The sequence below is a fragment of the Agrobacterium sp. 22-209-1 genome (genome assembly GCF_053522485.1).
Map to the genome: position 1 here is coordinate 561,903 of NZ_JBNWCH010000003.1, position 56,920 is coordinate 618,822.

53 protein-coding genes and 1 tRNA gene are annotated in these 56,920 nt (G+C 61.0%); 30 read left to right on the forward strand and 24 right to left on the reverse strand.

Annotated features, from left to right (window positions below; all coding sequences use genetic code 11):
• The first annotated feature begins 164 nt into the window (after positions 1-164).
• Both ACQZ48_RS10605 and ACQZ48_RS10610 read left to right on the forward strand, forming a co-directional pair.
• On the forward strand, positions 165-761 hold the full coding sequence (locus ACQZ48_RS10605; RefSeq protein ID WP_170985549.1) for a DUF1134 domain-containing protein: 597 nt from the start codon (positions 165-167) through the stop codon (positions 759-761).
• 309 nt (positions 762-1,070) lie between these two features.
• A complete protein-coding gene (locus tag ACQZ48_RS10610; RefSeq protein ID WP_191217828.1) occupies positions 1,071-2,297 on the forward strand; it encodes a hypothetical protein in 1,227 nt (408 codons plus the stop codon).
• Between the two features lie 236 nt (positions 2,298-2,533).
• On the opposite strand, the gene ACQZ48_RS10615 is transcribed toward ACQZ48_RS10610, so the two are convergent.
• Positions 2,534-3,388 (reverse strand): TrmH family RNA methyltransferase, encoded by an 855-nt coding sequence (locus tag ACQZ48_RS10615; RefSeq protein WP_173990068.1) that lies wholly within the window; start codon positions 3,386-3,388, stop codon positions 2,534-2,536.
• Entirely contained in the window at positions 3,378-3,770 is a 393-nt protein-coding gene (locus ACQZ48_RS10620; protein ID WP_137410868.1) for a hypothetical protein, read from the reverse strand. The genes ACQZ48_RS10615 and ACQZ48_RS10620 overlap by 11 nt, the downstream gene beginning before the upstream one ends.
• A 38-nt stretch (positions 3,771-3,808) precedes the next feature.
• Between ACQZ48_RS10620 and ACQZ48_RS10625 the strand changes: the two genes are divergently transcribed.
• From ACQZ48_RS10625 to rpoH, 3 genes are all read left to right on the forward strand, one after another.
• Positions 3,809-4,831 (forward strand): RluA family pseudouridine synthase, encoded by a 1,023-nt coding sequence (locus tag ACQZ48_RS10625; RefSeq protein WP_137410869.1) that lies wholly within the window; start codon positions 3,809-3,811, stop codon positions 4,829-4,831.
• A 271-nt stretch (positions 4,832-5,102) separates the two neighbouring features.
• Positions 5,103-5,927: a class I SAM-dependent methyltransferase gene (locus ACQZ48_RS10630; protein ID WP_077981407.1), complete on the forward strand. Its 825-nt coding sequence runs from the start codon at positions 5,103-5,105 to the stop codon at positions 5,925-5,927.
• Positions 5,928-6,094: 167 nt separating this feature from the next.
• Positions 6,095-6,997, forward strand: a complete 903-nt coding sequence (rpoH, locus tag ACQZ48_RS10635; RefSeq protein ID WP_080789876.1) for an RNA polymerase sigma factor RpoH — start codon at positions 6,095-6,097, stop codon at positions 6,995-6,997.
• 297 nt (positions 6,998-7,294) lie between these two features.
• Here rpoH and ACQZ48_RS10640 read toward each other — a convergent pair whose 3' ends face one another.
• Both ACQZ48_RS10640 and ACQZ48_RS10645 read right to left on the reverse strand, forming a co-directional pair.
• Positions 7,295-9,601, reverse strand: coding sequence for a hypothetical protein (locus ACQZ48_RS10640; RefSeq protein ID WP_448728803.1), 2,307 nt, complete (start codon positions 9,599-9,601; stop codon positions 7,295-7,297).
• A 70-nt stretch (positions 9,602-9,671) separates the two neighbouring features.
• A complete protein-coding gene (locus ACQZ48_RS10645) occupies positions 9,672-10,970 on the reverse strand; it encodes an adenylosuccinate synthase (RefSeq protein WP_077981405.1) in 1,299 nt (432 codons plus the stop codon).
• 240 nt (positions 10,971-11,210) lie between these two features.
• Here ACQZ48_RS10645 and ACQZ48_RS10650 point away from each other — a divergent pair, with 240 nt between their 5' ends.
• Entirely contained in the window at positions 11,211-12,098 is an 888-nt protein-coding gene (locus tag ACQZ48_RS10650) for a DMT family transporter (RefSeq protein ID WP_162520557.1), read from the forward strand.
• 91 nt (positions 12,099-12,189) lie between these two features.
• Here the strand turns inward: ACQZ48_RS10650 and ACQZ48_RS10655 are convergent, their stop codons facing one another.
• Positions 12,190-12,723: a transglutaminase-like cysteine peptidase gene (locus tag ACQZ48_RS10655; protein WP_448728804.1), complete on the reverse strand. Its 534-nt coding sequence runs from the start codon at positions 12,721-12,723 to the stop codon at positions 12,190-12,192.
• Between the two features lie 675 nt (positions 12,724-13,398).
• Between ACQZ48_RS10655 and ACQZ48_RS10660 the strand changes: the two genes are divergently transcribed.
• On the forward strand, positions 13,399-13,983 hold the full coding sequence (locus tag ACQZ48_RS10660) for a transglycosylase SLT domain-containing protein (RefSeq protein ID WP_077981401.1): 585 nt from the start codon (positions 13,399-13,401) through the stop codon (positions 13,981-13,983).
• Positions 13,984-14,180: 197 nt separating this feature from the next.
• Here the strand turns inward: ACQZ48_RS10660 and ACQZ48_RS10665 are convergent, their stop codons facing one another.
• The 5 genes from ACQZ48_RS10665 to ACQZ48_RS10685 all read right to left on the reverse strand — a co-directional run bounded on the left by ACQZ48_RS10665 (position 14,181) and on the right by ACQZ48_RS10685 (position 18,421).
• Entirely contained in the window at positions 14,181-14,795 is a 615-nt protein-coding gene (locus ACQZ48_RS10665; RefSeq protein WP_137410873.1) for an alpha/beta hydrolase, read from the reverse strand.
• Between the two features lie 241 nt (positions 14,796-15,036).
• A complete protein-coding gene (locus ACQZ48_RS10670; RefSeq protein WP_137410874.1) occupies positions 15,037-15,981 on the reverse strand; it encodes a VOC family protein in 945 nt (314 codons plus the stop codon).
• A 164-nt stretch (positions 15,982-16,145) separates the two neighbouring features.
• Entirely contained in the window at positions 16,146-17,222 is a 1,077-nt protein-coding gene (locus ACQZ48_RS10675) for a siderophore-interacting protein (RefSeq protein WP_137410875.1), read from the reverse strand.
• 71 nt (positions 17,223-17,293) lie between these two features.
• Positions 17,294-18,007, reverse strand: coding sequence for a uracil-DNA glycosylase (ung, locus tag ACQZ48_RS10680; RefSeq protein WP_191217825.1), 714 nt, complete (start codon positions 18,005-18,007; stop codon positions 17,294-17,296).
• Positions 18,008-18,025: 18 nt separating this feature from the next.
• Positions 18,026-18,421, reverse strand: a complete 396-nt coding sequence (locus ACQZ48_RS10685; protein ID WP_077981600.1) for a VOC family protein — start codon at positions 18,419-18,421, stop codon at positions 18,026-18,028.
• Positions 18,422-18,674: 253 nt separating this feature from the next.
• On the opposite strand from ACQZ48_RS10685, the gene ACQZ48_RS10690 reads away from it, so the two are divergent.
• A complete protein-coding gene (locus tag ACQZ48_RS10690; RefSeq protein ID WP_077981397.1) occupies positions 18,675-19,031 on the forward strand; it encodes a YbaN family protein in 357 nt (118 codons plus the stop codon).
• Positions 19,032-19,047: 16 nt separating this feature from the next.
• On the opposite strand, the gene ACQZ48_RS10695 is transcribed toward ACQZ48_RS10690, so the two are convergent.
• From ACQZ48_RS10695 to ACQZ48_RS10705, 3 genes are read right to left on the reverse strand one after another with little or no spacing between them, the layout of a single operon-like run.
• Positions 19,048-19,830, reverse strand: a complete 783-nt coding sequence (locus ACQZ48_RS10695) for a heme ABC transporter ATP-binding protein (protein WP_137410876.1) — start codon at positions 19,828-19,830, stop codon at positions 19,048-19,050.
• Positions 19,827-20,915 carry a FecCD family ABC transporter permease gene (locus ACQZ48_RS10700; protein WP_443388242.1) on the reverse strand — a complete coding sequence of 363 codons (1,089 nt, stop codon included), beginning with the start codon at positions 20,913-20,915 and terminating at the stop codon, positions 19,827-19,829. Before ACQZ48_RS10700 ends, ACQZ48_RS10695 begins: the two co-directional genes overlap by 4 nt.
• The gene (locus tag ACQZ48_RS10705; protein ID WP_173990083.1) at positions 20,912-21,805 is read right to left on the reverse strand and encodes a heme/hemin ABC transporter substrate-binding protein; all 894 of its coding nucleotides are present in this window, start codon (positions 21,803-21,805) and stop codon (positions 20,912-20,914) included. The genes ACQZ48_RS10700 and ACQZ48_RS10705 overlap by 4 nt, the downstream gene beginning before the upstream one ends.
• 187 nt (positions 21,806-21,992) lie before the next feature.
• On the opposite strand from ACQZ48_RS10705, the gene ACQZ48_RS10710 reads away from it, so the two are divergent.
• Positions 21,993-22,340 carry an antibiotic biosynthesis monooxygenase family protein gene (locus ACQZ48_RS10710; RefSeq protein WP_003522597.1) on the forward strand — a complete coding sequence of 116 codons (348 nt, stop codon included), beginning with the start codon at positions 21,993-21,995 and terminating at the stop codon, positions 22,338-22,340.
• 9 nt (positions 22,341-22,349) lie between these two features.
• A complete protein-coding gene (gene hutX / locus ACQZ48_RS10715; protein WP_142913610.1) occupies positions 22,350-22,874 on the forward strand; it encodes a heme utilization cystosolic carrier protein HutX in 525 nt (174 codons plus the stop codon).
• A gap of 90 nt (positions 22,875-22,964) precedes the next feature.
• On the opposite strand, the gene ACQZ48_RS10720 is transcribed toward hutX, so the two are convergent.
• Positions 22,965-24,032, reverse strand: a complete 1,068-nt coding sequence (locus ACQZ48_RS10720) for an ABC transporter substrate-binding protein (protein WP_077981599.1) — start codon at positions 24,030-24,032, stop codon at positions 22,965-22,967.
• Positions 24,033-24,112: 80 nt separating this feature from the next.
• Between ACQZ48_RS10720 and ACQZ48_RS10725 the strand changes: the two genes are divergently transcribed.
• Both ACQZ48_RS10725 and ACQZ48_RS10730 read left to right on the forward strand, forming a co-directional pair.
• A complete protein-coding gene (locus ACQZ48_RS10725; protein WP_003491888.1) occupies positions 24,113-24,793 on the forward strand; it encodes a response regulator in 681 nt (226 codons plus the stop codon).
• The gene (locus ACQZ48_RS10730) at positions 24,790-26,184 is read left to right on the forward strand and encodes a sensor histidine kinase (protein WP_173990085.1); all 1,395 of its coding nucleotides are present in this window, start codon (positions 24,790-24,792) and stop codon (positions 26,182-26,184) included. Before ACQZ48_RS10725 ends, ACQZ48_RS10730 begins: the two co-directional genes overlap by 4 nt.
• Before the next feature lie 26 nt (positions 26,185-26,210).
• Here the strand turns inward: ACQZ48_RS10730 and purU are convergent, their stop codons facing one another.
• Positions 26,211-27,095 (reverse strand): formyltetrahydrofolate deformylase, encoded by an 885-nt coding sequence (gene purU, locus ACQZ48_RS10735; RefSeq protein ID WP_137410880.1) that lies wholly within the window; start codon positions 27,093-27,095, stop codon positions 26,211-26,213.
• 232 nt (positions 27,096-27,327) lie between these two features.
• Positions 27,328-28,104: a YbaY family lipoprotein gene (locus ACQZ48_RS10740; protein WP_448728805.1), complete on the reverse strand. Its 777-nt coding sequence runs from the start codon at positions 28,102-28,104 to the stop codon at positions 27,328-27,330.
• Between the two features lie 492 nt (positions 28,105-28,596).
• Between ACQZ48_RS10740 and ACQZ48_RS10745 the strand changes: the two genes are divergently transcribed.
• The 9 genes from ACQZ48_RS10745 (at position 28,597) to dps (ending at position 36,838) form a co-directional block, all read left to right on the forward strand.
• Positions 28,597-29,541, forward strand: coding sequence for a Bug family tripartite tricarboxylate transporter substrate binding protein (locus tag ACQZ48_RS10745; protein WP_142913607.1), 945 nt, complete (start codon positions 28,597-28,599; stop codon positions 29,539-29,541).
• Positions 29,538-30,032 carry a tripartite tricarboxylate transporter TctB family protein gene (locus ACQZ48_RS10750; RefSeq protein ID WP_077981388.1) on the forward strand — a complete coding sequence of 165 codons (495 nt, stop codon included), beginning with the start codon at positions 29,538-29,540 and terminating at the stop codon, positions 30,030-30,032. The genes ACQZ48_RS10745 and ACQZ48_RS10750 overlap by 4 nt, the downstream gene beginning before the upstream one ends.
• 106 nt (positions 30,033-30,138) lie before the next feature.
• Positions 30,139-31,656 carry a tripartite tricarboxylate transporter permease gene (locus ACQZ48_RS10755; RefSeq protein WP_077981387.1) on the forward strand — a complete coding sequence of 506 codons (1,518 nt, stop codon included), beginning with the start codon at positions 30,139-30,141 and terminating at the stop codon, positions 31,654-31,656.
• A 127-nt stretch (positions 31,657-31,783) separates the two neighbouring features.
• Positions 31,784-32,041 carry a hypothetical protein gene (locus ACQZ48_RS10760; protein WP_077981386.1) on the forward strand — a complete coding sequence of 86 codons (258 nt, stop codon included), beginning with the start codon at positions 31,784-31,786 and terminating at the stop codon, positions 32,039-32,041.
• A gap of 280 nt (positions 32,042-32,321) precedes the next feature.
• A complete protein-coding gene (locus ACQZ48_RS10765) occupies positions 32,322-33,260 on the forward strand; it encodes a siderophore ABC transporter substrate-binding protein (protein WP_137410883.1) in 939 nt (312 codons plus the stop codon).
• A gap of 285 nt (positions 33,261-33,545) precedes the next feature.
• Positions 33,546-34,511, forward strand: coding sequence for an iron chelate uptake ABC transporter family permease subunit (locus tag ACQZ48_RS10770; protein ID WP_173990089.1), 966 nt, complete (start codon positions 33,546-33,548; stop codon positions 34,509-34,511).
• Positions 34,504-35,472, forward strand: coding sequence for an iron chelate uptake ABC transporter family permease subunit (locus tag ACQZ48_RS10775; RefSeq protein WP_191217819.1), 969 nt, complete (start codon positions 34,504-34,506; stop codon positions 35,470-35,472). Before ACQZ48_RS10770 ends, ACQZ48_RS10775 begins: the two co-directional genes overlap by 8 nt.
• A complete protein-coding gene (locus tag ACQZ48_RS10780) occupies positions 35,469-36,227 on the forward strand; it encodes an iron ABC transporter ATP-binding protein (RefSeq protein ID WP_191217818.1) in 759 nt (252 codons plus the stop codon). The genes ACQZ48_RS10775 and ACQZ48_RS10780 overlap by 4 nt, the downstream gene beginning before the upstream one ends.
• Positions 36,228-36,349: 122 nt before the next feature.
• Entirely contained in the window at positions 36,350-36,838 is a 489-nt protein-coding gene (dps, locus tag ACQZ48_RS10785) for a DNA starvation/stationary phase protection protein Dps (protein WP_137410887.1), read from the forward strand.
• A gap of 76 nt (positions 36,839-36,914) precedes the next feature.
• Here the strand turns inward: dps and ACQZ48_RS10790 are convergent, their stop codons facing one another.
• Positions 36,915-37,136 carry a hypothetical protein gene (locus ACQZ48_RS10790; RefSeq protein WP_004443464.1) on the reverse strand — a complete coding sequence of 74 codons (222 nt, stop codon included), beginning with the start codon at positions 37,134-37,136 and terminating at the stop codon, positions 36,915-36,917.
• A gap of 384 nt (positions 37,137-37,520) precedes the next feature.
• Here ACQZ48_RS10790 and ACQZ48_RS10795 point away from each other — a divergent pair.
• Positions 37,521-37,595 (forward strand) — tRNA-Gly (locus ACQZ48_RS10795).
• Positions 37,596-37,746: 151 nt separating this feature from the next.
• Here ACQZ48_RS10795 and ACQZ48_RS10800 read toward each other — a convergent pair.
• Both ACQZ48_RS10800 and ACQZ48_RS10805 read right to left on the reverse strand, forming a co-directional pair.
• The gene (locus ACQZ48_RS10800; protein WP_077981380.1) at positions 37,747-38,580 is read right to left on the reverse strand and encodes an aldo/keto reductase; all 834 of its coding nucleotides are present in this window, start codon (positions 38,578-38,580) and stop codon (positions 37,747-37,749) included.
• 61 nt (positions 38,581-38,641) lie between these two features.
• Positions 38,642-39,823, reverse strand: a complete 1,182-nt coding sequence (locus ACQZ48_RS10805) for an MFS transporter (RefSeq protein WP_142913673.1) — start codon at positions 39,821-39,823, stop codon at positions 38,642-38,644.
• A gap of 220 nt (positions 39,824-40,043) precedes the next feature.
• Here ACQZ48_RS10805 and ACQZ48_RS10810 point away from each other — a divergent pair, with 220 nt between their 5' ends.
• Positions 40,044-40,943, forward strand: coding sequence for a LysR family transcriptional regulator (locus tag ACQZ48_RS10810; RefSeq protein WP_077981378.1), 900 nt, complete (start codon positions 40,044-40,046; stop codon positions 40,941-40,943).
• A gap of 9 nt (positions 40,944-40,952) precedes the next feature.
• Here ACQZ48_RS10810 and ACQZ48_RS10815 read toward each other — a convergent pair whose 3' ends face one another.
• Complete coding sequence (locus ACQZ48_RS10815; RefSeq protein ID WP_003522616.1) at positions 40,953-41,852, reverse strand: LysR family transcriptional regulator; 900 nt, start codon at positions 41,850-41,852, stop codon at positions 40,953-40,955.
• A gap of 134 nt (positions 41,853-41,986) precedes the next feature.
• On the opposite strand from ACQZ48_RS10815, the gene ACQZ48_RS10820 reads away from it, so the two are divergent.
• The 4 genes from ACQZ48_RS10820 (at position 41,987) to ACQZ48_RS10835 (ending at position 47,857) form a co-directional block, all read left to right on the forward strand.
• The gene (locus ACQZ48_RS10820; RefSeq protein WP_077981598.1) at positions 41,987-42,796 is read left to right on the forward strand and encodes an alpha/beta hydrolase fold domain-containing protein; all 810 of its coding nucleotides are present in this window, start codon (positions 41,987-41,989) and stop codon (positions 42,794-42,796) included.
• 56 nt (positions 42,797-42,852) lie between these two features.
• A complete protein-coding gene (locus ACQZ48_RS10825) occupies positions 42,853-44,043 on the forward strand; it encodes an efflux RND transporter periplasmic adaptor subunit (RefSeq protein ID WP_077981377.1) in 1,191 nt (396 codons plus the stop codon).
• A 132-nt stretch (positions 44,044-44,175) separates the two neighbouring features.
• Positions 44,176-47,370 carry an efflux RND transporter permease subunit gene (locus ACQZ48_RS10830; protein WP_077981376.1) on the forward strand — a complete coding sequence of 1,065 codons (3,195 nt, stop codon included), beginning with the start codon at positions 44,176-44,178 and terminating at the stop codon, positions 47,368-47,370.
• Positions 47,371-47,659: 289 nt separating this feature from the next.
• A complete protein-coding gene (locus ACQZ48_RS10835) occupies positions 47,660-47,857 on the forward strand; it encodes a hypothetical protein (protein WP_191217816.1) in 198 nt (65 codons plus the stop codon).
• 33 nt (positions 47,858-47,890) lie between these two features.
• On the opposite strand, the gene ACQZ48_RS10840 is transcribed toward ACQZ48_RS10835, so the two are convergent.
• Together ACQZ48_RS10840 and ACQZ48_RS10845 are read right to left on the reverse strand one after the other, a co-directional pair.
• Positions 47,891-48,736 carry an endonuclease/exonuclease/phosphatase family protein gene (locus tag ACQZ48_RS10840; RefSeq protein WP_077981596.1) on the reverse strand — a complete coding sequence of 282 codons (846 nt, stop codon included), beginning with the start codon at positions 48,734-48,736 and terminating at the stop codon, positions 47,891-47,893.
• A 49-nt stretch (positions 48,737-48,785) separates the two neighbouring features.
• Entirely contained in the window at positions 48,786-50,246 is a 1,461-nt protein-coding gene (locus ACQZ48_RS10845; protein ID WP_142913672.1) for a phospholipase D-like domain-containing protein, read from the reverse strand.
• 224 nt (positions 50,247-50,470) lie between these two features.
• Between ACQZ48_RS10845 and pdxY the strand changes: the two genes are divergently transcribed.
• Positions 50,471-51,346: a pyridoxal kinase PdxY gene (gene pdxY / locus ACQZ48_RS10850; protein ID WP_077981374.1), complete on the forward strand. Its 876-nt coding sequence runs from the start codon at positions 50,471-50,473 to the stop codon at positions 51,344-51,346.
• A gap of 170 nt (positions 51,347-51,516) precedes the next feature.
• Positions 51,517-52,158: a carbonic anhydrase gene (locus tag ACQZ48_RS10855; RefSeq protein ID WP_077981373.1), complete on the forward strand. Its 642-nt coding sequence runs from the start codon at positions 51,517-51,519 to the stop codon at positions 52,156-52,158.
• A 264-nt stretch (positions 52,159-52,422) separates the two neighbouring features.
• Here ACQZ48_RS10855 and ACQZ48_RS10860 read toward each other — a convergent pair whose 3' ends face one another.
• Positions 52,423-53,238, reverse strand: coding sequence for a lytic murein transglycosylase (locus ACQZ48_RS10860; protein ID WP_077981372.1), 816 nt, complete (start codon positions 53,236-53,238; stop codon positions 52,423-52,425).
• Between the two features lie 215 nt (positions 53,239-53,453).
• Entirely contained in the window at positions 53,454-54,488 is a 1,035-nt protein-coding gene (locus tag ACQZ48_RS10865; protein ID WP_142913601.1) for an aspartate-semialdehyde dehydrogenase, read from the reverse strand.
• A gap of 498 nt (positions 54,489-54,986) precedes the next feature.
• On the opposite strand from ACQZ48_RS10865, the gene ACQZ48_RS10870 reads away from it, so the two are divergent.
• Positions 54,987-56,870 carry an MFS transporter gene (locus ACQZ48_RS10870; RefSeq protein WP_191217815.1) on the forward strand — a complete coding sequence of 628 codons (1,884 nt, stop codon included), beginning with the start codon at positions 54,987-54,989 and terminating at the stop codon, positions 56,868-56,870.
• Positions 56,871-56,920: the final 50 nt, after the last annotated feature.

The window sequence follows — 56,920 nt, forward strand, 5'->3', positions numbered from 1 at the left end:
AATAGGATGGTTTCAAAATGCCAAATGGCTTAACTGGCCACACTGGAGCCATGTGTATCCGCAAGGATGCGCGAAATATGCTGTAGAATTTTTTCTGCACGCCAGTCCTCAAGAAAACCGATTCGGATTTCGGGCTGGTGCGCTAACGAAACAGACGGACGGACATGACGATGCGCCTTACGAAAACCCGCACCATTGCACGCCTGGGACTGGGAAAGATTGTCGCGCTCCTTGCGAGCCTCCTGTTATGGGCCGCACCGGCCGCAGCCCAGAACAGCGATCAATATTCTTTCCAGGAAGTCATTGATGCGGGCCACGGATTCTTCGGTGAAACCACCGGCGGCCTTGCCAAGGTGGTGGAGCGCGCCTTCCAGCAATACGGTCTTCCGAACGGTTACATTCTCGGCCAGGAAGGCTCCGGCGCTTTCGTCGCGGGCCTCACCTATGGCGAAGGTACGCTTTACACCAAGAACGCCGGCCAGCACCCCGTCTTCTGGCAGGGCCCCTCCCTCGGCCTCGATTACGGCGGCCAGGGAACCCGCGCCATGATGCTGGTCTACAACCTGCCTTCGGTCGATGCGCTTTACCGCCGTTACGGTGGTGTGAGCGGCTCCGCTTTCATCGTCGCCGGCGTCGGCATGACGTATCTGAAGAGCAGCGACGTCACGCTTGCCCCCATCCGCACCGGCATCGGCGCGCGTCTCGGCATCAACGTCGGTTATCTGAAGCTCACCCAGCAGCCGACCTGGAACCCCTTCTGATTCGCCGAGGTCTGAGTGGAGCTAACGGTGGTCTACAGGATGAGGCATTGCGGCAGGTTTCTTCTCCCCGCCGGGGAGAAGGTGGCCCGAAGGGTCGGATGAGGGGGCAACGTTGCCGTATCTCATAACCCTTGCCCCCTCATCCCGCTGCCGCGGACTTCTCCCCCTCGGGGAGAAGAAGCAAGTGGCAACGTCTCGCCCGCTAACTGCCTAGGGGAAACCCCTCCCCACGGTTGCAATAATAGCGTAACGTGCTTTCGCGCCCTCTTTCCGAATGCGCGCGTATCTGAGTTTCGGAGACTGTCCCGCGTGATCGAATATGCCATTCTTTTCGGATTGGGTTTTCTCACCGCAACCCTGCTGGCCCTGTTGATCGCACCCGCGATCAACCGCCGCATCGTCGCCTATACGGAAAATCGCATACGCGCGACGATGCCCATCAGCCCGCAGGAAGTTCGCGCCCAGAAGGACATGGCGCGTGCGCTTTACGCCGCAGAAAACGCCAAGATCCGCCAGGAGCTGGATACGGAACGGGAAAAAAACACCTCCCTGCGCCTCGCCAACGAGGCCGCCTCCAGCGATGCCTACCGCCTTGGCGAGCAGAACCGCGGTTTCTCCCTGAAAATCGAGGAGCTGACGCTGGAAATCGGCGAATTGCGCGCGGCCCTCGATGCCGCCGAAGAACACGCCGGCGCCCTACAGGCGAACCTCGCGCAACAGGAGCAGGCCGCCAACGAGCGCGCCGGCCAGATGTCCGATCTCACCGCCCGCCTCACCCATCTGACGCGCGAGCTGGATGATTCGAAAATCCTCGCCGCCACCCGCGATCTGGAAGCCGAACAGGCCAAGCAGAGCGCCACGCGTTTCCGCAAGGAGGGCGAGACCGCCACCCGCGAATTGCAGGATGTGGCGGCCCGCAACAAGGAGGCGATGACGGCGGTTGCGCGCGAAAGCCGCAAGGTCACACGGCTCGAGGAGCAGGTCGCGACCGTCATGGCGAAAAACGCCGATCTCGACACGATGCTGACACTGCGCAACCAGGAAGTCGCCCGGCTTAAGGAACAGCTTGCGGCAACCGGCGGCCGCAGCAACGACATGATCATCCGTCTGCCGAACCCCGCCGTCTCGGACGACAAAACGGTCAACCCATCGCAACCGACGGCCCCTGCCCCAGCCGCCGCGCTTGAACCCGCACCCGCCGCCGAAGAGGCGATACCGGCTGCCGCCGCAGAGGAACCAGCCCCCCCGGTATCGACCGAGCCAGCGGCGTCGCAAGGCCTGGAACAGGAAATCGAGGATATCCGTAATCAGGGCGCCGCGCTCACCGAACGCCTGCTGAATGTGCGCGGCGCCGGCAATGACGAACCCATCCGCCGCGAAATCGCAAGGATCGCCGCCGAGATGATCGCGCTCACCGCCGCGCAGGAGGGTGAGGCGTCGCCTATTCCGGGGTTGCTGGCCAAGGCCTCCGGTTCGTCAGGGCGGGAGAGCCTTGCGACGCGGGCGAAAGTGGTGATGGAGAAGCGGGAACGCTAGGTTCGCCGAGGGTCTGGTTTACCTCAACGTTGAGTGTGCGGCTCACCCCCCTCTGCCCTGCCGGACATCTCCCCCTCAAGGGGGGAGATCGGCACGAGGCGCGACCACCGCTTCATTCGCAAACGTTGAGAGGGGCGAGGCCTCACCACGAGTCGATCTCCCCCCTTGAGGGGGAGATGTCCGGCAGGACAGAGGGGGGTGAGCCGCATACGCCGAAGTGCTAAAGCGGCTCTGATCTACACCCGCCCCATCACCCCCGCCATCTGATAAAGCGCCAGCCCCGAAGCCGTCCCCGCGTTCAGGCTATCCAGCTGCGGCGACTGCGCAATCCGTGCGGTATGAAACCGCGAGAGCACCGATTGCGGCAACCCCTCGCCTTCTGTGCCGATCACCAGCGCCATGCGCTGTGATCGGGGAATATCGCGTATCTCCGTCTCGCCATTCGGAGACAGGCTCCAGATAGCAAACCCCGCCTCGGAAAGCCGCTCCAGCATGTCCACCGCCCCGCCACCGCGATGATAGGGAACCGACAGCACCGAGCCCACGGAAACCCTGAGCGCCTTGCGATAAAGCGGGTCGCAACACGTCTCGTCCAGCAGCACCGCATCGGCGTAAAAGGCCGCCGCATTGCGGAACATCGCGCCGAGATTATCGTGGTTGGAAATGCCGCAGCCGACAAGCACCAGGGAAGATGCGGGAAGTGCCGCCGTCATTTCTTCCAGTCCGCGATCCTGAACCCGCCGCCCGAGCGCCAGAATGCCGCGATGCAGGTGAAAACCGACGATGCCGTCCAGCACCGGCGCTTCCGCCACATAGACCGGCACATCCGGCGGGAAATCCGCAAGGATATCCGCAACGCCGGAAAGGCGGTTGCGCAGGATCAGGATGCTCTCCGCCGCAAAGGCACCGCCCGCTTTATGGGCGGCGGCCAGCATGCGCAGCACCACCGTGCCTTCCGCAATGAACCGACCTTGCCGGCCGGTGAGATCACGCTCGCGAATATCGCGAAACGCGGCGATGCGCGGATCGGCGGGATCCTCGACCGGGATCAGCGGTCGCCCCTCCAGCAGGTTATTGGCCTCACTGGCCATCGACCGTCACATCGGCGAGGAACCGGCCGGTCGCAACATTGAAGACCAGCGCCTTGCGGGTGCCATTGGAAAGCCGGCCATAAAACAGCATGTCGCCGCCGGAATAGCTGACGTTGTCGATCGTGAAGCCCTGCGGCAGGCTGGCGGTGACCGCCATCGGGCCATTGCCGGTGGGAACGGCAAGGTTCGGCGCTTCCGCCTGTGTCTGAACCGCCTTCGACGGCCCCATCGCCTTGTAGACAACCGCACCGAAGACAGCCATAAGGCTGATAAACATCACGGAGCCCGACACGATCTGCAAACGGATCATCTTGCGGCGAACTTTTTCCATGGCCGGATCAAGCGGCTTGTCTTCCTGTTCGTCTTGCTCGATCTGCGTCATCGGGTTCCCTGAAATGCTGATGGATCGGAAAAATAAGAATGAACGACCCCTTTAAACAAGGCGGAGACGCAAGGAAAGTCCTGATTGCCGGGGAAGATGCCGAAGGCCGCCTCGATTCATGGCTGGCAGGCGAGGTGGGCGGCGACTTCTCCCGCAGCCGCCTGAAGGCGCTGATCGAACAGGGCGCGGTTTCCCTCAACGGCAATCCGGTGACGGAGCCGAAGAAGAAGGTGCATCCCGGCGACCGTATCGAAATCGTCATGCCCGAGCCGGAAGACCCGGAACCCAAGGGCGAGGACATTCCGCTCGACGTGGAATATGAGGATGAAGACCTGATCGTGCTGGTCAAACCGGCCGGTCTCGTTGTGCATCCGGGCGCAGGCAACTGGACCGGCACGCTGGTGAACGCCCTTATCCACCATTGCGGCGACAGCCTGTCCGGCATTGGCGGCGTCAAGCGCCCGGGCATCGTGCACCGGCTGGACAAGGAAACCTCCGGTGTCATGGTCGTGGCGAAGAACGACAATGCCCACCGTCACCTCGCCGCACAATTTGCCGATCATGGCCGCACCGGGCCGCTGGAGCGCGCCTACAAGGCCGTCGTCTGGGGCCGCCCGCGAACCCTGCGCGGCACCATCGACGCAGCACTCGGCCGCAGCGCCGACCGCACCAAACGCGCCGTCAAACACGAGGATGCCGACGATGCCCGCGAGGCGATCACCCATTACGAGGTGATGGAACGCTACCATGAGCGGCCGGACGCCACCTGCCTCGCCTCGATGGTGGAATGCCGTCTGGAAACCGGCCGCACCCACCAGATCCGCGTGCACATGGCCCATATCGGCCATCCGCTGATCGGCGATCCCGAATATGGCGCGGCCTTCCGCACCAAGGCGAACCTTCTCGAAGAACCGGCCAAAAGCACCGTCCGCGGCTTTCCGCGCCAGGCTCTGCATGCCTATCTGCTCGCTTTCGAACATCCGCGCACCGGCGAGGTGATGGAATTCGAAACCGACCTGCCCGACGACATGGAAGCGCTGACCGCCGCATTGCGTGGCTGAAAACCTGCATGGCACGGTCAAAAAACCGCGCCATGCATTTCGCCGGAAGCCCCGGATAATAAAAAAAGATTAGCGGATAGCGATATTCCGCAGTCGGTCCTTTTTATAGACCGCCCCAATTTCGCTTCAATCGTCACACCTCCTCGGCCCCGCAACGCCTGAAATCGCGGCCACTAAACCGTGACGATTTCAAGCCTGCCAAATAAAGCGCAGAGACGCCATTCGTTCGATCCGCCCCGAACGGAACCGGCATGATGACGGGATCTATCGCATGAATATCGAAGACCGCCGGTTTATATTTCAGGAGTTGCGCAGCGTCGAAGGTTATATCGACCCGCCCGATGCGCTCGTCTTCAAAGCGCTGTTGCAGGCCCAGACGAAAAGCGGCCTCCATGGCGGCCTGGCGGAAATCGGCGTTTATTACGGCCGATCCTATTTTCTGCTGCGCAAATTCGCGCAGCCGCAGGAAAAGGTTCTGGGCGTCGACTTGTTCGATCTCGACCCGCCGGAAGACGGCAGCCTCGACCAATATGAGCGCCTTATGGAAAACGGTCGCCGGCTGGACTTTCCAATGGACGAGAACCTCATCATCAAGGGCGACAGCACCCGGCTGGCGCCCGCCGATATCACCTCCCGCATCGGCCCCGCCCGCTTCTTCAGCATTGATGGCGGCCACACCCTGCACCATGTGCTGGCCGATGCGAAACTGGCCATGGAGGTGATCGCACCGCATGGCGTCATCGTCTTCGACGACACTTTCAACCCCGCCTGGCCGGAAGTGACGGTGGGCGTCGCCGATTTTCTGCGCACCCATGGCCATAGCCTCGTCTGCTTCGGCATGACGAAATACAAGACCTATGTCTGTCACCGGGAATTTCACGCCACCTATGCTGCTGCCATCGCCGCCGATCACGATCTGCAGGCGCTTTCCCATGTCGAAACGCAGTTCCTCGGCTCGAAGGTGGTGCGCCTGCACAATCCCATGCGCAGACGGGTGATGTATGAACTGATGGTGCGCTCCGGCCTTGGTGGCTTCTCGGAACGAATCTACCGTTCGAAAGTTAAACAGATCAAGGAAGGTGTGACTGGAATATAACGTATGTGTGAACGCAGCGTTCGCTTGAAACGCGGCGGGCGCGTACATATTTGTCACATGGGTTCGTGCGGGGTCGGTAACGACCCGCAGCTTACGGTGTGCCTCGGGCGGGTGATTTGCCATGCCAAAGAGGGTGCCGTTCCAGACCATAGATAAGGGGGTGCTTTATGGCCCGCAATAGTTTGCCTACGATTACAGCCGGCGAAGCCGGTCTCAATAGATATCTCGACGAAATCCGTAAATTTCCGATGCTGGAGCCGCAGGAAGAGTACATGCTTGGCAAGCGTTATGCCGAGCATGGCGACCGCGACGCCGCGCATAAACTCGTCACCAGCCATCTGCGTCTCGTCGCCAAGATCGCCATGGGTTACCGCGGTTACGGCCTGCCAATCGGCGAAGTCGTCTCCGAAGGCAATGTCGGCCTGATGCAGGCGGTGAAGAAGTTCGATCCGGAGCGCGGTTTCCGTCTGGCCACCTACGCCATGTGGTGGATCAAGGCCTCGATCCAGGAATATATCCTGCGCTCCTGGTCGCTGGTGAAGATGGGCACGACCGCCAACCAGAAGCGTCTGTTCTTCAACCTGCGCCGGCTGAAAGGCCGCATCCAGGCAATCGACGATGGCGATCTGAAGCCGGAGCACGTCAAGGAAATCGCGACGAAGCTTCAGGTGTCGGAAGAAGAAGTCATCTCGATGAACCGCCGCCTGCATGGCGACGCCTCGCTGAATGCGCCGATCAAGGCCTCCGAAGGCGAGTCCGGCCAATGGCAGGACTGGCTGGTGGACGACCATGACAGCCAGGAAGACGTGCTGATCGAGCAGGACGAGCTGGAAACTCGCCGCCGTATGCTGGCGAAAGCCATGGGCGTGCTGAACGAGCGCGAACGCCGCATCTTCGAAGCCCGCCGCCTTGCCGAAGACCCGGTGACGCTGGAAGAACTCTCATCCGAGTTCGACATCAGCCGCGAACGCGTCCGCCAGATCGAGGTTCGCGCCTTCGAGAAGGTGCAGGAAGCGGTGCAGAAGGAAGCGCTGGAAGCCGCGCGTGCATTGCGCGTGGTGGATGCGTAAGCGCTCCTTAAAACGCTAGTCGACATAAAGCCCGCAGATCGCAAGACCTGCGGGCTTTTTGTTTGAAACCGGCATTATTCAGGACGGTAGGTGCAGCCCCCTCATCGCCTCGCTGCGCTCCGGCACTTCTCCCCGGCGGGAAGAAGAAGCTGGGGCACCGTCTCATTCCACAGGGGATTTCAGACTGATGCTTTGAGAGGTCGAAAGGTTGCCGCAAATTCTTCTCCCCGCCGGGGAGAAGTGCCGGAGCGTAAGCGAGGCGATGAGGGGGCCAGCTCTCGGCAAGCCCCCGGATCATCACTGCCCGGTCGTCGGCGTTGCCGCCGCCCATTCGCTGAGCGCCTTGTCGAAGGCGGCGATGCCGTCATTGCCCTTTTGCAGGGTCAGCAGCGCACGCCGGCCATTGCGATAGGAAACCGGAATGTCGATCCAGTTGCGACTCTTCAGAAGCTCCAGATTGGTCTTCATCGCATCCGGGAAATCGTTGAGCGCAATCATGTGGAAATCGTCGGTGATCTTGGCCGGAACCGCAATCAGGGCGTTGCCGCGATCCTGCTCGGTACTCTTCATCGCGATGCGCTGGACGCTGTCGATAGCGCCGCCTTCGAAGCCGGGCGATACCGAGAAGACGATCTCGATCAGATGGCTGGCCGGCAGCGACGGGTCGGTATTGCGCTTGAAGGTGATCAGCGCGCTGAGGCCACGGCCGGGAACGTTGATCTGACCCTGCACGGTGGGCGAAGGTTTGCCATCGCCGTCATTTTCCTGCTGCAGCGACCAGGAAACGCTGCCCTGAATGGCGGTCGGCACCGTCTGACCCAGCACTTCCTCATAAAGGAACATGCGGTCGCCGGCGGCGGCGGCGGGCTGCTGCGCCGGCGTGCCGGCTGGCGTTCCGGCTGGCGCACCGGCATTATTGGCCGGAGCCTCGCCCGCAGCCGGCGGCGCGACATTCTGCTCATAGACCGACTGGCCTTCGGCGGTAACGGGCTGGCCGTTCGCGCCCGGCGCAGGTCCCTCGTCCCGCTCTGTGCCGTCGGCCAGAAGCCGCTGGGTGAACTTGGTGCCGGTGACGGAGCCGTCATCGCCATGGGCCGGCGTCTGTTGGTTGGTCGGGGACGTCGACTGCTGCCCCGTGGCGGGCGGCTGCTGGGTCGCCGGCGGTGTCGAGGTCTGCGCCTCACCCGTCCCGTTCGAAGCCGTCTCGCTTGAGCCGCCGTTCTGTGCGGAGCTGACCAGCCCGCCGACCATATCGTTCAGCGCATCGCGGTTCATCCACACGGCATAACCGCCGCCGGCTAGCAGCGCCACGCCGGCAAGGGCAAGCACCACCGACGCATAATTGCGACGCGGCTTCTTCTTGACCATATAGGCGGGCGTCGCGACGGCAGCGCCCACACCATTCGGTTCGCCCGGAGCCTGACTGGTGGAGGACGACGCGCCGTCATAACCGATCAACTCGTCCAGATCGTCCCAGGGCGTGCGTTCCTTATTGTCCTTTGCCGCTGCCTGATCGCCGAAGAGATCGTTATCGGCGCGCGGCAGCGCTGGCGCGTCCTTCGGCGGAATGGCGATATCCGCATCCTGGAAATAGGACGAAAAATCCTCGACCACGGCTGCCTTTTTCGGGGCCTGCTCTTCCGTCTGGCGATGATCGTCGAAATCGTGCCGGCCACCAAAGGCGGGCGCGTGCTCCACGGCGGCGGGGCCGAAATGGTCGTCCGCCTCGCGACGCTCATGCTCGTCGTAAGGGGCCGGCTCGAAGCTTACCTCCGGTTCCTGGTAATGCTGAGCGGCATAACCGGCAACGAGCGGACCTTCGTCGGTCTCGTTACGAACCTCTTCATATTCCTCTCCGGCCGGACGCACATCGTCGTCCTGCGCGTCCTCGAGCTTGCGCCAGTCGTCCTCATCCACCGGCTGCGCCCAATGGGACGGAACGGAATCATCAGCAGGGGCGGACGCCGTTTCAGGCTCCACATAGTCATCCTGCGGCTGGTGAGCCGGCTCTTCTTCCGTACGGACGAAATAGGTGCCGACGGCTTCGTCGGAGCCGTGTGCCGGAGCGTGAGCGGCATGAACCGTTTCCGGCGCATCATAAAGCTCTTCCGGCTCGCGGCCGCCGTGATGCGGCTCCTCATCGGCAGCGGTGTCAGCGTGCCGGGGCTCTTCCTCTTCGACCGCTTCTTCGTAAACCGGCTCGGATTGCGCGGGTTCAGCGGCTGCCGGTTCTTCGTAGACCGGCTCGTGCCGCGCCTCTTCCCGGTCTGCATCCTCCGCCGGCTCGGCGGCGCGGGCGTCGTCTTCGTCGGCGGAATCCTGCTGGTAATAGGACGCCGCTGTCTCTTCCGCAGCGGGAGAGACAGCGTCATCTTCCTCCAGCGCCGGAAGCGCCTCTGCATATTCGCTGTCCACCTCGGCGATTGCGGCGTCCAGCTTGGCGATCTGCCGGCGCAACAATTCTTCCGGCGGACGTGGCTTCATATTCTCGAGCTGGCGCACAACAGCACTGCGCGCCTTGTCGTAAACCTTCGCCCGGTTTTCGGGAGTATTGTTCGCCAAGCCATCCACGGCCTTGCGAATGACTGCTACAAAATCCGCCATAAGCACTTTCTCGTCGTGACCGGCGACGTACCGGCCCGATATGGTTTATGAATCTAGATCGCCGAGGACATTAATCCTCAAACGGATCAGTCACAAGTATGGTGTCGTCACGCTCCGGACTTGTCGACAGAAGCGCGACAGGCGCCCCGATCAATTCCTCGACCTGACGGACATATTTGATTGCCTGAGCAGGCAAATCCGCCCATTTTCGGGCACCGACGGTAGATTCCTTCCAGCCTTCCAGTGTGACGTAGATCGGCTCGACCCGCGCCTGCGCGCCCTGGCTTGCCGGAAGATGATCGATTTCCTGCCCGTCCAGCTTGTAACCGACGCAGATTTTCAGCTCGTCGAGACCGTCGAGAACATCGAGCTTGGTGAGCGCGATGCCGGTAATACCGTTGGTGGCGACCGACTGGCGCACCAGTGCGGCATCGAACCAGCCGCAGCGGCGCTTGCGGCCGGTGACGGTGCCGAATTCATGACCCTTTTCGCCCAGGAACTGGCCGATCTCGTCGTTCAGCTCGGTCGGGAACGGACCTTCGCCAACACGGGTGGTGTAGGCCTTGGTGATGCCGAGAATGTAACCCAGGGAACCCGGACCCATGCCGGAACCGGCAGCGGCCTGGCCGGCAACCGTGTTGGAAGAGGTCACGTAAGGATAGGTGCCATGGTCGATATCGAGCAGCGAGCCTTGGGCGCCTTCGAACAGGATGCGCGCACCGGCGCGGCGCTTCTTGTCGAGCAGCAGCCAGACGGTTTCGCTGAACGGCAGGATGCGTTCGGCAATCGAGCCCAGTTCTTCCATGATCGTCTCATGCGCCACTTCAGCCGCGCCGAAACCGCGACGAAGCGCATTGTGATGCGTCAGGATGCGGTCGACCTTGGCGGAAAGCGCCTCCATGTCGGCGAGATCCATGACGCGGATGGCGCGGCGGCCGACCTTGTCTTCATAGGCCGGGCCGATGCCGCGGCGGGTGGTGCCGATCTTGGTGCCGCTGTTGGAGGCCGCGTCTTCGCGCATGCCGTCCAGTTCGCGATGCAGAGAAAGAATAAGGGTGGCGTTGTCGGCGATGCGCAGGTTTTCCGGCGTGACCTTGACGCCCTGCGCTTCCAGACGGCCGATTTCGGCAATCAGGGCATGCGGATCGACCACGACGCCATTGCCAATGACGGCAAGCTTGCCGGGACGCACGACGCCGGACGGCAGGAGCGAAAGCTTGTAGCTGATGCCATCGATGACAAGCGTATGGCCGGCATTATGGCCGCCCTGATACCGCACGACGACATCTGCCCGCTCGGACAGCCAGTCGACAATCTTGCCTTTGCCTTCGTCGCCCCATTGCGAGCCGACCACCACAACATTCGTCATTTCTTGCTTTCCTGCTCATGGCGCTTGTACGCCCGATAACCCGATGGGAAACCCAAACCCGCGAATGTATACTGCGTTGTTTTACGGAAAGCGACCCTGTTTCTTATGGAGAATTTTGCTTTTTCCGTGACAAGACGCGGATTTCCCGCATTATCTCGCCCCGTGGGGGCCAAGCGCGGGCGCAAGGCCGCCATCCACCCCTCTCCGTTTTCCCACCCATTGAAGAAGCGAAACATCAGCGTGCCTTCGAAAGCCTATATCGCCCTCATCATCGCCACGCTCTGCTGGGGCGGCAACACCGTTGCCGGAAAGCTGGCCGTCGGCCACATCAGCCCCATGGCCTTCACCTTCCTGCGCTGGGTCTTCGCCGTCGCCATCATCTTCGCCATTTCCGTGCCGCAACTCATCAAGGACTGGCCGGTGGTGAAACAGCGCCTGCCCTATTTCTTCGTGCTCGGCAGTGTCGGTTATACCGCCTTTAACGTGTTTCTCTACACGGCCCTGCAACACACCTCGGCCATCAATGCCGCCGTCATCCAGGCCGGCATTCCCATGGTCATCTTCGTCCTGAACTTCATACTGTTCCGCACCCGCGTGCTGTTCGGCCAGATCGCCGGCTTCTGCCTCACCATCGCCGGTGTGGCGCTGCTCGCCTCGCATGGCGATCCGGTTTCGCTGCTGCAACTGGAAATGAATGTCGGCGACGCCGTCATGCTGCTCGCCGTGCTTGTTTATGCGATCTACACCGTCATTCTGCGCTGGAAACCGGCCGTCGACTGGCGCACGCTGATGGCCATCCCCGCCTTCTTCGCGCTCCTCACCTCGGTGCCGCTGGTCTTCTGGGAAATCTCCCGCAACAGCGTCGTCTGGCCGGATCAGAAGGGTTGGGTGCTGGTGGTCTATGCCGGCATTTTTGCCTCACTCGTCGCGCAGATCCTGTACATCAAGGGCGTGGAACAGATCGGCGCCAACCGCGCCGGCCTCTTCATCAACCTTGTGCCTGTCTTCGGCACGCTGCTGTCCGTCTTCGTGCTCAGCGAAACGCTGCACACCTATCAGATAGCCGCACTCATCATGGCGCTGGCGGGCATTGCCGTCGCGGAACGAAAAAAATCGCCGGCTTCCTGAACCAACAGGGTCAGGAAAACCGGCGCAGTCTGGCAGGCATGAAAGAATGGAGCATCGGATCGCAAACTGTTTCCGATGCTCGAACCAAAGGTCAAAGCGCGGTTTCGCGCTCTACCGGAGAAAAGACGGCGTTGCCAAGGACGATATCGCCCTTGTCGGTGGTAACGATCAGCACTTTTTCGAGCGATCCGTCATTGTTCAGCGAAAAGGCGAGGCGCAGCGCGCTGGAGGACCAGCCGGCGCCGGCAAGGGCCGTGCGCTTGATGGCGGCGCAATCACCGCAATCGCCAAGGCTCAAAGACGGCGTTGCCGGAACATCGGTTGCAAAACCGGAGACATAATCGTCGAGCGCGCCCATTGTGGCGTTCACGTCGCGGTTGACGCGCAGCAGTTCCTCGCGGCGCTCGACCGTCAGCGGCGCAGCGATGGCAGAGACGCACTGGCCGGCGGCAAGAACGCAACCATCGAAACCATCAGGCGCGGAAATGCCGACCGCAGTCACAGCGGACTTCTCGACGGCGGCGAAACCGCGGGCAAAACCGGCAGCGCCAGCAGCGTCGGCATGGTTGGACATGGAAGCAACGGCAATCCCGCAGATGGCGGCAGCAATAATCTTCTTCAGCATTTCATACCCCGTTTGCGATCCGCCGGCTTGTGCCGGTCTCGATTTCTGTTTTGTGGAGCGCCTCTTGCAAGGGCCGCTCTCCGTCTGTGATCCCACAATGGCACAGCACTGTTTTCAGGCGCTTTAAGCCGATTGCTACAATTTTATCGGTTTTGATTTTTGGGACACCGAGCACATTTTCAGACATGCGCCGATGCCGTCGCCGCGACAGTCGCGGCAACGTGGCGGGAGAGAAAGAGCCGCATCGCTGCGGGGCATGGATTGGTATTGGAGGGTTTGCAGACGATGCGGCCCGGCTCCGATATTTTAACCTGTAACGCACCCGCCAAACCGGTTCCTGTTTGGAAGGAGGTCACATGCCGGCCGCCTCAACCGTGACATTGGGAAACTCCCCAGTCTCGGCCGCCTGCCCCGCCCATCTCGCGCCGCGCGCACGTTTGATGACCGGTATGGAGACAAGCCTACCGCGCAGATAGACACCGGGGATGCACGGGGAAGAAAAAAGTCGAAAGATGACAGGAAGCGACGATGCGCGGCTGGTTTTGCCCCATCCCCGCCACAGGAATTTTCAGCGGGTTAACGGCCGCGCGATGTCAGGCATTTGAATTAACCTTGTCTTAAAACCCGACGTTAATGGTTAGCAATTTAAGAATAACGGAACGAAAGGGTTCCGTTATGCGTGGCGTATCTGCCGTTGTTTTTCTGATGCTCGTCCTGGCCGGCTGCGCCACCGCACCGTCGCAGGTCACCAATGCCTGTGCGATTTTCGAGCAGCGGAACGGCATCTTCAACAACTGGCGGCGTGATGCCAAGGCGGCCGAGCGCGAATTCGGCGTGCCCGTGCCGGTCATGATGGCGACGATCTACACCGAATCCGCCTTCCGCCCCTATGCACGGCCGCCGCGCACCAAACTCTTGGGTTTCATTCCCTGGAAACGCCAGTCGAGCGCCTATGGTTATGCACAGGCGCTGGACGGCACATGGAGCGTTTACCAGCGCGAAACCGGCCGCTGGTCGGCAAGCCGCACCGATTTCACCGATGCGATCCATTTCGTCGGCTGGTATCACGCCAAGAGCCGGCGCGAAAACGGCATTGCGCTGAACGACCCCTATAATCTCTACCTCGCTTATTATTCCGGCCATGCCGGTTATGCGAAGGGCAGCTGGCGCAACAATTCCGCGGTCCAAAAGGCCGCCCGCCGCTCCGCCAACATGGCGATGCGTTACGAGGCGCAGTTGCAACAATGCGGATATCGCTGAGGCGAGACTGGACAAGTTCACTTGAGAACAAGGGACGGAGTAGCAACCACCTCCGTCATCCTCGGGCTTGACCCGAGGATCCATGGTCACGCCGGGCGGTGGATCCTCGGGTCAAGCCCGAGGATGACGTTTTGTCGGGAGCGGCATGGTGCCGGAATGGTCGCGCCAGACGGAGAACGCCTGTGCAAGCCACACGCCTATTCCCCATAAGCCGCCAGAAAACCCCTGACCGCATCGATCTCGCCGGCGCGGATTTCATGCCCGCCCGGATGCCATACGGTTTCCACCGTGCCGCCCTGTGCCTTGAGGCTCTGTTCCAGCGCCTTCGTCAGCGGCACCGGGCAGATTGGATCGCGCTCGCCGGCCGTAATCAGCACCCGGCGCGAGGCCTTGGCGGGAGAAATCTTCGGCTCGAACGGGATGAGCGGATGCATCAGCACCGCCGCATCGAAAAGTCCGGGTTCTTCGATCAGCACATTGGCGAGAATATTCGCACCATTGGAAAAACCGAGGCCGATGACCGGACCCGCCTGGTAATGCTCCCGGTTCGCCTTGATGAAATCCGCCATCTTGACGGTCGCCCGTTGGAGGTCGGCCATGTCGTAGACGCCCTCTCCCGTGCGCCGGAAAAACCGCGCCGCACCGTGTTCGGAGACATCGCCGACGGGTGAGAGAATGGTCGCCTCAGGCAGCAGGCGCGAGCCGAAATCGAAGAACTGGTTTTCATCGCCGCCGGTGCCGTGCAGCAAAACGAAAAGTGGAGCATCCGCAGTGCCGGCGCGGGATTTGTGGAAATAACTATCCTTGGTCATGGGAGTATCCTTTCTGGAAGGAAGAAGGTTCAACGATACACGCGGCTTCTTCAGCCAAGCGGAGCAATCATGGGGAGCGAGCAGCTGCCGCCTGTTTCTTCTCCCGGCCGGGGAGAAGTCCGCGGCAGCGGGATGAGGGGGCAAGGGCGGTGAGATACGGCAACGGCGCCCCCTCATCCGACCCTTCGGGCCACCTCCTCCCCGGCGGGGGAGAAGAAACGGGCGGCCAAGTCCCTGACAATTAAACCGTCTTTTCATCCCCAAGCGGTTCCAGCTGCTCTTCCAGCACGGAGCGCAGATGCGCGTGCTGGGTCGGCAGTTTCAGCGCCTCGCCGAGATGGGCGGTATCCTCGTCGCGGTCGAAACCAGGTTCGTTGGTGGCCACTTCGAACAGCACACCGCCTGGCGTGCGGAAATAGATCGCCCAGAAATAATCGCGGTCGATCACCGGCGTCACCTGATAACCGGTATCCATCAGCGCCTTGCGCACCTCCAGCTGCTTTTCACGGTTTTCGACCGCAAAGGCGATGTGGTGCACAGACCCCGCACCCAGCCGCGCGCCAGAAATATTCGGCATGGTCTCGATGTCGATGAAGTCGGCGCCGTTGCCGCCGGGAATGCCGAGGCGCAGTACGCCATCCTGACGATCCACTTCCTGATAGCCCATGAATTTCAAAAGCTCGGCCGTCGCACCTTCATCGCGAAGGCGCAGCGACGCACCCTGAAAACCATGGATCGCCTGATCCGCGCCGACACCGTTGCCGATCCATTGCGCACGGTTGTCGTCCCTGACCTCGACCAGCGCGAAACCGTCTCCATCGGGACCTGCGAAATGCAGGCGCTTGTTGCCGAAGGCTTCATCACCCTTCAGGCCGTCCACGCCGGCCTTGGAAAGACGATCCTGCCAGTAGCCGAGCGATCCTTCCGGGACGGAAAACAGCGTCGTGCCCACCTCACCGGTGCCGGGACGGCCGCGGGCGATATGCGGGAACGGAAAGTAGGTCATGACCGAGCCGGGCGTGCCGACCTCATCGCCATAATAGAGATGATAGACGTCAGGCGCGTCGAAATTGACCGTCTTCTTCACCCGGCGCAGGCCGAGCGTATCGGTGAAAAAATTGTTGTTCTGGCGCGCGCTCGCCGCCATGGACGTGACGTGGTGCAGGCCCTTGATCTGGTTGAGCATGATAAACCCCTTTTGCCTGGCGGGCCTCACGGTTGGGGCCTGCCCTGTTCATGGGGTAAAGATGGGGTAAGAGCGCTCTTGCGCATAGAGTGGGCAACGGGAACGGATTGTTCCCGAATGATGAACGATAAATTCGACTGTTCAACGAGCCCGATAAGGCAGCCTCAATGATCGTCGGCAGCGCCCAAAGTCCAGTAACCGACGGCGCGCAGCGATGCTTTCGGGAAAGCTATCTCGTCGGTGAGGAAGGATTTTGCCGCCCTCGCCTCGGATTTTTCGCAGGCGACAAAGACATGCAGACCGTCATGATCCGCGCTCCAGCCATGGTCGCGCAGCGCCTTTTCGATGAGGCCGGCGGTGCCGGCGGGCTTGCCGCGGCGATAAAGCCATGTCCACTCGACATTTGCCGCGCAGACGATCTCCTGCCGCTCGGCTTCGTCATCGATTTCGGCGTAGACGCTGAGCTTTTTCCCGGCCGGCATTTCGGCCGCCATGCGCAGCATCACCGGCAACGCCGTCTCGTCACCGGCAAAGACATAACGCTCGGCTTCCGGGCAAACACCGCTCGGGCCGATGATGCCGAGAACATCGCCGGGCTTCGCCGTCGCGCCGAAGGTCGCGCCCGGCATGTTCTCACCCTCATGCATGACGAAGTCGATATCGACTTCACCGCGCGCGATATCCCCGGAACGAATGGTGTAAACACGCCGTGTGAGAAGATCGTCGCCCGCCGGCCAGACGATCGCCCCGGTGGGCGCAAGATAAGGCCAGACCGGCGCACGGGCCTGATCCGGCACCAGAAGCAGGCGCACATGCATGCCGCCGGTCAGCAGCCTTTCGATGCCGCTTTCGACGGAAACCACCAGCCGGCGCATATGCGGCGTCAGATTATAGGCGCGGGCAACCTTGCCGACGAAAAGATTGGGCAGTTCACGCTGCTCGGCGCCATGGCCGCTCCAGCGGAAATCCAGCCCCGTCTCGCCGGAGAATTCGACGATATGCTCGGCCACCATCGCCTTTACCGACATCAATATATGTTCGGAAATGCAGCTGACCCTTGCGGCGAAACGGCCGCTCTCGGCGCTGAAGCTGCCATGGCCATATTCGGTCTTGAACCGCACCGTCGCACCTTCGCGTTCCATCTCCATATGCTCGGAAAAATGATCCTCGAAAGCATCGACGATCGACAGCGGATCGGACAGCGAGACGGAGGTTTCGGCAGACAGGAGAGACACGGGCATAATCCTTCACTTCATAGTCCGGTTATCTTTAATCCCGACAACCGCGAAGCGTAAAGGTATTTTATGAGTGTCTAGAGAAGGTTTTTGTCGCTTCCCACCGTTTCCGGCAATTGCCAGTCGATCGGCTGGCGGCCATGGGACACGAGAAAGGCGTTTGCCTTGGAAAAATGGCCATTGCCGAAAAAGCCATTATGGGCCGAAAGCGGAGACGGATGCGGCGAGCGCAGCACGAGGTGCTTGCGCTGGTCCACGAAGGCCGCCTTCTTCTGGGCATAGGAGCCCCAGAGCAGAAAGACGACAGGGTCGCATTCATCGTTGACGGCGCGGATGACGGCGTCGGTGAATTTTTCCCAGCCCTGCCCCTGATGCGAGGCGGCGCGGGCCTCTTCCACCGTCAGCACACTGTTGAGCAAAAGCACACCCTGTTTCGCCCAGCTTTCCAGAAAGCCGTGACCGACCGGGCGAATGCCGAGATCGTTCTGCAATTCCTTGTAGATATTGACGAGCGAGGGCGGAATGCGCACGCCGGGCTGGACGGAAAAGCACAGCCCATGCGCTTGGCCGAACCCGTGATAGGGGTCCTGGCCTAAAATGACGACCTTGACCTCATCGAGAGGCGTGAGATCCAGCGCCCGGAAATAGTCCGCCCCCTTCGGGAAGATGCGCTTGCCGGCGGTCTTTTCGGCAAGCAGGAACTCCTTCAGCTTGAGCATATAGGGGCTGGCGAATTCACCGGAAAGAACGCGCTTCCAGCTATCCTCGAGTTTCACGCCTGCCTCCGCCATGCCTGTCTCCATTCGAGCTTATTTGAACCGGTTGCCGCGCTGCAGCACTTCGATCTTGTAACCGTCCGGATCGCAGATGAAAAAGTATTTCGCGAAGGGCTGGCCCTTATAATCGGCTTCGATGATCTTGCCCGGAGAAAGCCCCATGTCGATGAAACGTTGGTGTTCGGCGTCCACATCGGCAACGCTGACGGCAAGGTGGCCGTAACCGTCGCCCAGCGCATAGGGCACTTCGCGGCCGCGATTGACGGTCAGTTCCAGCTCGAAATCGCCCTCGGCATTGCTGAGATAGATCAGCGTGAAATTCTCGAACTCGGCGCGTTCCGCGATCTCAAGGTCGAAAGCCTGCCTGTAAAATTCCACCGAACGCTTTTCGTCCAGCACCCGGACCATCGAGTGGATCAGCTTGGCCATGGTGTTTTCCTTCTTCTTCCTGTTGACGGCCCGGTTATGCTCCGTGCATCGCGGCCCAAGGGAATAAGGATTGAGCGTCACGCTTTCAACCCTAAAGGCAGTCTGCGACAGGACCTAGCGGCCAGATCACGGCAAATGTGATAGCGGAAACCCCTGATTTTTTGTGGTGTGGCCGGGGCATGCGGCAACGGGACCGCATGGTTTTGAGCCCGCCGCTCTATCCTGAGTAACGAACTCATGATACCGGCTAGGCATGCGCCTTTTATACCTCTGTCTTGGCTGGGTGATGGTCGCGACCGGCATTGTCGGCGCGTTTCTTCCCGTTTTGCCCACCACGCCGTTCCTGCTTCTGGCGCTCTGGTGTTTTTCCCGCTCCTCGCCAAAACTCGAGGCATGGCTTCTGGCCCACCCCCGATTCGGCCCTTCGCTGCGGCGCTGGCGTGAACGCGGCGCAATTGCCCGCAATGCCAAGGTCGCAGCACTTTCTGCCATGTCCGTCAGTTACGCCGCCTTCTGGTTTCTAAGCGAGCCGCCGCCGCTGCGGGCGACAATCGTCGCCGTCGTCATGCTGGGTTCCGCGCTCTTCATCGCCACCCGTCCGGAAAGCTGAAGCGAAGGACAGGCCCTTAACGGTGGCGCGACTGCGGCAGCACGTAAGGAATATGCCGCGCCGGCAACCGGCCGACGACACCGCCGATGCCATAGACACGCGCAATCGTCTCGTCGCTGATCGTTTCCAGCGAGGGGCCGCTCGCCGTCACGCGGCCGCCATGCATGACGATGAGTTGATCGGCAAATTCCGCCGCAAGATTGAGGTCGTGCAGAATGGCGAGCACCAGCCCGCCGCCGCTTGCAAAGTCACGCGCCGTTTCCAGCACGGCGATCTGGTGGCCGATATCGAGACTTGCGGTGGGCTCATCGAGAAAGAGCGCCCGCGCCTCGCCGTTTTCCATCGGGTTTGGCACCTGTGCCAGCGCCCGGGCAAACTGCACCCGCTGCTGCTCGCCGCCGGAGAGCAGGTTGTAGGACCGCTGCTCAAAACCGCGCAGCCCGGCCTTGGCGAGCGCCCGGCGGGCCTGTTCCTCCGGCGTACGAGCCCCCTGTGCAACCGCTCCCATGCGCACGATTTCGAGCGCCGTGAAAGGAAACGCCAGCTGGGTGCTCTGCGGCAGTACGGCCCTGAGACGGGCAAGCTGGAGCGGCGTGAAGGCCGGCAGATCGACATCGTTATAGGTCACCGACCCGGCCTCAGGGCGCATCTCGCCCGAGAGAACCTTCATCAGCGTGGATTTGCCAGCACCGTTGGGGCCGATGATGACATTGACCTTGCCGGGCTTCAGATCGACGCTGACCGCATCGAGAAGCCTGCGGCCGGAGCGGATGAGGGTGATGTTTTCAGCCCGGATCATGACATGTTCCGCATGGAAAACCCGCCGCGTCCCAAGAGCAGGAACAGGAAGACCGGCGCGCCGATGAGCGCCGTGACGACGCCGATGGGCAGTTCCGCCGGTGACGCAACGGTGCGGGCGAAACTATCGGCCAGAAGCAGAAGTGCCGCCCCGCCAAGTGCGGAGGCCGGCAGCAGGAAGCGGTGCGACGGACCGATGGCGAGGCGAAGCAGATGCGGCACGACGATACCGACAAAACCGATGGAACCGGCCGCCGCCACGCTTGCGCCGCAGGCGGCGGCAACGGCGAGAATGACGATCCGTTTCAGCCGCTGCACCGGAATGCCCATGTGGAAGGCGGCGGCATCGCCGAGAATGAGCGCATCGAGCCCGCGGGCAACGAAGGGAATGATGGCGAGAACGACAATGATGAATGGCAGGGTGGCGAGCACCTTGGCGGGCGTGGCCCCGCCGAGCGACCCGAGCGACCAGAAGGTGATGTCGCGCAGCGCCCGGTCATCCGCCACGAAGATCATCAGCCCGGTCAGCGCGCCGCTGATCGCCGCAACCGCAATGCCGGCGAGAATGAGCGTGGTGGTGGAGGTCGCGCCGTCCTTGGTGGCGATCAGGTAAAGCACCCAAGTATTCAACAGCCCGCCGAAAAACGCCATGAGCGGCAGGAAATGCGGGCCGAAAAACACGGCAACCGTGGCGAGCGCGCCTTCCCCCAGCGAAATCGCCGCAACCGCAAACAGCGCCGCACCCGAGGTGACGCCGACAATGCCGGGATCGGCCAGCGGATTGCGGAACAGGCCCTGCATCATCGCCCCCGAAACGGCAAGTCCCGCACCGATCAACATGCCGAGCGCCGTACGCGGCAGGCGCACCGCCTCGAGAATGACCCTGTCGCGCGCATCGAGTTGATCCGCGCCGCCCGTGAAATAAGCCCAGAGTTCGGACATGCCGACACCCGTGGGTCCGCTGACCAGCGACACGCCACAGGCAAACAGCAGGATGCCGACGAGCACGGCAAGGGTGACGACCCCCTGGCGGGATCTGTCGCCCGCAACCCTGCCTTCAGCGGAAATCAAGGCGGCAAGGCTCACGGCTTCACCACGTCGGGATAGAGCTTAGCTGCCAGCTCGCGGCCCGCAGCGGGCGTGCGCGGGCCAAAACCGATGAGATAAAGCCCATCCATGCTGATGAGCGCCTTGCTTGCGGCGGCAGGCGTGGACTGGAAGGCCGGCAACGCGAAAATCTCTTCTGCCTTGGCGGCATGGTCGCCGCGCGCCATGGTCAGCACCACATCGGGTGCTGCGGCAATGACCGCCTCGTCCGTCAGTGGTTTATAACCCGTGATCTCCTGCGCCGCATTGATGCCGCCTGCCATTTCGATGATCGCCGCCGCTTCAGTATCCTTGCCCGCCGCCATGATGCGGCCGCCAGCCGTGGAAAGCACGAAGAGAACGCGCTTTTTGCCCTTTTCCGGCACAGCCGAAACATCTTTGGCGAGCGTATCGAGCCCGGCTTTGGTCTCGGCTGCCAGTGCCTTCGCCCTGTCCGACAGCCCCACGGCCGCGCCGACATCCTCGATCTTTTTGGGGATGGCATTACCGCTCGGCGGCGTATCGACGGTGACGAAAGGCACGGCGCTTGCCTTCAGGATGGCGATGACATCGGCCGGGCCGGAACCGTCTTCGGAGAGGATGAGATCGGGCTTCTGCGACAGGATGCCCTCCGAAGAAAGCGCCCGCATGTAACCGATGTCAGGCTTGGTCAAGGCGTCAGCCGGGTAGCTGCTGGTGCTGTCACGCGCCACGATACGGTCCTGCGCACCCAGCGCATAAAGGATTTCCGTCACCGTGCCGCCCACCGCAACGATGCGCTTCGCCTCCGGATTACCTTTGTCCGAAGCCATGGCAGCCGGCGCGGCAAGGGCGATTGCGGCGGGCACGAGGGCGGCGAAAACGAAGGAACGAAGGCGGGAATTCAACATGGCGCTATCCTGAAATACGACCCGGCACGGCTTTGCCCGCGTCACTTAATCTTGAGTTCTTTGCACATGTTTATGGACGGCGCAATCGATAAGTGGAGTATTTTTGTTTGCTTTGTCGTGCCCCCCTTCCCAACCTCCCCTCGGCTGGATATCCTGACTCAAACTGGAAACTTAAAGGGAGACTTTCATGTTTATCGCAATGAACCGCTTTCGCGTGGTGCCGGGTTATGAAGAAACCTTCGAATCCATCTGGCGCGAGCGCAAATCGCACCTCAGCGAATTGCCGGGCTATATCGAATTTCACATGCTGAAAGGCCCGAAGGCGGACGACCACACGCTTTATGCCTCGCACACCGTCTGGGCCACCAAGGACGATTTCCTTGCCTGGACGAAATCCGAACAGTTCCGCGCCGCCCATGCCAAGGCCGGCGAAAACCGCGGCAAGGTTGAATATCTTTCCGGCCCGCATTTCGAAGGTTTCGACGTCATCATCCATGAAGACAAGAATGGCGAACGCCGTTCGATTGCGGCCTGAGGCCGCCCGATGAGCATTGCAGCCCAAAAGACCGACGACGAGAGGCGGGCCCGCGCCGCCGCTGCACTCGCCGAAAAGCCTGACGGCGTCGTGGAGGCCATCGCCGCCAAGGCCGAGGTGACGCCAGCCGAAATTCTGGCGATCCTGCCGCAAGGCGCCGCCGTTTCCGCTGCCGCCGACCGGTTCGACACGATCTGGAACGAGATGCGCGGCTGGGGTGAGGTCCTGATGATCGTGCAAACCGGCGACATCGTGTTCGAAGTGCCGGGCCACCTGCCGGAAGGCAACGAAAGCCACGGCTGGTTCAACATCCATGGGGACAGCCCCATCGGCGGTCACATCAAGAAGGACAATTGTGCCGGCATCACCTTCGTCGATCGCGGCTTCCATGGCCGCCGCTCCTGTTCCGTCTGGTTCATGAACGCCGCCGGCAGCGCCATGTTCAAGATTTTTGTCCGCCGTGACGAGAACAAGGAGTTGCGCCCGGAGCAGCTGGCGAGGTTCGAAGCGCTGCGGGACGGTTTCCGCGGCTGAGACCCTGGGAGGAGAGGCTGCCCCGCCTCTCCCAGCCTCCTGTGACAAGCACAGGATGAGGGGAATTCCAGCATTCGCCATTCTCCACGCTTACTGCGACCGCAAGGCCTCGTTCCAACGCTCGATCAGGCGGCTGCGCTTGACCTGATCCAGATAGACCATCAGGCCGGGGCTGACCGGGACCGGGCGCAGTTGCGCGCCGTGGATGGCCTGCATGGTGTTGGCGGTGTTTTCGCCCGCCACTTCCGGACTGACGGCGGGGATCTGCAACTGCCGGGCCATGATCGTCTGACCTTCCTTCGACATGAAGAATTCCAGATAACGGCGGCCGAGCGCCGGGTTGGCGGCGGCTTCCGGCACGAGCCCGATGCGTGACATGACTACGGTATAGTCTTTCGGCAGCACGATGCCGACATCCGGGTGGCGCGAGGCCCAGTCCGCCGCATAGGAGCCGAGAATGTTGTAACCCATCACGAAGCGACCGTCCGAGACACGCTCCAGAATGGCGGACGAGGTGGAGTAGACCTTCACGCCCGCCGCACCCATGGCCTTGATGACGCTCCATATATCGCCGAACTGCTCCTGGTCGCGCGACATGAAGAGGAAGCCGACGCCGGAGCGCTCGATGTCGTAAGTCGCGATACGGCCATGCACTTCTTTCGCATGGCGTTCGAGATAATCGACGAATTCGGCGCGGGTTGCAGGCGGTTTTTCGGTGGTGAAGCTCGGCTTGTGATAAACGAAAACCGCCGGCTCGAAAGTTAGCGCGTAAGCGGTGTTGCGCCAGTTCGCCCAGGCGGGCCAGCGGGCGCTCATGGCCAGATCCGAGCGCTGGGCGTAACCGTCATTGCTCAGCTTCACCTGCAAATCCATGGCGGAGGAGAAGGCGAAATCGGCGGTCTTTTTCCCCGCATCGGTTTCTTTCACGATGCGGTCGTAAATCTCGCCGGTCAGCATATCCTCGTAATGGACGGCGATATCGGGATTGGCCTTCTGGAAACCCTCGATCATCGGCGTCGCCAACGGCTCGTCCAGCGAGGAATAGACGACCAGCGTTTCGGCATCCGCCTTGCCTGACGGCGCCGGAAAGATGGCGACCTGGGCAAGCGCCGGCGAGGCCATGCAAAGACAGAGGCAGAGAAGAAGGCGGATACGCATGAAAAGATCATGCCGCAGGCGGCGGCCATTCACAAGCGCTGAGGGTCTGGTTAAACTCGGCGATGCTGTGGGAGGACGATTTGCGCATTTTGCTGGTCGAGGACAATCAGGTGCTGTCGGAGGGGTTGTCGGCGCTTCTGCGCGGCAGCGGTTATGCCGTGGATGTGGTATCCGACGGCGCTTCCGCCGATGCGGCGATTGCGGCGGAAAGTTTCGATCTCGTCATTCTCGATCTCAACCTGCCGGAAATGGACGGCATTGAGGTGCTGCGCTCCATGCGTTCACGTCAGGACAAGGCGGCGGTGCTGATTCTGACGGCGCGCGGCACGCCGGAGGAAAAGGTCAAGGGGCTCGATCTCGGCGCCGACGACTACATGATCAAGCCTTTCGACATCACCGAATTCGAGGCGCGGGTGCGGGTGCTCCTGCGCCGCAACGCCGGGCTGCGCTCCTCGGCGCTGAGTTTCGGCAAGGTGCTGTTCGATCTCAATTCCCGCACCTTTTCGGCCGATGGGCGCCCGCTCGATATTCCGGCGCGCGAGGTGGCGCTGCTTGAAGTGCTGTTCATGCGGGCCGGCAAGGTCGTCGCCAAGGAGGCCATCGTGCAGTCGCTGACCGGCTTCGACGACGATATTTCCGCCAATGCCATCGAACAATATGTCAGTCGCCTGCGCAAGCGGCTCGCCCCCCACGGGCTGACGGTGAAGACGGCGCGCGGCATCGGCTATTATCTGGAAAAGCTGCCGGAGATGGCTGAATGAGACAGGCCGGCTATTCGCTCAGGCGGCGACTTTTAGGCTGGCTTCTTATTTCCACCGCCATCATCGGTTGCGTGGCACTCACCGATACCTGGCGCGAGGCGGTCAATACCGCCAATGTCGTTTCCGACCGCGTGCTTTCCGGTTCCGCACTTGCCATCGCCGAGCGGGTGGTTGTGGCCGAGGACGGCTCGCTGGAAGTGGACATTCCCTATGTCGCGCTGGAAATGCTGACATCGGCCGCGCAGGACCGGGTATTTTACCGTGTCGACGGGCCGAACGGGCAATTCCTCACCGGTTACCAGAACCTGCCGACGGTGGAGAACAAAAATGGCGATACGCCCGCCTATCGCGATGCGGTGTTCCGCGATGAGCCGATCCGCGTCGCCGCCATCAGACGGTTTGCGTCCACCGGCATCAATTCCGTGCCCTTTTCCGTCACGGTTGCCGAAACCACCATTGCCCGCAGCCAGCTTGCGCAGGCGATCATCCTGCGATCTGCGCTGCGCCTGCTTTTGATGATCGTGGGGGCGGCGATCATCGTCTGGATCGCGGTGACGATTTCGCTCAGGCCGCTTTACCGGCTCAGCGAAGCCATTGCCGAGCGCAGCCCGAACGACCTGCACCCCATTCGTCAATCCGTGCCGGTGGAGGTGGAAAACCTGGTGGAAACGGTCAATTCCTTCATGGTGCGGCTGCAATCGGCGCTCGATGCGCTCCGGCATTTCACCGGCAATGCCAGCCACCAGCTGCGCACGCCGCTTGCCATCATCAGCACCCAGCTCGCGCTTTCCGCCCGCGCTGCAAGCCTTGAGGAGGCGCAGGCGGCGGCGCTGAAGGGCGGGGCATCGGTGGCCCATGCCGAACATATCCTCGCCCAGCTGCTGCGCATGGCCAATATCGATGCCGCCGGCTCCAGTGAGAAACACGATTTTTCCGCGATCGACCTCGTGGCTGTGGCGCAGAACGTGACGGCCGATTTCGTGCCGCGCGCCGCAGAGGCGGGTATCGATCTCGGTTTCGAAGGCGAAGGCGAGGCGACAATTCTGGCTGAGCCGCTGCTCATCGGTGAACTGATTGGCAATCTCGTCTCCAACGCCATCAATTATGCCGGGCGCGGCGCGGAAGTCACCGTGCGGGTCGGCAGGCAAGCGGGCGCCGTCTGGCTGGAAGTGGAAGATAACGGCCCCGGCATACCACACGAAAAGCGCGCCATGGTTCGCCAGCGTTTTGCACGCGGCGAAGCCAACCCCGCCCCCGGCGCCGGTCTCGGCCTCGCCATCATCGAGGAGATTGCCGGGCTGTTCGGCGGGCGGCTTACGCTGGAGGATGGCACGGACGGGCGTGGGCTGAGGGCGCGGGTGGTGTTTGGTGGTCCGGAAAGAGCGGCGTAGCAGGGCGGCTTGTCAGGCAGCCGTTATCACCCCATCCGCTCGGAAGCATAACTTCCCGGGCTCGGCGGGAAGACGACCGTGCGGTTGCCGTTGATGAAGGTGCGGTGGTGGATATGGGCGTGGATGGCGCGGGCCAGCACCTGGCTTTCGACATCGCGACCAAGCGAGACATAATCGTCGGCCGATTGCGCGTGGGTGATGCGCACCGTGTCCTGCTCGATGATCGGGCCTTCGTCGAGATCGGCGGTGACGTAATGGGCCGTGGCGCCAATCAGCTTCACGCCGCGCTCATAGGCCTGCTTGTAAGGGTTGGCGCCCTTGAAGCTCGGCAGGAAGGAGTGGTGGATGTTGATGATTTTGCCAGACATCTTCCGGCACAGGTCATCCGAGAGCACCTGCATGTAACGCGCCAATACCACCAGTTCGGTTCCGCTGGTCTCGATCAGCTCCATCAGCTGCGCTTCGGCCTTTGGTTTATTCTCCTTCGTCACCTTGATGTGGTGGAAGGGAATGTCGTGGTTGACGACGACTTTCTGATAATCGAAGTGGTTGGAGACGACGCCGACGATATCGATAGGCAGCGCGCCGATCTTCCAGCGGTAGAGCAGGTCGTTGAGGCAATGGCCGAAACGCGACACCATCAGCATCGCTTTCATGCGCTGGCCGTCCGGGTAGATATCCGCATCCATGCCAAACTTTTTCGCCACCGCCTGGAAGCCTTCGGTAATGGCCTCAAGCGAGGCGCCCTCTTCGGAGATGAAGGAGACGCGCATGAAGAACTTGCCGGTCTCGAGGTCGTCGAACTGCGAACTATCGACGATGTTGCAGCCTTTTTCCGCCAGATAACCGGAAATCGCGGCCACGATGCCACGGGTCGATTTGCAGGCTACGGTCAGAACATAGGATGTCATTCGTTTTCCCTCACAGACTTGGCGTCGGCATCAGCCGGCACAGTTCAGCGCGTTCCATAGCGCAGCTCTGCGGCGGTGCAAAGCGTTGAGACGAACGCAGCCAAAGTCATAGGGCGGGAAAGGGCAGCGCGCCGTGCCGGAAGCGACATGGAATGTTCCATGGCCAGCACAGTTGGGCCAGCACAGTTTGGGCCAGCACGGCGACGCAGCGTGTTTCGGCAGGTTGTCGGCCTCAGGCGCGGCGCAGACGCATCGCCGTACGGCCGCGGCCGTCGATCAGTTCCAGCGTACCGCGACGCGGCTCCAGCCTAAAGGAGCGGGCCTGTTCCAGGGCTTCGATGAACTGCCGTTCCTGGCGCATGATGTCCGGGGCGCAGGCCATCTGGGTGGAAATCATCCGGCCGAAATCGACACGGTTGCGGCGGATTTTCACCTCGCCGCCGATGCCGTTGCAGCCGGCATTGCCCGAAACGCGGCCCTCGCGGGTAATTTCCAGCGTCGCCTGACGGCGGCCGCGAACCCGCTCGCCGCGGATCTCCTGCACCAGCCAGCGCCCGTCGATGCTGGCTTCCGGCTCGGGTCTGCCGGGACCAGCGCCCACACGCTCCAGCACGAGGTCGGTATCGTCGCGACCGCCGGTCAGCACGGAGTAACGCTGCGTGGTGGTGAAGAGCAGCCGGTCGCGGTCGCGGATTTCGGCGCTCAGCGCATAGGAACGGCGGCCCCTGATGTCGCGGTCGTCATAACGCAGCACGAAGGGCACGGGCACCTGACCGCGCGGGCGGATTGTGGTTTCGGCAATTGTCTGCGACGGCGCATCCGCCAGCGAAACATCGATCAGGCGCACGGTGACGGTCGCGCCCGGCGGTAGCGCGATGCGCTCGCGATAGGAGACGCTGCCGCGCAGGCTTGCCGGTGCGGCAGCCACGCCGCCCGCTGCAAAAAGCGGGGCGAGAGCCAGGAGACCGGCGAAACTGCGGCGCGAAAGAAGAGGTTGGCGGTCGGTCATGGTGCTTGCTCCGTGCTGGTGCCGTTTGAATTTGAACGGATGATAGAAAACGGCACTGAACGGGCGATGAACCGTGGATATTTCAGTCGTGTGCAGAGGGCGAGATCAGCGCGGATGGTGGCGGGCGCGATTGTGAGAGTTGTGTCCGGCGCGTCCCCATAGCCTCATCCCTGTGCTTGCCACAGGAATGAGGGCGGAACAAGCATCGAAAGCACAAAGCAAAGCCATCCCACACGCCACAGTAGACGTCCGATACAAATTAATAGAGAGTAAATGCGCAAGGACTTGCGTAGCGTCAGTTAGATGACAGCTTTTTGTGATGCTCTGCAATCCTTCTTCATTCCGTGGAGGCGGAAGAAGATGCGGGAGGAAATTCAGGACGGTTGCCAGGTCACCACGCTGAGCATTCAGCGCTGGCGCACGCGTGTCTAAAAAGCCCCCCGCATAAACGAAAAACGACGCCCAAAAGGGCATCCTGAGGAGGGTTTTCAAGTGAAGCATTTTCTTATCGGCACATTTCTGGCGGGCGTGATCGCCCTTCCGGCAGCGGCAGCGGATTACACCATCATCGCGCCGGCCAACCCCGGCGGCGGCTGGGACCAGACCGCGCGCTCCATGCAGACCGTGCTGCAGGAAGAAGGCATTTCCAAGAGCGTGCAGGTGCAGAACGTACCGGGCGCCGGCGGTACCATCGGTCTCGCGCAGTTCGCCAGCCAGCAAAAGGGCAATCCTAACGCCCTCATCGTCGGCGGTTACGTGATGGTCGGCGCTATTCTCACCAACAACGCGCCCGTCACCCTCAAGGAAGTGACGCCGATCGCGCGTCTGACCGGTGAATATGAAGCCATCGTCGTTCCGGCGTCCTCACCGCTGAAGACCATTGGCGACCTCGTCGACCAGCTCAAGAAGGATCCCGGCAGCGTGTCCTGGGGCGGCGGCTCCGCCGGCGGCACCGACCATATCGCCGTTGGCCTGATCGCCAAGGCGGCCGGTGTCGATCCGACCAAGATCAACTACATCGCCTATTCCGGCGGCGGCGAAGCACTTGCCTCGATCCTCGGCTCGCAGGTGACGGCCGGCGTTTCCGGCTACGGCGAATTCGAAGGCCAGATCAAGGCGGGCACGCTGCGTCTGCTCGCGGTCACCAGCGAAAACCGTCTGGACGGCGTGGACGCGCCGACGCTGAAGGAAAGCGGCCTCGACGTCGTCGTGCAGAACTGGCGCATGGTGGCGGCTCCTGCCGGCCTTTCCGCCGATCAGGAAAAGGCGGTGAATGCCGACATCGAGAAGCTGGCAAAATCCGAAAAATGGCAGGAAACCCTGAAGACCAAGGGCTGGATGGACACCTATCTCGCTGGTGACGCCTTCAAAGAACAGCTCGCCAAGGATACCGCCGCCACCGAAACCATTCTCAAAGACATCGGACTGGTAAAATGAGCCAGGGTTCCAACCCTTCGCAGCATCAAAAGCGCCGCCCTGACTGGGCGGCGCTGGCGATCGCCGTCTTCCTCGTCATCATCGCCTGCGTGATCTTCTGGGACAGCGCCCGTCTTGCAAGTGTCACCGGTTATTCGCCGGTCGGCCCGGCGACGGTGCCTTACGCCATCGGCTTCTGTCTTGTCGGCCTGGCGCTGTGGACAGCCATCGAGGCCTGGCGCGGTGATTTCCCCGCGCGCGACAAACAGGAAATCGCCCCGGTTATCTGGGTCGTCGCTGGCCTTGCCGCGCAGATGTTGCTGCTCAACGTCGCGGGGTTCTCCATTGCCACCGGCCTGCTTTTTGCCTTTACGGCGCGTGCCTTCGGCAAACGCAAGCTCTGGTATTCGATCCCCATCGGCATCGCGCTCAGCTTCTTCATCTGGTTCATCTTCGCGCGGCTGCTGCAGCTTTCGCTGCCTGCCGGGCCTCTGGAGCGGCTGTTCTTCTGACAGCCATTCCGACCAAAATTCGAGATCACGGGAACAGCCGGCGCGCAATGACGCAAAAGCCAGCCGTTCCGCCCGCTCATTTGCTCGACTTGGGGGACATCTGCCCATGAGTACCTTTGAATTCCTGCTGCACGGTCTTGAGGTTGCCGCCCAACCCATGAACCTGCTCTATGCGCTGATCGGCGTCACGCTCGGCACCGCCGTCGGCGTTCTGCCCGGCATCGGCCCTGCGCTGACCGTGGCGTTGCTTCTGCCCGTTACCTATAGGCTCGATCCCGCCGGTTCGCTCATCATGTTCGCCGGCATCTATTACGGCGGCATGTATGGCGGCTCGACCACCTCGATCCTGCTCAACACACCGGGCGAGAGCGCCTCGATCGTGACCGCGCTCGAAGGCAACAAGATGGCCCGCAAGGGTAGAGGCGGTCCGGCGCTGGCCACCGCCGCCATCGGTTCCTTCGTCGCCGGCCTCATCGCCACCATCGCGCTTGCCTTTATCGCGCCCTATATCGTCAAGCTGGCGCTGGTTTTCGGCCCGCGTGAATATTTTGCGCTGATGGTGCTCGCCTTCGTCACCGTTTCTTCCGCTTTCGGGGACTCGGCGCTACGCGGCCTCACCTCGCTATTCATCGGCTTTGCCCTTGCCATCGTCGGTATCGACCAGCTGACCGGCCAGACCCGCATGAGCTTTGGCATTCCCGACCTGCTCGACGGCGTGGAAGTGACGACGCTTGCGGTTGCGATGTTCGCTATCGGCGAAACGCTGTTCATCGTGGCCCAGGGCCAGAGCGGCCCCGACAAGGTCGAGGCCGTCAAGGGCTCGGTCTGGATGAGCGCGCAGGACTGGTCGCGCTCCTGGAAAGCCTGGCTGCGCGGCACGCTGATCGGCTTCCCCATCGGCGCCATGCCGGCGGGCGGTGCTGAAATCGGCACTTTCCTCTCCTATGCCACCGAAAAGAAGCTGACCAAATATCCGGAAGAATTCGGTGAAGGCGCCATCGAAGGCGTGGCCGGTCCGGAAGCCGCCAACAATGCGTCCGCCGCCGGTACGCTGGTGCCGCTCTTGACGCTCGGCCTGCCGACCACCGCAACCGCCGCCATCATGCTCGCCGGCTTCCAGCAATATGGCCTGCAGCCCGGTCCGCTGCTGTTCGCCACCAATCCGCAGCTCGTCTGGGGCCTGATAGCCAGCCTGTTCATCGCCAACCTGATGCTGCTGGTTCTGAACCTGCCGCTCGTCGGTCTCTGGGTGAAGCTGCTGACCATCCCGAAGCCATGGCTTTACGCCGGCATCCTGCTGTTTGCGACGCTCGGCACCATCGGCGCCAACCCATCGGTCTTCGAACTCGGCATGCTGCTCGCCTTCGGCATTCTCGGTTACATCATGCGCATCTTCGGTTATCCGATCGCGCCTGCGGTCGTCGGCCTCATCCTCGGCCCGCTTGCCGAACAGCAGCTGCGCCGCGCGCTCGCCATCGGCCAGGGCGACCCGACGGTGCTGTTCACCTCGCCGATCGCCATTGGCCTCTTCATCGTGGCAGCGGCAGCCTTCATCATCCCGCTCATCATGCGTATCCGCGGCCGTGGCGACGTGCTGACGCAGCTTGCCGCCAACGAGGACTGAGAACCAACGAGCCTCCCAAGGCAACTGGCCCCGTATCTCCGGATGCGGGGCCTTTTTTATTCACGCCAACGGGATGTGTCATGCGCACACGCCCATGATAGAATTGCGCCAACCGCAGGAGAAAGACATGCGCACTATTGCGATCATGATGGTTCTGGCGCTTGCCGGCTGCACCACCGCCCCCGATGTCGAGCCCATTCCCGGCAGCATCACCTATGGCGGACAGCCGCGCACCAAACTCACCAAGTCCCCCATCGGCAGCACGCTCAGCAATGAATTCGTCATGGGCGACGGGCGGCTGGCGATTGAGACTTATCGGGTGCAGCCGGACCGGTCCCTGAAACTTGAAAGGCGCGCAATCGTCGGCGACTGGCCGCCGGATTGAGAACGGTGCTTCCGTCATCCTCGGCCTTGTGCCGAGGATCTGCGGCCTGTCGATTTTGTTCAACGTGATTAGATCCTCGGCACAAGGCCGAGGATGACGTCCGGACAGATTGCAGGCCATGCTTTTCCACCCGCACATTTCCCGCTCACCGCAATTCAGAATCGTTCTAAAACATAATTTTGATTTCCGCCGACCTTGCCAATAAAGCTGATCGCCAACATCAAGTTAACCCGGTGGGATCGTTTCCGCCGGCTCGGAACATAGTGCAAGGGACATATAAGTGGCCATCAACTTCACCTTCCCCGTTCGGCTGCTGGCGGCAGCGGCCTTCAGCCTCGGCGCAATCACGGCAAATGCCGAAGACATGACGATCAAGCACGCCCAGGGCGAGACCGTGCTGAAAGCGGCCCCGAAGAAAGTTCTGGTTCTCGATATTCCCTCGCTCGACAATCTCGATGCGCTCGGCGTCGATCCAACGGGTGTCGTCGGCTCCAACCTGCCTGTCTATCTGCAGAAATATGCCGACGGAAAATATCTGAAGGTCGGCACGCTGTTTGAGCCCGATTATGAGGCGATCAACGCGGCCGAGGCCGATCTCGTCATCGTCGGCGGCCGTTCGCGGGCGAAATATCCGGACGTTGCGAAGATCACGCCCGCCATCGACATGTCGGTGGATTCCAAGGAATTCATCGGCAGCGTGAAAGCCAACATCACCAAGCTCGGCGATATCTTCGGCAAGCAGGAAGAAGCCAAGAAGCTCGATGCCATGATCGATGAAAAGGTAGCGAAGCTGAAGGAGATCGCACCCAATTCCGGCACGGCGATGATCCTCGTCACCAATGCCGGAAAGGTCGGCGTTTATGGCCCCAGTTCGCGCACCGGCTGGCTGCACACCGAAATCGGCTTCAAGCCAGTCGCAGCCGACATCGACGACCGTTTCGACCGCGGCGACGTCGTCTCCTTCGAATATCTGGCCGAGGTCAATCCCGAATGGCTGTTCGTGATCGACCGCGACGCCGGCATCGGCCGTGCGACCGACCCCGGCAAGGCGGCCGCACAGGTGCTGGACAACGAGCTGGTGCACCAGACCAATGCCTGGAAGAAAAAACAGATCGTTTATCTCGACCCGCAGGCCGCCTATATCGTCAGCAGCGGTTATACGGCGCTCACCACCCTGCTTGATCAGGTCTATAACGCGGTTTCAGGCAAGAAGTCGTAGAAGGCATAGACCATCTTCTCCAAGGCTGCTCCATATGCGACGTCATCCTTGGGCTTGTCCCACTGCTGTCCGGTTTAGATTTTGATTGAGGCCTGAAGCCGGCTGGCAAGGGTAAACATCCCCTCGGCGTCATCCTCGGCCCTGTGCCGAGGATCTAATCACGTCGAATAAAATCAATCGGTTGCAGATCCTCGGGACAAGCCCGAGGATGACGGAGGACAGGTCTGAACCCCTCAACACCCTCAAGGCCGCCTGAACTTTTACCATTTTCGAAACACCATCGACGTGAAATCCTTACCCCTCATATCAGCCCTTCTTCTGGCTCTGGTGCTCGCCATCACCAGCCTGTTCGTCGGCGTCAGCAATGTCTCGCTCGCCACGCTCTTCGCACCGGATACGAGCGCGGACGCCCTGCGCGTGCTGCTCGTCAGCCGCATTCCGCGCACGCTGGCGCTGATACTCGCCGGAAGCTCGATGGCGATTGCCGGGCTCATCATGCAGATGCTGGTGCGCAACCGCTTCGTGGAGCCTTCGACGGCGGGCACCACCGAATCCGCCGGCCTCGGCCTGCTCACCGTCACCCTGCTGGCCCCGGACACGCCGATCTTCGGCAAGATGCTGGTGGCCGCCGTTTTCGCGCTCGCCGGTACGGCTCTTTTCCTGCGTATCCTGAGGCAGGTGCCTTTGCGCGACGTGCTGCTGGTGCCGCTGATCGGCATCATGCTGGGCGGCGTCATTGCCGCCGTCACCACCTTCTTTGCCTATCGTTTCGATCTCCTGCAATCGCTGGGCGCATGGATGACAGGGGATTTTTCCGGCGTGCTGCGCGGCCGTTACGAACTGCTGTGGGTCGGCTTCCTTTTCGCCATCGCCGCCTATCTCGCCGCCGACCGTTTCACCGTGGCAGGCATGGGCCGCGATTTCACCACCAATCTCGGTCTGAACTACCGCCGCGTCATGGCGCTCGGCCTCACCATCGTGTCGCTGGTGAGCGCTGTCGTCGTCGTCACGGTCGGCATGATCCCCTTTTTAGGCCTGATCGTTCCGAATGTCGTCAGCCTGATGATCGGCGACAATATGCGCCGCTCCGTGCCCTGGGTGGCAACGCTCGGCGCGGTCTTCGTACTTTCCTGCGATATCATCGGCCGCACCGTGCGCGCACCTTACGAAATACCCATCGGAACCGTGGTCGGCGTCATCGGCAGCGCGCTCTTCCTCTATCTCCTGCTGCGGAAACGCCACCATGCGTGAGAGACATCCCGACCGGCGTGCAAAAACCGTTCTTATCGTGCTTGCGGCATTCGCACTCCTCTCCATGGCCGCCTTCATGACGCTCGGCGCAAAAGGGAGCTGGAGCTTCGTGTTGCCGTTTCGCGGCATCAAGCTTCTGTCGCTCTTGCTGGTGGCCTATGCCATCGCGGTCTCCACCGTGCTGTTCCAGACGGTGACCAACAACCGCATCCTCACTCCTTCGGTGATGGGTTTCGATTCGCTTTACGTGTTGATGCAGACCGGGCTGATCTTCGTTTTCGGCTCGGCAACGGTCGTCATGATCGATCCGCAACTGAAATTTCTCGCTGAAACCAGCCTGCTCGTCGCTTTTTCCGCCCTGCTCTATCGCTGGCTTTTTGTCGGTGCGGAACGCAGCCTGCATCTGCTGGTGCTGGTCGGTATCGTTTTTGGTGTCTTCTTCCGCAGCCTCTCGGGTTTCATGCAGCGCGTGCTCGACCCCAATGAATATACCGTGCTGCAGGATGTGCTGTTTGCCAGCTTCAATTCCATCGATCCCACGCTTCTTGCCGTCTCCGCCGTCATCATCGGCGTGGTGACCATCATCGGGCTCAGGCTCACGCACACGCTCGACGTCCTCTCGCTCGGCCGCGCGACGGCCATCAGCCTCGGCGTCGAATATAAGCGCACGGTCACTATCATCCTCGTGCTGGTCTCCGTGCTGGTCGCCGTCTCCACAGCGCTGGTCGGCCCCGTCATGTTCTTCGGCCTGCTGGTCGCGGCCCTTGCCCATTATCTTACCGGCAACGGCAAACACGCCTATGTGCTGCCCGCGGCAATCCTCATCGCCGTAATCTGTCTGGTGGGCGGCCAGGTGGTGCTGGAGCGGGTTTTCGCCTTCGATACGGCGCTCTCGATCATCATCGAATTTCTCGGCGGTATCGTCTTTATCGGTCTAATTTTGAAACGGGGTGCGCGATGATCATCGCCAGTCAGATCAGCAAATCCTATGGCGACAGCCTCGTCGTCGATGGCGTCTCCGTCTCCATTCCGGCAGGCGGCGTCACCTCCATCATCGGGCCGAACGGGGCGGGAAAATCGACCCTGCTCTCCATCGTCGCAAGGCTGATGTCGATGGATGCCGGAACGGTGACGGTGGACGGTCTGGATGTGACCAAAACCCCATCCGATACGCTGGCGAAGCGGCTTTCTATCCTGCGGCAGGACAACCACATTTCCTCGCGCCTGACGGTGCGAGACCTCGTCGGTTTCGGCCGTTACCCCTATTCCAAGGGCCGCCCCACCATAGAAGACAAGGTCCATATCGACCGGGCGCTGGAATATCTGCACCTCGAAGCCCTTGCCGGCCGGTTTCTGGACGAGCTTTCCGGCGGCCAGCGCCAGCGCGCCTTCGTGGCCATGGTGCTGTGCCAGGACACGGATTACGTGCTGCTCGACGAGCCGCTCAACAACCTCGACATGAAACACGCCTCCAGCATGATGAAGATCATGCGCCGCGCCGCTGACGAGCTGAAGAAGACCGTGGTTCTGGTGCTGCACGACATCAACTTCGCCTCCTGGTATTCCGACACCATCATCGCCATGCGCGAAGGCCGCATCCGCCATCAGGGGCCGGCGAACGAGATCATCCGTCCGGACGTCCTCAAGGACATCTACGACATGCCGATCCGCGTCAATGAGATAGACGGCCGACGCATCTGCCTGTTTTACGAATGACACGATGATTGTGCAGGATTTTTGCTGTCCCAGCGCCTGGCATGGAACAGGGCCGCAGGCCCGGACGTTAAACGACGGACTTTTCCAAAGCGGCATTCCGTCCGCAACTTCAGGAGACATCGATGAAGACGCACAAGACGAAGAACGACCTGCCTTCCAACGCCAAGTCGACCGTGATCGGCATTCTCAATGAATCGCTCGCTTCCGTCATCGACCTTGCGCTCGTCACCAAGCAGGCGCACTGGAACCTCAAGGGCCCGCAATTCATCGCCGTCCATGAACTTCTCGACACGTTCCGCGCCCAACTCGACAATCACGGCGACACGATTGCCGAGCGTGTGGTCCAGCTTGGTGGCACGGCGCTCGGCAGCCTGCAATCGGTCTCCTCAACGACAAAGCTCAAGGCCTATCCGACCGATATCTACAAGATCCATGACCATCTGGACGCCCTGATCGAGCGTTATGGCGATGTGGCCAACATGATCCGCAAGGCGATCGACGATTCCGACGAGGCCGGTGATCCGACGACGGCCGACATCTTCACCGCCGCCTCGCGCGATCTCGACAAGTCGCTCTGGTTTCTCGAAGCGCATGTGCAGGAAAAAAGCTGAGCGGAAAACGGCTCTCGCCTGCCCAAACAGCAAAGCGCCCGAGATACCCGGGCGCTTTTTTAACGGAATGGCGCAATCAATGCCGACGTAAGACAGCAAGCCCTATATCGCGCAACATTTCATGGTCGAGAATGCCGCGCTGGGCGCTTCGGATCAAAACCGCTGCGCACTCATTGGCGACATGGCTGCTGCGATCTTGAAGGCACTCGAAACATACGCCATCGAAAATATTCTGTAGATCGGTGATCTGCTCTGGCGACAATTGTGCGCCAACTCTTTCAAAAGCTGCGTACGACAAGGCTCATCCTCCCGATGATGATATGCCAAGTATCGTTCCCAATATCGTTTCGGATTTTTCGTGGACAGGCAATTTGTACACCCGAACGAATCACTTGTCGAATCAGATTTTAACCAAATGTAAACAGGTTATTTTCTGGCCTTCCCGCCGGCCGCCACCCCCGTCATAGGGAGATAAAAACCAACTGAAACAACATCTTCAGCGGAAATTCCCTGCGCTTGCGCCCGTAATGGCCGCCAGATTTCGGATAAATCCGCACACAGGCGGATTTCCACCGAAACCGCAAAAGAAACTATTGCATTCCAAAAACGATTGAGCGATATAGCACCCGTCGCCACTTGGCGGCCCACGGTTCAGCGAACTACCCCGGACCGGTGGATTTGAGCGGGTGTAGCTCAGGGGTAGAGCACAACCTTGCCAAGGTTGGGGTCGAGGGTTCAAATCCCTTCGCCCGCTCCAGTTTCCCAAAAAAAAGACGGATAAATCGTCACCACGTCCGATGTGAGATGCATCGTTTCTATGGGCTGTGATGCGCATCGCCATGCGCAATGCGCGAAGATTTCTCACACTAAGAAAACCGGGAAGGGCGTTCCCTCCCCGGCTCTCATTGTCAGGCAGCTTCGTCCCAGACAGGCGCAAGCCCGTCCGGCGACACAATGCGGCCATCCGGTCCGGCGAGCGCATGGATCGCCGCCATTTCATCGGCAGAAAGTTCAAAGTCGAAGATGGCGAGATTTTCATCGACGCGGGCTTCGCTGACCGTTTTCGACAATGCGACGACACCCGGCTGCTGCACGAGCCAGCGCAGCACCACCTGCGCCACCGACTTGCCACGGCCTGCGGCGATTTCTTTCAGCACCGGATCGGTGAAGACCTTGCCATCGGCCATGCCGTAATACCCCGTCACCGACATGCCGGCGGCCTTTGCCGCGGCGATAACCACATCCTGATCGATATAGGGGTGGTATTCGATCTGGTTGGTCACGATCGGGGCCCTGGACAGCTTCACCGCCTCGGCCATCAGCGCCGTGCTGAAATTGGAAACGCCGATATGGCGAACCTTGCCGGCCTGCCTCACCGCGTTCAGCGCGCCGATCTGTTCGGCAAGCGAAACCGCCTCATTCGGCCAATGCAGCAGCAGCAGGTCGACATAGTCGGTCTTCAGCTTTTTCAGGCTCTCATCCACGGAGGCGAGGAAGGCATCGTGCCTGTAATTCTCGACCCAGACCTTGGTGGTGAGAAACACCTCGCTGCGCGCCACGCCCGACGCAGCAATGGCTTCGCCGACCTCGGCTTCGTTGCCGTAGATCTGGGCGGTATCGATATGGCGAAAGCCGGCCTTCAGCGCATGGGGAACGATGCGCAGCACATCGGCGCCGGGGATACGAAACGTGCCGAAGCCGAGCGCCGGGATCGAAACGCCATTCGCGGTGACATCAAACATATATTTTCTCCTTTGGGGTTATCCGGCCAGCTTGGGGTATGGCCGGGAATCTTGTGAAAGCTCAGGCGGTTTTCAGCGTCAGCGCGGCGCGGCGGTCGAGTGCGCTGCTCCAGAGGGTGAGCAGCAGGGCGACGGCGACGAGGATGGCGCCGACCCAGGGGGTTGCGGCAAGACCCATCGGCGATTCCACCACCAGACCGCCAAGCCATGCGCCAATGGCGATGCCGAAGTTGAACGCGGCGATGTTGAGCGCCGAGGCGACATCGACGGCACCGGGGCGATGCTCCTTGGCAAGCTGCACCACATAAAGCTGCAGGCCGGGAACATTGGCGAAGGACAGGAAACCAAGCGCCGCAAGCGTGATGAGCGCCAGCATCGGCGAGAAGGCGGTGAAGGAAAAGACGAGCAGCACGATGGCCTGCGCCAGGAAAAGACCGATCAGCGCCTTGGCCGGGTTATGGTTGGCGATCCTGCCGCCGCCGATATTGCCGGCTGCAATGGCGACGCCATAAAGCACGAGGATCAGGCTGACGCTCTTTTCCGAAAAGCCGGTCACATCCTGCAGGATCGGTGCAAGGAAGGTGAAGGCGACGAAGGTGCCGCCGTAGCCGAGCGCGGTCATGGCGAAAACGATGAGCAGCCGGCCGGAACCGAGAACACGAACCTGATCGAAGAGGCTCGCCGGCGGCGCCTTTTTGAGCGTGCTTGGCAGAAGCGCGGCAATGCCCAGGAAAGCAATGACGCCAAGGGCGGTGACGGCCCAGAAGGTGGCGCGCCAGCCGAAGACCTGCCCGATATAGGTGCCGAGCGGAACGCCGGTGACGATGGCGACCGTGAGCCCCATGAACATCATCGCAATGGCGGAAGCGCGACGGTTTTCCGGCACGAGATCGGCGGCGATGGTGGAACCGACCGAGAAAAAGACGCCATGGGCGAAAGCGGCGATGACGCGGGCGACAAGCAGCATCTCATAGCTCGGCGACAGGGCCGCAGCGCTGTTGCCTATGATGAACAGGGCCATCAGGCCCAGCAGCAGCGGCTTTCTTTCGATCCTGCCCGTCAGCGCCGTCAGGATCGGCGCACCGAAGGTGACGCCCAGCGCGTAGACGCTGACAATGAGGCCGGCGAGCGGCAGGGTGATGTGAAGATCGGTCGCGACCGTCGGCAGAAGACCGACAATCACGAACTCCGTGGTGCCGATCGCATAGGCCGCGATCGTCAGGGCAAATATGGCCAATGGCATGACGAATACCTCTTCGCCCGGAGCGAGATCGCGGGCGTTCTGGACAGCAACGCTGTCGGTTTGGATCATTTGGACAGCGATGCTGTGGTTTAGATCATTTGGACAGCGATGCTGTCCGGTTGGATCAAATCTATGGACGCAATATGGGCGAAGAGGACTTGCATGATAATCGGCAAGGTGGGACAAATACCTTTGAATTTATTTCACAGGCGGTGCGGCGATGGACAACAGGGCCGGAGAAATGGAAGTCTTCGTGGCGGCGGCCGAACTCGGCAGCTTTTCCGCCGCCGGGCGTAGGCTGCAGCTTTCGCCGTCCGCCGTCAGCAAGCTCGTCACCCGCATCGAAGACCGCCTCGGCACCCGGCTGCTCGCCCGCTCCACCCGGCTTGTCACGCTCACACCGGAAGGTGAAGTCTATCTGGCCCGGGCAAGGCGCATTCTCGCCGACATAGCCGAGACCGAGCAGATCGTGGCGAGCGGCGGCAAGGTGGTGCCGCGAGGCCTTTTGCGCGTTAACGCCACTCTGGGCTTCGGCGAACGTTATCTCCTGCCGCTGGCGCCGGAATTTTTGTCGCTTTATCCGGAAATCGAGCTGGATATCTCCCTGACCGACGGCGTCATCAGGCTGATCGAGGAACGCACGGACATTGCGATCCGCTCGGGCGCCATGGGAGATTCATCGCTGAAGGCGAGAAAGCTGAAGGAAGTCCGTCGCGTCATCGTCGCCTCCCCCGCCTATATCGAACGACACGGCATGCCGGAAAAACCGCAGGATCTGGCGCGGCACAATTGCTTCAGCTTCAATTTCAGCCGCAGCCTCAACGAATGGCCGTTTCGCAACCCCGGCTCTGCGCAAGTCTACCGCCTGCCTGTCAAGGGCAACGTCTCGGTCAACAGCGGCATGGCCATGCGAAGGCTCTGCCTGACGGGCCTGGGGCTGGGAAGGGTCGGCGAATTTCATATCGAGCCGGATATCGAGGCGGGCCTGCTCGTGCCGGTTCTGGAAGACTACAATGCCGAGGAAATGGAAGTGATCCACGCGGTTTATGCCGGTCATGAACACCTGGCCGCCCGCGTTCGCGCCTTCATCGATTTTGTCGCAGCAAGGGTCGGGCGGTGACTGGCCGCCTCAGACCAGGCCGTGCACCAATTTGGCCAGCCAGTCGACAAAAACGCGCACCTTGTTGGTTACATGCCGGGTCTGCGGGTAAACCACATAGATCGGCATCGCCTCCCGTCGCCATTCGGAAAGCACCGGCACCAGTTCTCCCCGCGAAAGCGCATCCTTTACCATGAAGACGGGAAGCTGCACGATACCCATGCCGGCCAGCGCGGCATTGAGATAGGTACGGCTGTCATTGACCGAGACGACATAATTCGGGGTCAACTCGACGCTGCGCACACCGTTATCGAAGGAGGCCGGCATGATCTGACCGGTGGTGGCATTGAGGTAGCCCACCGAATAATGTTCCTTCTCCAGATCCTCCGGCTCTTGCGGCATGCCGAAATTTTCGATGTAGGACGGCGAGGCGAATGTCTCGAACCGGAGTTCGCCCACTTTACGGGCAATCAGCGACTGATCGCGCAGCACGCCGACGCGCAGCGCACAGTCGACATTCTCCGCTATATAATCGACCAGACGGTCACCGACACCGAGGTCGAGGCGGATTTGCGGATAACGCTGGTAAAATTCGCAAAGATGTGGGATAACCACCAAGTCCGCGAAGACACCGGCCATTTCCACCCGCAACCGGCCGGAGGGCTGCACCTGTGCGCTGGACATGCTGCCGTCAAGTTCTTCGATTTCCGATAAAATCTGTGAGGCCCGCTCATAATAGAGAGCACCGTCCGTTGTCAGCATCACCCGGCGCGTGGTGCGGTTGAGAAGTGTGGTGTGCAAATGCGCCTCCAGCGCTTGCACCATGTTGGTGACGGTGGTCTTCGGCATATTCAGCGCTGTCGCGGCGCGGCTGAAATTGCCGGTTTCCACGACCCGCGTAAAAACCCGCATGGCGGAGAGCTGATCCATGATGAGATTATCCGTCTTTATGGAATAGTGTTTTCATTTTAGACCACTTGATCGTTTTTCTCCGAACAATAATATGAATTTCAGATTTTGCAAATATGGTGCGCCTCTCATGGTGGTGCACGGGACCGGATCAGATGAACGCGCACTGGGAAAACATCAAAAGCTGCGGGGGCCTCGCATCCCAGCTTTCCGTGCGCCGATATGAGGGTGCAAAGCTTTGCAGCCAGCCGCCCGTGGTGCTTTACCTGCGCGGCGGATCGTTTCTGCAACCCGGTCTGGAGCCGGGCGGTAATTGCCCCGAGCTTCCGGTGGCCCGCGCGCTTGCCGAAAGCGGCGCGGTAGTCGTGGAAGCCGACTATAGCAAGCCGTCCGGCAACGAGTTTCCGATGGTTATCGACTGCGCCTATGAGGCGCTCGATCATCTGAGCCGGGATCGTAAACATTATGGCGGCGCGAAATCGCTGCTGTTCGTGGCCGGCGAAGAGGCTGGCGGCAATGTGGCGGCGGGGCTTGCCTTGAAGGCCCGTGACCGCATGCCGGGCAAACTCGCAGGCCAGATTCTTCTGTCGCCTATGATCGACCCGATGATGACGACGGAATCCTTCCGCAACGCGGACAGGATCGGCATGCGCCAGCGCTGGGCAGATGGCTGGAGCCATTACCTTGCCAAGGCGTGCGGGTTTTTCCACCCCTATGCCGCGCCCTGCCAGTGCACGCGGCTGAACCGGGTGGCGCCGGCGCTGATCTTTACCGCCGAGGATGACCCTTTGCGCGACGAAACGGTCAATTATGGAGACCGCCTCATCGCCTCGGGTGTCAGCGTCCGGAGCCATGTTTTCCCCGCCGGCATCGGCTGGACGGGGCTTTATCAAGGAGAGGGCGGCGGATGGGTCTCATCCGTCTGTTCGGAGTTCAAGACTTTCGTTGACCAGTTAAAACACTGAAAATTCGCATTTATTTATGAACGACCTGCTCCCGATCGGGGGCCAAGGAGATACCCATGACGCTGAACACAAAGCGCCGGGCCCTGACGGGCGCCGGTATCGGGCTTGCCATGTCCGTTGCAGCCGCAGCACTGTTTTTCGACCTCCCCACCAGCCGTGACGCGACGGCCGCTTCCACGCCGGCTGAAACACCGGCAATCCCGGTCACCGTCGCCAAGGTGGAAAGCCGCGACGTGATGCGCTGGGAAGAATTTTCCGGCCGTCTCGAAGCCGTCGACCGGGTGCAGATCCGCTCCCGCGTCGCCGGCCAGATCAAGGCCGTGCATTTCCGCGAAGGTGCGCTCGTCAAGGAAGGCGACCCGCTCTTCACCATCGACCCGGCCCCCTATCAGGCCGCTGTTGCCGGTGCTGAAGGACAGGTCGCTTCCGCCGAAGCCAAGGTAAGCCTTGCAAAAACGGAACTGGAGCGTGGCCGCCGGCTTTCCGACAACCGCACCATTTCCCAGAGCGATCTCGACCAGCGGCAAAGCTCGTTTGCGGATGCGCAAGCCCAGCTTCGCGCTGCCCGCGCAGCACTCACCACGGCTGAGCTCGATCTCGGTTACACCGAAATCCGCGCTCCGGTTTCCGGCCGGGTCGGCAGGATCGAAATCACCGCCGGCAACCTCGTCGCTGCCGGCTCTACCTCGCCGGCGCTCACGACGCTGGTATCGGTCAACCCGATCTATGCCAGCTTCAACGCCAGCGAAGGCGTTGTAGCCAGGGCGCTTGCCGAACTGCCGAAAACCGATGACGCCCTGCCCGCCCTCGAACAGATCCCGGTGGAAATCGGCACGCTTTCGGATGAGGGTACGCCGATCAAGGGTACGCTGCACCTGATCGACAACCAGGTGGATTCGGCAAGCGGCACCATCGGTGTCCGCGCCGTCTTTGAAAATCCGGACGGCAGGCTGATCCCCGGCCAGTTCGTGCGGGTACGCATGGGTGAACCGAAGCCGGAAAACCGCATCGTCATCAGCGACCGGGCCATCGGCACGGATCAGGACAAGCGGTTCGTCTTCGTGGTGGACGCCGAAAACAAGGTGAGCTACCGCCAGATCAAGCCGGGCGCACCGGCCGACGGCCAGCGCATCATCGAAAGCGGCCTTGCCGCCGGCGATACGATCGTCGTCAACGGTCTGCAACGCATTCGCCCCGGCGCGACCATCGCACCGCAGACGGAAGACAAGGTTGCTGCTTCGCAGTAACCCGCCCCTTTGATCAGCAGGCGTCCCGCGCTGTCGCGAGACGCCCCCTTTAGACAGAACCGGCCTTCACCGGCGGCAGGATTGCCGCCGGAACGGCCTTCGCATTCCCAAAGACCCGGAGAGGGACTGGATATGAATATTTCCAGATTTTTTGTCGACCGGCCGGTATTCGCCGGCGTGTTGTCGATCCTGATTGTGGTGGCAGGCCTTCTCGGCATGCGCGCCCTGCCGATTTCGGAATATCCCGAAGTCGTTCCGCCATCTGTCGTCGTGCGCGCCACCTATCCCGGTGCGAACCCGACCGTTATCGCTGAAACCGTCGCGACACCGCTGGAAGAACAGATCAACGGCGTCGAGGACATGCTCTATATGGGCAGCCAGGCGACATCGGACGGCGTGCTGACGCTGACCGTGACCTTCAAGCTCGGCACCGACCCCGACAAGGCGCAACAGCTGGTACAGAACCGCGTGTCGCAGGCCGAACCGCGGCTGCCGGCGGAAGTGCGCGCACTCGGCATTACCACCGTCAAAAGTTCGCCGGACTTCATCATGGTCGTCAACCTCGTCTCGAAAACCGACGACTACGACATCACCTATCTGCGCAACTATGCGACGCTGAACGTCAAGGATCGCCTCGCCCGCATCGAAGGTGTCGGCCAGGTGCAGGTCTTCGGCGCAGGCGACTATTCCATGCGCGTATGGCTCGACCCGCAGAAGGTTGCCGAGCATGATCTGGCCGCAAGCGATGTTTCCGACGCCATCCGCCAGCAGAACGTGCAGGCCGCAGCCGGCGTCATCGGCGCTTCCCCAAGCCCGAATGGTGTCGACCTGCAGCTCAACGTCAATGCCCAAGGCCGTCTGACGACGCCGGAAGAATTCGGCAACATCATCGTCAAGAGCGGTGCGAACGGCGAAATCACCCGCCTGCGCGATGTCGCGCGCATCGAACTCGGAGCAGCAGACTACACGCTGCGTTCGCTGCTCGATGGTGAGCCGGCCGTGGCAGTGGCCGTGCTCCAGGCCCCCGGTTCCAACGCCATCGAAATCGCCGACAATGTCCGCGCGACCATGGATAATCTGCAATTGGCAATGCCCGATGGCGTGAAATACGAGATCGTCTACGATACGACGAAATTCGTGCGCTCCTCCATCGAAAAGGTTGTCGATACACTCCTCGAGGCCGTTGGCCTCGTGGTGCTTGTGGTCATCCTCTTCCTTCAGACCTGGCGCGCCTCGATCATTCCGCTGATCGCCGTTCCGGTCTCGATCATCGGCACCTTCGCCGTCATGTATGCCTTCGGCTTCTCCATCAACGCCTTGACGCTGTTCGGCCTTGTGCTTGCCATCGGCATCGTGGTGGATGACGCCATCGTGGTGGTCGAAAACGTCGAGCGAAACATCGAAAACGGGCTCTCACCGCGAGATGCCACCTATAAAGCCATGCGTGAAGTCTCCGGCCCGATCATCGCCATTGCGCTGGTTCTGGTCGCCGTCTTCGTGCCGCTTGCCTTCATTTCCGGCCTGTCGGGTCAGTTCTACCGGCAGTTCGCGCTGACGATTGCCATCTCGACCGTCATTTCGGCCATCAACTCGCTGACGCTGTCACCCGCGCTTGCGGCCCTGCTGCTGAAGGAACATGGTGCCCCGAAAGACTGGCTCACCCGTTTCATGGACAAAATCTTCGGCTGGTTCTTCCGCGGCTTCAACCGCGCCTTCGGTGCCGCCTCCAACGGCTACGGCAAAACTGTCGGCGGGCTGGTGACGCGCAAGAGCCTTGTCATGATGGTCTATATGGCGCTGGTGGCCGCCACCTACGGCATGTTCACGACAGTCCCGAGCGGCTTCGTGCCGGCGCAGGACAAGCAGTATCTGATCGGTTTCGCCCAGCTTCCCGATGGCGCAACGCTCGATCGCACCGAAAGTGTGATCAAGCGGATGAGCGCGATCGCCATGGAAACGCCCGGTGTCAGCCACGCCATCGCCTTCCCCGGCCTGTCGATCAACGGCTTCACCATCGGCTCCAATTCCGGCATCGTCTTTGCGGTTCTCGATGATTTCGAAAAGCGCAAGACACCGGAACTCTCCGGCGGTGCCATCGCCATGCAGCTGAACCAGAAGTTCGCCGGCATTCAGGATGCCTTCATCGCCATGTTCCCGCCGCCGCCGGTCAACGGTCTCGGCCAGACAGGCGGCTTCAAGCTGCAGATCGAAGACCGCGCCGGTTACGGTTACCAGACGCTGGATGAAGCCGCGAAGGCCGTGATTGCCAAGGCATATCAGACCCCGGAGCTGGCAGGCATCTTCTCCAGCTACCAGATCAACGTGCCGCAGCTCTTCGCCGATCTCGACCGCGCCAAGGCGGAACAGCTGGGCGTCTCCGTCAGCGACGTCTTCCAGACGCTGCAGATCTATCTCGGCTCGCTCTATGTCAACGACTTCAACGCCTTCGGACGCACATACAGCGTTCGCGTGCAGGCAGATTCGCAATTCCGCGCCCATGCCGAAGATATAGGCCGCCTGAAGGTTCGCTCGGCGACCGGCCAGATGATCCCGCTGTCGACGCTGCTGAAGGTGGATGCAACGACGGGGCCGGAGCGCACCAACCGTTATAACGGCTTCCTTGCGGCCGATATCAACGGCGGCCCGGCGCCGGGCTTCTCCTCGGGACAGGCGCAGGCGGCTATGGAGAAAATCCTTGCCGAGAACCTGCCCGCCGGCATCGATTACGAATGGACCGACCTGACCTACCAGCAAATCCTGGCAGGCAACTCCAGCATCGTGGTCTTTCCCTTGGCGCTGCTGCTCGTCTATCTCGTGCTCGCCGCGCAATATGAAAGCCTCACCTTGCCGATTGCGATCATCCTGATCGTCCCGCTCGGTGTGCTTGCGGCCCTCACGGGCGTCTGGCTGACGGGAGGGGACAACAACATCTTTACGCAGATCGGCCTTGTCGTCCTTGTCGGTCTCTCGGCGAAAAACGCGATCCTGATCGTGGAATTCGCCCGGGAGCTGGAATTCGAAGGACGAACACCGCTTCAGGCGGCCATCGAGGCAAGCCGGCTTCGCCTGCGCCCGATCCTGATGACCTCCCTCGCCTTCATCATGGGCGTGGTGCCGCTGGTCGTCTCGACAGGTGCCGGTGCGGAAATGCGTGCGGCCATGGGCGTCGCCGTCTTCTCCGGCATGATCGGCGTGACGTTCTTCGGCATCTTCATGACACCGGTCTTCTACGTGCTGGTGCGCAAACTGGCGGGCAACCGTCCGCTCATCCAGCACAGCCGAGAAGAACCGGCCAATTCGGACTACAAGCTCGAAAAGGCCGGCTAAGACCACACTCCCATCCACCGCAACCTTCGACGCAAGCCCGCCGCGCATCCCAAGATGCGCGGCGTTTTTCATGGTTGGGACGTTCATGCGACATCGCTGAAATAGAATCTGTTTCAAATAGTTAAGTAGAGATCACACTCATATTGCGCTGCATTAAAACTGACAAAAGGCAATATATCCGCAAGGCTAAACCAGCGCTGAAAGAAACAATGCTATTTTATGCTTTATATTTTGTGGTAATTTTCGAAATCAGGGTGATTCGGACTAAATGATTTAGTTCAGGGGCGACATGATGGAGCAGGATTACGAGAGCTGGGCAACCACCGTTGCCTATTCGATTGTGATGCATGAGGGGCTTGATCTCGCCCTTTCCGCGCAAAATCTCGACAGGGGCAAAACCCGGAACAACCGGGAGCGGCTGATGGAAGCCATCCGCACCTCGCTGCTCGAAGCCCGTTCGAGAAGGGGCCAGTTGACGACGGCGTGAAGGACTGCCAGTCGCGCCGGATAGGGTAGCGGCTCAGGCCGGAAACAGGTCGGTCCGGATCGCCGCTTTCAGCGGCAGATGGTCCGAGGCGATGCGCGCCAGCGCGCTGTCATGCGCCTCCACCTGCTCGATCAACCCCTCACGATTGGCAATGATCCTGTCGAGCGCCAGCACCGGCAGGTTGGACGGAAAGCTCGGCACAGCTGGCGGCAAAGCGCCAAAAGCATCCCGGAACGTATTGAGCGACGAACCATTTCCGAGGCGCCATTCGTTCAGGTCTCCCATGAGAACGGTCGCGCATTCATTGCGCGCTTCGAGAAGGCTGATCAGTGCTTTTGCCTGCTGGGCGCGGGAATGTCTGAGAAGCCCGAAATGGGCGGCGATGACCCTCAGCGTGCCGCCGCTTTTCAGGTCCAGTTCCACGACGAGCGCACCGCGCGGCTCCAGCCCCGGCAATTTCAGCGTATGCACATCCCTGACCGCGCCTTCCTTGAACAGCACGACATTGCCGTGCCAGCCATGGGCCTTCACGCCGGCCTGCACGGGCACGGGAATAAGGCCGCTTTCCCGCTCCAGCCGGGCGAGATCGAGCAGGCCCGTGCGCTCGCCGAAACGGCTGTCCGCTTCCTGAAGGGCGATGATATCAGCGCCGATTTCCTGAATGACGCGGCTCGTGCGGTCGGGATCGAACTTGCGGTCGCGGCCGACGCATTTATGCACATTGTAGGAGGCGATGACGGGGAAGGAATGATCTTTGGTCGCTGGCGCCGCATTCTGGCGCTGGCGGCGGTCGCGCAGCGACTGCATGACGAAGGCGGACAGGCTGGTGTTTTTCGTCAAGGCCGCTTTTTCATCATCCAGCAAACCGTTCTTTTTCACGCGTTTATGCCTCCGGTCTCGCGCAGCGCCCTGCCGGACGCACCGCACACTAAAGATAAGGCGAAGCGAGCCACAGGACACGCTCCACAAAACGGACAACGAATGGCCGCGCATTCAGTTCGCTGAGCCGCACGGGCAAGGCGGTTGCCCGTGCATCCCGGATGCGCTCGCCGATTGTCGCGGCGAATTCCTCATCCATAACTTCGAGATCGATCTCAAAGTTCAATCGCAGCGAACGCGGATCGAGATTGGAAGAGCCAATGTAGCTCCAGCGCCCGTCAATCACCAGAAGCTTGGAGTGATTGAAAGTCCCTGTCGCCCGCCAGATGCGGCAATAGTTCCTCAGCATCTGGTCGAACTGCGCCGTCATCGCCCTGTCCACAAGCACCAGATTGTTGCTTTTCGGCACGATGATATCCACCACCACTCCCCGCCTTGCTGCGGTTATGAGCGCTGAAATAAGCTCCCTATCGGGGAGAAAATAGGGCGACATGATGAGAATGGAGGAGCGGGCGACGGAAAACGCGCCCATCAGCATCTTGTGACTGGTCTCGATGCTTTTGTCTGGCCCCGAGGAGCAGACGCGGGCGACGATTTGCGAACCCGGCACGCCGTCGGGAATGGCGATATCCCAGACTGGCGCATCCAGAAGCTCCCTTGTCGTGAACCGCCAGTCCTCCGCCGCGATGGAGAAAAAATCCGATACAACCGGCCCGGTGATCTTGAAATGCGTATCTTGCGACCGGTTTTCGCCGCCGAATTCCTCTGTGAACCCCTCACGGATATTCATGCCGCCGCTGAACGCGATGCGACCGTCCACCACAAGAATCTTGCGGTGGGTACGCAGATTGGCATAGGGCAGCCGCAATCCCATGATGACATTGCCGTTGAAGACATCGCAGACGATGCCCTTTTCCCTGAGCGTCGGCAGGATGCTCGGCACGGAATAACGCGCACCCACCGCGTCCACCAGCACGCGCACCTCCACGCCACGGACCTTCGCCCTTTCGAGCGCGGCGACAAAACGCGCGCCGATCCGGTCATTATCGAAAATATAGGTTTCGATAATGATCGACCGCTTCGCTTCCCCAATGGCCTCCAGCATGGCGGCATAGGCGGCATCCCCCGTGACCAGCGGCTCTATGCCGTTACCGGTCGTCAGCGCATGGCGGGTTACCCGGTCACCCAGCGTCTTCATCGCCTCGAAACGGCGCCCGAAGCGCGCGGCTATCGTCTCGCCGCTGGCGTCCAGACGCGCCACGCGATCCATGATCTCGTCCTGCATGAAGGACCGTTGCTGCGTGATGTTGGACCGGCGAATGCGGTTAATGCCGGCAATGGCATAAATGACCGCGCCGACGATGGGCGACAGCACGATAACCCCGACCCAACCGAGCGCGGAGCGGACCTCCTCCTTCGTCATCGTGGCATGCACGGCGGCCACGGTTCCCATCAAAATCGAGAGAACGGCAAGGATATGCGGCCAATAGGCAATGACGAGATCGAGCATGGTACAACTATAGAGTACTTCGGCAATCTCGCAATGACAGGCAGGTAGTGCTGGCAGAGACAAGAACCTGACAGCGCCATGCTTTTGCGGGACAGACCCTTGCGGGATTAACGGTGGAAACCGGCCTTGCGATATGTCATGAGAGCGCATCTTGATCTTTGGGCAGTGGCAAGGCGGGGTGCACTTGCGGGCTTTCTGCCTCGTTTGAAAGCAAGAAGGCCGTGATGCAGGAAAATACACAGGGCGCCGTCATCGTCATTTCCAGCCATGTCATGCGTGGCTCCGTCGGCAATCGTGCCGCTGTCTTTGCGCTGGAGACACTCGGTTATCCGGTTTGGGCGGTGCCCACCATCGTCATGCCCTGGCATCCCGGCCACGGCCCTTCCACCCGGATGCGCTTTCAGGACGACGATTTCGACAAGGCGATGACCGACCTCGAAAACGCCAAATGGATCGGCGAGGTCAAGGCTGTCCTGACCGGTTATTTCGGCAGCGCGGCGCAGGTGCGCTCCGTCGCAAGGCTGATCCGCAATCTGAAGGAAAAGAACCCATCGCTGATTTATGCCTGTGACCCGGTCATGGGCGATCTTGGCGGGCTTTACATTCCGCTTGAAACAGCGGAAGCCATCCGCGATCACCTCATCCCGCTTGCCACCGTCGCCACGCCAAACCGTTATGAACTGGCCTGGATGAGCGGCGCGGAACTTGAGACCAACAATGCCATCATGGATGCCGCGCTCGCACTCGGCCCCCCGAAAATGCTGGTCACCTCAGCCGTCCCGATGATGACGGGCGGCACCGGCAATCTTTATCTCAGCGGCCGCCACGCACTGCTTGCCGAACATCGCGCCATCGAGAATGCGCCGAACGGCCTCGGCGACCTGATGTCGGCGCTATTCCTCGCCCGTCTGCTGGAAGGCGTGGATGACGAAAAGGCGCTGCAGCTCGCAACCGCCAGCGTCTTCGAAATTCTGGCCCGCACCAAAAAACGCGACATGAACGAACTGACGCTGGAAACGGATTCTTCAAGCCTCTCCACACCCATGGCCATGGTGCAGATGCGTCATCTCTTGCATCCTTCGCGCAGCAAGCGCAAATAGCGGCTAGAGCATTTCCAGGCTGGACCTCGGTTTTCCGTCAGGAAATGCGGCAAAAAGGAGTTGGAGCAATATCGCGGTTCGAAGAACAGCGCGAATGCTCCAAAGGATTGGTCTTCAACGCACCGAGTTCTTCTCTTGATCTCGGTCCAACCACAACGGTAATGCGATAGATGAAAGATTTTCCGGAAAACCTTCTCAACGGCTACAAGAGCTTCATGAGCGGCCGCTACGCCGATGAGCGCGAAAGATACCGCGTTCTGGCAGATACCGGACAGAAACCGCAGACCCTGTTCATTGCCTGTTGTGACTCCCGCTCCGCGCCGGAAACCATTTTCGACTGCGGACCGGGAGAGCTTTTTGTCGTCCGCAACGTCGCCAACATGGTGCCGCCTTTCGAGCCCGACGGCCAGTACCACGCCACCTCGGCGGCCATCGAATACGCCGTTCAGGTTCTGAAGGTGAAGGATATCGTCGTCATGGGTCACGGCCGCTGCGGCGGCATTCAGGCGGCGCTCGATCCCAATCTCGAGCCGCTGTCTCCCGGCGACTTCATCGGCAAGTGGATGAACATGGTCAAGTCCGCCGCCTCGCAAATCCAGAGCAACGACGTCATGACCGCTTCCGAGCGGCAGACCGCGCTGGAACGGGTCTCGATCCGTAATTCCATCGCAAACCTGCGCGGTTTCCCCTTCGTCAAGGCGCAGGAAACCGCCGGCAAGGTGAAACTGCACGGCGCATGGTTCGATATTTCAACCGGCGAATTGTGGGTGATGGACGGCAAAACGGGCGACTTTCGTCGTCCAGACCTGTGATAAACAGGTTTTAGGTTAAAGGAGCGACGAGGTCGTATCAGCCACAGGTACCAACGGTTACCAAACTCTCCGTCGGCTACCAACCTCTCCTTCGGCATCCTCGGACTTGACCCGAGGATCCATTGCGCGTCAGGTTGTGGATCCTCGGGTCAAGCCCGAGGATGACGCCGATCATGCAGGGAACCTCTGTCAGACACGCCGTGGCTGGATGCCGGATCAAGTCCGGCATGACGGAAGTGAAACTTTGGCTCTTAGAAAACGGCCTTATTGGCCGTCGATCGCCTTGCCGATAAACGCAATCGCCTGCTGATAGACGCTGGCGGCGTTCCAGCCCTGGATGGCCGCGTAATTGGCCTGTCCCTGCTGATAACCGGCGCCGCGCTGCCAGCCATGGCCGACGAGGAAGTTCGCGGTGGAAGCCAGCGCGTCGGCGCGCGAGCCGACGAGATCGATCCGGCCGTCGCGGTCGAAATCGACGCCGTAACGCACGACGTTCAGCGGCAGGAACTGCGTCTGGCCGATTTCACCATGGGCAGCACCCTTGGCATTGACGTTCAGCGAACCGCTGCCGACGAGCTTGAGGGCCGCATAAAGCTGTTCGGTGAAATAATCCGAACGACGGCAATCGAAGGACAGCGTCGCCACGGCGGAAAGCGTATGCTGGTTGCCAAGGAAGCCGCCAAAGCCGGTTTCCATGCCCCAGATGGCGAGCAGCGGACCGGCCGGCACGCCATAGGCGCGCTCGATGGACGCAAAGAGAGAAGCATTGTTCTTCTTCATCGTCTTGCCGCGCGAGATGATCGTCTGACCGCCGCGCTTCTGCATGAACTGTTCGAAGGACAGCTTGAAGCTGTGCTGGCCGCGGTCAGCGCGGATTGTCGCCTGGTTGTAGGAGACGCCGGAGAAAGCACGGTCGAGCACCGAGGCGCTGACGCCGCGGCCCGTCGCTTCCTGCTTGAAGGCTCTGACCCAGGCATCGAAGCCCGCCGAAGTGTTGCCGCATTGCGCAGCCATCACCGGCGCCGCTGCCAGAACCGAAACCATGGCCGCACCAGCCAGAATTACCTTCATTGCCCGCATCAAAATCTGCCTTCGATATACTTTGGGGAGTTTTTCCCGAGAACCAAACCGTCAATACTGTATGATTCAGGTGCCAAAACTGTCTTTTGGCGGCCTAAATTGCCTTTCGGCAGCAAGGCCTGCAAATAAACTGGCCGTGATCGTCGCCAATTATGAAACCCGCCTGCCCCACACAGAACAGACGGGTTATACTTAACGAACCTTAAAAAATCGTATCAGGCTGCCGCCTTGCGGGGCTTGATGAAACCACGATTGATCAGGAGTTCGGCGATCTGCACAGCGTTGAGAGCCGCACCCTTGCGCAGATTGTCGGAAACGACCCACAGGTTGAGGCCGTTTTCGACCGTCGCATCTTCGCGGATGCGCGAGATATAGGTCGCGTCCTCGCCGGCGGATTCAACCGGGGTGATGTAGCCGCCGTTTTCGTGCTTGTCGATGACGAGGCAACCCGGCGCTTCGCGCAGGATGTCGCGCGCCTGATCGGCAGTGATCTCGTTTTCGAACTCGATATTGACCGATTCCGAATGGCCGATGAAGACCGGAACACGCACGGCCGTGCAGGTTACCTTAATCTTCGGATCGAGCATCTTCTTGGTTTCGGCCAGAACCTTCCATTCTTCCTTGGTGTAGCCGTCTTCCATGAAGACGTCGATATGCGGAATGACGTTAAAGGCGATGCGCTTGGTGAACTTCTTGGCTTCCACCGGATCTGCCACGAAGACAGCGCGGGTCTGCTGGAACAGTTCGTCCATGCCTTCCTTGCCGGCGCCGGAAACCGACTGGTAGGTGGAGACGACGACGCGCTTGATCTTGGCGAAGTCATGCAGCGGCTTCAGCGCAACGACCAGCTGTGCCGTGGAGCAATTGGGGTTGGCGATGATGTTCTTCTTGGTGAAGCCTGCAACCGCATCGGCGTTCACTTCCGGAACGATCAGCGGAACGTCCTGATCGTAGCGCCATGCGGACGAGTTGTCGATGACGACGCAGCCCTGCTGGCCGATCTTCGGCGACCACTTCTTGGACACATCGCCGCCGGCCGACATCAGGCAGATATCCGTGTCGGAAAAATCGTAGTTCTCGAGGTTCGAGACCTTCAGCGTGCGGTCGCCATAAGAGACTTCCGTGCCCTGCGAACGGGCGGAAGCGAGCGGCACGACTTCATCGGCGGGGAAACCGCGTTCGGCCAGGATATTGAGCATTTCGCGACCGACGTTGCCGGTGGCGCCTGCAATTGCAACTTTGAAACCCATGATCAAGCTCTCTTTCTGTCTCTCCTCTTTTTGGTGAGGTGGGAACCCGCATCAGATCGCGGCTTCCTCGATCCCCAGCCAAACCGGGGAGAGAGCGGTGGCCAGAGACGTTAGACGGTTTTAATCGTCGTTTTGGCCGTAATTCGGGTAGAACGAGAAAGGCGCGGATCATCGCCGGCCAATTGTGCCGGTCCTTCCATGACGAACATGTCTGCAACATGCATGCGCAAGGTGATGCTCCTTCTTCGCGAGAAGCTATTAGAAGGTTTCTCGGTTGTGTCAAGAAAAAAGGCGCTTGCGCAAACAAGCTGTAATCAGCCCCGCGACATTTTCGGGACGCTCTATATTAGACTAAAGTCATAATCCGAAAGCATCGCTCTTACTGGGGTTAATTTTCTGTCACTCTCATGGTCCGCGCATTGCAGCCGAAAGGTTGAGTCCAGAGGAGAGAGCTGGGCTCCGCAATGCGTCGATTGGGACATCTGTGGAGGACAGACAATGGCAGATATTGCAGCCGTGAGCGGCGCCGCCCGTCCAATGACGGGCGAAGAGAAGAAGGTGATTTTCGCCTCTTCTCTCGGAACAGTCTTCGAATGGTACGATTTTTATCTCTACGGCTCGCTCGCGATCTATATCGGCGCGAACTTCTTCAGCCAATATCCGGAAACGACGCGCAACATCTTCGCGCTGCTTGCCTTCGCCGCCGGCTTCCTCGTGCGCCCCTTCGGCGCGCTGGTATTCGGCCGTCTGGGCGACATTGTCGGCCGCAAATATACCTTCCTCATCACCATCCTCATCATGGGCGTTTCGACCTTCCTCGTCGGCGTCCTGCCCGGCGCATCGCAGATCGGCATCGCCGCTCCGATCATTCTGATCGCGCTGCGCATGCTTCAGGGTCTGGCGCTCGGCGGTGAATATGGCGGTGCGGCAACTTACGTCGCCGAACACGCGCCGAACGGCCGCAGGGGCTATTACACCTCGTGGATCCAGACCACGGCGACGCTCGGCCTGTTCCTGTCGCTGGTGGTCATTCTCGGCGTGCAGTTCGCGCTCGGCAAGGAAGCCTTCGCCGCCTGGGGCTGGCGCATTCCCTTCCTCGTTTCCGTTCTGCTGCTTGGTGTCTCAGTCTGGATTCGTCTGAAAATGAATGAATCGCCCGCTTTCAAGAAGATGAAGGAAGAGGGCAAGACCTCCAAGGCGCCGCTGAGCGAAGCCTTCGGCCAATGGAAGAACGCCAAGATCGCGATCATCGCACTTATCGGCGCCGTCATCGGTCAGGCCGTCGTCTGGTATACGGGCCAGTTTTACGCCCTGTTCTTCCTGCAGAGCATTCTGAAGGTGGACGGCCAGTCGGCCAATATCATGGTTGCCATCGCACTCGTCCTCGGCACCAGCTTCTTCGTGATCTTCGGCTGGCTTTCCGACAAGGTTGGCCGCAAACCAATCATCATGGCCGGCCTCATCCTCGCCATGCTGACCTACTTCCCGCTGTTCAAGGCGCTCACCTGGGCGGGCAACCCGGCGCTCGCCGAGGCCCAGTCCACCGTACGCGCCACCGTGACTGCGGCGCCGGGCGACTGCAAGTTCCAGTTCAACCCGACGGGCACTGCGAAATTCACCACATCCTGCGATATCGCCACCTCGTTCCTGACGCGCAATTCCGTGCCCTATGACGTGGTTGCGGGGGCCGCCGGCGAACCGGCAAGCGTGAAGATCGGCAACGCCACCATCCCCAGCTACGATGCGATTGCGGCTGGCGCGGATGCTTCCGCGAAGGACAAGGCCTTCCAGAAGCAAGTCAATATCGCAATGCATGACAGCGGTTATCCGCTGGTACGCGGTGCAGCACAGGTGCCGGATGCGAAACTGGACGCCTTCATCGCCGCAAACCCAGAACTCGGCCTCAATGCCGATGCGGTCCGCGCCACCGACAAGAAGATGGTGGCGACCGACAAGCTGGTGGCTGACAAGCTGCTGACGCCTGCCGAGACCGGCGGTGCGGCGGAAATGGCCGTCTATACCATTGCCGGCGGCGGCGCGTTCTCGATGGTAGCCGACCCGGCCGCCGTAAATTGGGTCGTCATTATCGCAGTGCTGACCGTCCTCGTCATCTACGTGACGATGGTCTACGGCCCGATTGCGGCCCTTCTGGTCGAACTGTTCCCGACCCGCATCCGCTACTCCGGCATGTCGCTGCCATACCACATCGGCAACGGCTGGTTCGGCGGCCTTCTGCCGGCCACCGCCTTTGCGATGAGCGCGGCGAAGGGCGATATCTATTATGGTCTCTGGTACCCGATCATCTTTGCAGGCATCACGCTGGTCGTCGGCCTGCTGTTCCTGCCGGAAACCAAGGATCGCGATATCCACGCCATGGATTGAGCGAAAAGCACCCGAAACAGTCACCCGGCGCCTCGGCGCCGGGTTTTTTA

Bases quoted from the DNA above. Each gene is read 5' to 3' on its own strand.
- ACQZ48_RS10605 (WP_170985549.1), top strand. From the start codon at position 165: ATGACGATGCGCCTTACGAAAACCCGCACCATTGCACGCCTGGGACTG.
- ACQZ48_RS10615 (WP_173990068.1), bottom strand. From the start codon at position 3,388: ATGGCCAGTGAGGCCAATAACCTGCTGGAGGGGCGACCGCTGATCCCG.
- ACQZ48_RS10620 (WP_137410868.1), bottom strand. From the start codon at position 3,770: ATGACGCAGATCGAGCAAGACGAACAGGAAGACAAGCCGCTTGATCCG.
- ACQZ48_RS10625 (WP_137410869.1), top strand. From the start codon at position 3,809: ATGAACGACCCCTTTAAACAAGGCGGAGACGCAAGGAAAGTCCTGATT.
- ACQZ48_RS10630 (WP_077981407.1), top strand. From the start codon at position 5,103: ATGAATATCGAAGACCGCCGGTTTATATTTCAGGAGTTGCGCAGCGTC.
- rpoH (WP_080789876.1), top strand. From the start codon at position 6,095: ATGGCCCGCAATAGTTTGCCTACGATTACAGCCGGCGAAGCCGGTCTC.
- ACQZ48_RS10640 (WP_448728803.1), bottom strand. From the start codon at position 9,601: ATGGCGGATTTTGTAGCAGTCATTCGCAAGGCCGTGGATGGCTTGGCG.
- ACQZ48_RS10645 (WP_077981405.1), bottom strand. From the start codon at position 10,970: ATGACGAATGTTGTGGTGGTCGGCTCGCAATGGGGCGACGAAGGCAAA.
- ACQZ48_RS10655 (WP_448728804.1), bottom strand. From the start codon at position 12,723: ATGCTGAAGAAGATTATTGCTGCCGCCATCTGCGGGATTGCCGTTGCT.
- ACQZ48_RS10660 (WP_077981401.1), top strand. From the start codon at position 13,399: ATGCGTGGCGTATCTGCCGTTGTTTTTCTGATGCTCGTCCTGGCCGGC.
- ACQZ48_RS10665 (WP_137410873.1), bottom strand. From the start codon at position 14,795: ATGACCAAGGATAGTTATTTCCACAAATCCCGCGCCGGCACTGCGGAT.
- ACQZ48_RS10670 (WP_137410874.1), bottom strand. From the start codon at position 15,981: ATGCTCAACCAGATCAAGGGCCTGCACCACGTCACGTCCATGGCGGCG.
- ACQZ48_RS10675 (WP_137410875.1), bottom strand. From the start codon at position 17,222: ATGCCCGTGTCTCTCCTGTCTGCCGAAACCTCCGTCTCGCTGTCCGAT.
- ung (WP_191217825.1), bottom strand. From the start codon at position 18,007: ATGGCGGAGGCAGGCGTGAAACTCGAGGATAGCTGGAAGCGCGTTCTT.
- ACQZ48_RS10685 (WP_077981600.1), bottom strand. From the start codon at position 18,421: ATGGCCAAGCTGATCCACTCGATGGTCCGGGTGCTGGACGAAAAGCGT.
- ACQZ48_RS10690 (WP_077981397.1), top strand. From the start codon at position 18,675: ATGCGCCTTTTATACCTCTGTCTTGGCTGGGTGATGGTCGCGACCGGC.
- ACQZ48_RS10695 (WP_137410876.1), bottom strand. From the start codon at position 19,830: ATGATCCGGGCTGAAAACATCACCCTCATCCGCTCCGGCCGCAGGCTT.
- ACQZ48_RS10705 (WP_173990083.1), bottom strand. From the start codon at position 21,805: ATGTTGAATTCCCGCCTTCGTTCCTTCGTTTTCGCCGCCCTCGTGCCC.
- ACQZ48_RS10710 (WP_003522597.1), top strand. From the start codon at position 21,993: ATGTTTATCGCAATGAACCGCTTTCGCGTGGTGCCGGGTTATGAAGAA.
- hutX (WP_142913610.1), top strand. From the start codon at position 22,350: ATGAGCATTGCAGCCCAAAAGACCGACGACGAGAGGCGGGCCCGCGCC.
- ACQZ48_RS10720 (WP_077981599.1), bottom strand. From the start codon at position 24,032: ATGCGTATCCGCCTTCTTCTCTGCCTCTGTCTTTGCATGGCCTCGCCG.
- ACQZ48_RS10730 (WP_173990085.1), top strand. From the start codon at position 24,790: ATGAGACAGGCCGGCTATTCGCTCAGGCGGCGACTTTTAGGCTGGCTT.
- purU (WP_137410880.1), bottom strand. From the start codon at position 27,095: ATGACATCCTATGTTCTGACCGTAGCCTGCAAATCGACCCGTGGCATC.
- ACQZ48_RS10740 (WP_448728805.1), bottom strand. From the start codon at position 28,104: ATGACCGACCGCCAACCTCTTCTTTCGCGCCGCAGTTTCGCCGGTCTC.
- ACQZ48_RS10750 (WP_077981388.1), top strand. From the start codon at position 29,538: ATGAGCCAGGGTTCCAACCCTTCGCAGCATCAAAAGCGCCGCCCTGAC.
- ACQZ48_RS10755 (WP_077981387.1), top strand. From the start codon at position 30,139: ATGAGTACCTTTGAATTCCTGCTGCACGGTCTTGAGGTTGCCGCCCAA.
- ACQZ48_RS10760 (WP_077981386.1), top strand. From the start codon at position 31,784: ATGCGCACTATTGCGATCATGATGGTTCTGGCGCTTGCCGGCTGCACC.
- ACQZ48_RS10775 (WP_191217819.1), top strand. From the start codon at position 34,504: ATGCGTGAGAGACATCCCGACCGGCGTGCAAAAACCGTTCTTATCGTG.
- ACQZ48_RS10780 (WP_191217818.1), top strand. From the start codon at position 35,469: ATGATCATCGCCAGTCAGATCAGCAAATCCTATGGCGACAGCCTCGTC.
- dps (WP_137410887.1), top strand. From the start codon at position 36,350: ATGAAGACGCACAAGACGAAGAACGACCTGCCTTCCAACGCCAAGTCG.
- ACQZ48_RS10800 (WP_077981380.1), bottom strand. From the start codon at position 38,580: ATGTTTGATGTCACCGCGAATGGCGTTTCGATCCCGGCGCTCGGCTTC.
- ACQZ48_RS10805 (WP_142913673.1), bottom strand. From the start codon at position 39,823: ATGCCATTGGCCATATTTGCCCTGACGATCGCGGCCTATGCGATCGGC.
- ACQZ48_RS10810 (WP_077981378.1), top strand. From the start codon at position 40,044: ATGGACAACAGGGCCGGAGAAATGGAAGTCTTCGTGGCGGCGGCCGAA.
- ACQZ48_RS10815 (WP_003522616.1), bottom strand. From the start codon at position 41,852: ATGGATCAGCTCTCCGCCATGCGGGTTTTTACGCGGGTCGTGGAAACC.
- ACQZ48_RS10820 (WP_077981598.1), top strand. From the start codon at position 41,987: ATGAACGCGCACTGGGAAAACATCAAAAGCTGCGGGGGCCTCGCATCC.
- ACQZ48_RS10825 (WP_077981377.1), top strand. From the start codon at position 42,853: ATGACGCTGAACACAAAGCGCCGGGCCCTGACGGGCGCCGGTATCGGG.
- ACQZ48_RS10830 (WP_077981376.1), top strand. From the start codon at position 44,176: ATGAATATTTCCAGATTTTTTGTCGACCGGCCGGTATTCGCCGGCGTG.
- ACQZ48_RS10835 (WP_191217816.1), top strand. From the start codon at position 47,660: ATGATGGAGCAGGATTACGAGAGCTGGGCAACCACCGTTGCCTATTCG.
- ACQZ48_RS10845 (WP_142913672.1), bottom strand. From the start codon at position 50,246: ATGCTCGATCTCGTCATTGCCTATTGGCCGCATATCCTTGCCGTTCTC.
- pdxY (WP_077981374.1), top strand. From the start codon at position 50,471: ATGCAGGAAAATACACAGGGCGCCGTCATCGTCATTTCCAGCCATGTC.
- ACQZ48_RS10855 (WP_077981373.1), top strand. From the start codon at position 51,517: ATGAAAGATTTTCCGGAAAACCTTCTCAACGGCTACAAGAGCTTCATG.
- ACQZ48_RS10860 (WP_077981372.1), bottom strand. From the start codon at position 53,238: ATGCGGGCAATGAAGGTAATTCTGGCTGGTGCGGCCATGGTTTCGGTT.
- ACQZ48_RS10865 (WP_142913601.1), bottom strand. From the start codon at position 54,488: ATGGGTTTCAAAGTTGCAATTGCAGGCGCCACCGGCAACGTCGGTCGC.
- ACQZ48_RS10870 (WP_191217815.1), top strand. From the start codon at position 54,987: ATGGCAGATATTGCAGCCGTGAGCGGCGCCGCCCGTCCAATGACGGGC.